Source organism: Clostridium zhoujianii, from assembly GCF_051590805.1.
Taxonomy (GTDB): domain Bacteria; phylum Bacillota; class Clostridia; order Clostridiales; family Clostridiaceae; genus Clostridium.
Map to the genome: position 1 here is coordinate 1,268,772 of NZ_JBPUTF010000001.1, position 57,671 is coordinate 1,326,442.

Sequence of the window (57,671 nt, forward strand, 5' to 3'; positions counted from 1 at the left end):
GGATATGTATCTTCAGCCTTTGGGTTAAATAAAAATTGGAATATTATATTAGCAATAATTATCTTAGTAATAGCCTTAATAATTAACTATATTGGAATGCATATAGCAGGTAAAATTGAAGTAATAGTTATAGTAACAATAATTGGAGTATTAGTTTTGTCAATAATAGGAGCAGTACCAAATGTTGATTTGAATAATTTTACACCTTTTATGCCAAATGGAATTAGTAGTATTGGTAAGGCATCAACTATTTTGTTATGGTGTTTTATTGGATGGGAGGCAGTATCTCATCTATCATCTGAATTTGTAAATCCTAAAAGAGATACAATACTAGCAACTATCATTGCAGCAATTATAGTTGGAGGATTATATTTTGGAATAGCCTTTGTAACCATTGGGACAAAGAGTTATGGAAGTAATATCGAAGCATCTTTAGTTAAAATAATAGTAGATGTTATTAGAGTAAAAGGGGGAGCAGTAATAGGACTTACTAGTTATATTATTTGCTTAGCAACAGCAATTTCATATATTGGCGCAGCATCAAGGGTTGCATATTCTTTATCAGAAAAGAAATTTGCACCTAAGATTATGGGGCAACTGTCTAGTAAATATAAAACACCTATTGGAGGATTAGGATTCTTAGCAGTATGTTTTATGGTGATTATAGGAATATATTCTTTTGAATTAATATCATTAAGCAAGCTTATAGAAATACCAAATGCAACATTTACATTTACATATTTAGCAGGATGTGCTGCAGGAATAGCCTTGTTTAGGAAAGAAAAATATAAATTTATTGTAAGTTTAATTTCTTTAATAATAACTAGTGTAGGAACATTATTTATTGGATGGCCTTTGTTATACCCTTTACTTATTATTTTAGTATTTAGAATTGTAAACAGAAAAAGAATTTAGATAATTTATTAAATGGCTTATATTTATTTATGAAATAAGTATTAGGTTTTCTCTAATATTTGAGGATGGTAAAATATAGACATCATATGATTGGAGGAATTATTTATGACTAGAGATTTTATTAATGCGTAGCAGAGGCTATAGCATTATCAAATAATGAGGTAGCCTTTGCAAATCCAAAAGTTAAATAACTAGGAGGCGCAAAATGAGCTATTTAAAAAAATATATATGGGAACTAGTTCCTGAAAATTTTCCAAAGGTAAAAAGAAATTGTCCTAAGTGCAATGAAAAGACTCACTATATAAATAGTGAGAAGTTTAGAGTTAATGCAAATAAAAGTAACTTAGATGTTTGGTTAATTCATCAATGTGAGAAATGTAAATCCACTTGGAATATGGCAATATATGAAAGAATAAAGCCAAATGATATAAGTAAGGATGAATACGAAAAGTTTCTTGCAAATGATAAAGATTTAGCTAAGGAATATGCTTTTAATTTAAGGATATATCATAAGAATAAGGCAGAAGTAATTTTAGAGGATATAATCTATAAATTAAAAGAAAATTTATTAGAGTCATATTACATTAATGATAGAGAATTTGTTATAGAAATTTTGTGTAGATATCCAGTAGTTATTAGAATAGATAGACTCTTAAGTGATAATCTTGGAATCTCACGAAGCAAGATAAAAAGTATGCATAAAAATGGACAAATTTTAATTAAGGATCATAAGAATTCTCTAAATTCTAAAGTGAGAAATGGTATGGAAATACATTTTCCTAAGAGAGAAGAAAATGTAGAGCATTTAAAAGATATTGTGTAAGGCAATAAACTATAAGTTACTTGATTTAGAAAGGGAATTTAAGTAAAATAATAAGTATATTGGAATGAAAAGGAGGAATATTTATGACTACACCTTCTAATAATGCATAGCAAAGGCTATTGCATTAAAAATAATTTAATAGCCTTTGCTTACACCTAAATGAAATAAAAATATTTAGGAGGCATTATGTGCTATATTGCAGCAAAGGAAATACTACCCGAAGAAATAATTGAATTAATTCAAAATTATGTAGAGGGTGAGTATATATATATTCCTAAGAAAGAAATTAATAAAAAACCTTGGGGAGCTACCACAACAACTAAAAAAGAAATTAATATAAGAAATTCTAGTATTTATTCTGAGTATAAGGAGGGCGTAAGTAGAAGTACACTAGCAGAAAAGTACTTCTTATCTAAAAAGAGTATAGATAGAATAATATTAAAAGAAAAGCTTAAATAGCATTTATTATGGAAAAATGATAATTGAATTTTATAAAAATTTAATGTATACTTGCAATAATACCAATTCAGGAGGAATATTATGACATCACTTAATATCAATAAGCAAAACAGAATACATCATCATTACTAGAGACTTGATCTTTGAATAAAGGATACAAGTCTATTAATATTAGGCTTGTATCTCTAGGAATGATAAATTAAGTGTAATCATAATTTATTGAACCATGTGGGATATATGCCTACATGGTTTTTTGTTATATAAAAAATTATTTATAGGAGTGAAGGAAAATGAAAAAGAATTTTATTAAACCAAGTATATTACCGGGGTTTATGGAGTTATTGCCTAAGGAGCAAAGGATATTAAATGATATAGTAGATAAAATCATAAATGTTTATGAAAGAAATGGCTGCCTAGCAATAGATACACCAATAATTGAGAAGTCAGATGTATTACTTGCTAAAACTGGAGGAGAAACAGAAAAGCAAGTATATAGTTTTCAAAAGGGTAGAAATAATTTAGCTTTAAGATTTGACTTAACAGTACCTTTTGCTAGATATGTAGCACAATATTACAATGATTTAGTTTTTCCTTTTAGAAGGTACCAAATAGGAAAAGTGTATAGAGGAGAAAGAAATCAAAAAGGTAGATATAGAGAGTTTTATCAATGTGATGTTGATGTTATTGGTAAAGGGAGTTTAAGTATAAACAATGATGCTTGGGTTATAAGTTTAGCCTCTAAAGCCTTTAAGGAAATCGGGTTAAATAATTATAGATTTCAAATAAGTAATAGAAAAATATTAAAAGGTATATTAAGTGAATTGCAGATAGAGAATACAGCAGATGTAATGATATTAATTGATAAATACGAAAAAATAGGAGAGCTAGTATTTATTAAGGAACTTAATAACCTTGTGGGTATAGAAAAAAGCGAATACTTAAATAAAGTTTTAAATATTAAAGGAACAAATGATGAGATATTAGAAGAACTTATAAGGCTTAAGATTAAAAATGAGTATTTTATTAATGGTATAGAGGAATTAAGACAAGTTAAATTAATACTAGAGATTTTAGGCGTAGGTAATGAGGAGTATGAAATAAACTTAAAGATTATAAGAGGATTAGATTATTACACAGGAACTGTTTTTGAAACAATATTATTAGGAAATGAAAGTTATGGATCTATTTGTTCAGGGGGGAGATATGATAGCTTATCAGAAAATTATACAGAAAATGTATTACCTGGAGTTGGGATTTCAATAGGAATAACTAGATTATTCTTTGTATTAAAGGAAATTGGTTTTGTTGAAAAATATGAAATGAAAAAAAAGCTGGATTATTTAGTATTACCAATAGGGGATACAATAAGTTACTGTGGAGAGGTGTTACAATATCTACTATCAAAAGATTATGGAGTAGCAATATACTTTGAAGAGGGCGTATTAAAGAAAAAGATGAGCTATGCTAATAAAATAGGTGTAGAAAATGTAATATTAATTGGTGAAGAAGAAATGCTTAAAAATGAAGTTAAGATAAAGAATATGAAATTAGGTACTGACAAGAAAATTAATTATTTACTTTTGTAATATAATTATGTAGATTAGAAGTAAAGAGAATAGAAGGGTAAAATTGTTAATTATTATAGCTAGGAAGAAGTATAGTTATAAATGGGGTGGATTATGGAATTAATTTTAGAGAGTAATAATCTAAGGGATTATTTACTGGAAAACGAATATGTTTATTATAGCAATGATAATATAGTAAATTTATCAAAGGGTTTATTCAATGGATTTAAGTAAATCAGAAATTTAAAATAATCTATTATGTATATATTATAACTTGGAAGTGAGATATGGATAAGAATATTAAAAAAAAGCCTTGTGTGAAAACATAAGGCTTTCTTTTTTATAAAAACAAAAAACTATTGCTTATTAGCTTAATATATATTTTCCAATAATGCCTTACTAATAATTAACTAAAATCAGCAAAATACATATAATGTAATGTTATTAAGAAAAAAATCAAATTTTATCAAATGTTATAAACAAATCTAAAGATAAAATAGTCAAAGTAATTAAAAACTGATATTTGAAAGGAGCATATAAAAATGCCAGCAACCATAACAGGAATAGTTTTTAATGATTTAAACCACAATGGTCAATTTAATGTTGGAGAGCCGGGTATACCAAATGTCTTCGTAATTTTATATGACACAGCAACTGGAATCTGTACTTCTACTCAAACAGACATAAACGGAAATTATACTTTTACTATTACAACACCAGCTACCTATAGGGTATATGAACCAGTTTCAGACCCTGGAGCTACCTGTCCACCAACAAACTTTACCCAACCATCAGGATTTACATTTTCTAATGGTCCAAGAGAGCTAACATCGACAATTACCCAGACTCAAATAAATAATAATGCAGTAATAGGAAATCGAAATTTTAGCCACGATACTATTAATGATCCCTTATCTTGTACCACCTCAATGATTCAATTTGTAGATCAACCTACTTTGTGGTACGACATAAACATTGTAACAGGTACATCAACACTAGAAGGTAATCTTAATCCAGCCGATTATGTAAATGCTATTGGATATAATATTTTAGATAATTATATATATGGTTATGATGTAACCACAAATAATATAGTTCGTATTGATAATAACAGAAATATTATTACGCTATCACCACTACCAACAGGATTACCTATTAATGGATACAATGTGGGAACTTTTGATCTAAGCGGTTTCCTTTATATTACAATGAACGGCTTGGCAAGATATTATACTATAGATTTAAGACCAAATTCTGCAACATTTATGAAATTAGTAGATCCAACAAATGGCTATGTTGAGCAGACAAGTAATTTCGGAACTTTGTTAAGTCCAGCAATTACCATAAGTGATTGGGTATATGACCCGAATGATGGGAATTTATATGGGGTTTCAATATCTGGTACATCCTCAACTCTTAGACGTGTTGTACCAACTACAGGTGCAACAACAGGATTAGCAACAACAACAATTCCAATATTATCTGGCGGAGGCGGCGGATCTTTTGGTGCAATATCTATTGATTCAAATGGTGTTATTTATGCTATTTATAACCCAGATGGTAGTATTTACAAATATACCTATTCAGGGAATACTGCAACTGGTACGAAGTTTTCATCTACCTTCTTTGCTAACCAAAATGATGCAACTATGTGTCCAACTGCAGCTATAAGAGTAGATTATGGTGATGCTCCTGATACTAGTACTGTAAATGGTCCTAATAATTACAACACAGTTTTAGCTCAAAATGGACCTCGTCATGAACTAATTAATTCTCTTGTATTAGGAACACAAGTCACATCAGAAAATGATGCATACCAAAATCCTACAGCAACTGGAGATGATTTAATACTAGGAATTCAAGATGATGGATTAACAGTGCCATTATCAACCCTTTCTATAAGTGCAACTAGTTATTCATTAGATGTAACTGTAACAAATAACACAGGAAATCCTGCAAATCTATATGGATGGATTGACTTTAATGAGAATGGATTATTCCAAGGGAATGAAGCAGCACCAGTTGTTATAGTACCTTCAGCTGCAGGGACACAAGTAGTCACTATGAATTTTTCAATACCTGTAGGTGTAATCTTAAATCCACCTCACACATTTGTCAGACTTAGAGTTACGACAGATACTCTTACTAATAGCAATGTTAACTTAGACTTAGAAGATACAAGGAGTTTAGGCCCAGCATCAGACGGGGAAGTAGAAGATTATATTCTTGACGTAAATTCAATAGCAGATGTAAGTGTAGTTAAAACGACTAGTCCTAACCCAGCTATAGCAGGTTCCGAAATTCTTTATAATATAGTTGTAACAAATAATGGACCAGATACCGCTGAAAATGTTATTTTAACAGATCCTATTCCCTCTACAGTTACTGGAGCTGAGTTTTCAGTGGATGGAGGTATAACTTTCAATCTATGGGGAGGTTCTTATAATATAGGAACATTAGTAAATGGGGGATCAATTACAGTAATAATAAGAGGAACTCTAAGCCATACAGCAAGTGGATCAACATCAAATACTGCAACTGTAAGTAGTACTACTGAAGATCCAGACCCAAGCAATAATACCTCAACATCTATAGTTCAAATTGCTGATTCTGCAGATGTTGCAATTATTAAGAGTTCAAATCCCAATCCTGTCATATCAGGTGAAACCTTAACGTATACCTTGATAGCATCAAATTTAGGGCCATCAGATGCAGAAAATGTTAGTGTGACAGATAACTTACCAGCATCAATTACTGATGCAGAGTTCTCAATTGATGGAGGAGTAACTTTTAATCCTTGGGTAAGCCCTTATATTATAGGAACTTTAGTAAGTGCTGACTCGGTGACTATTATAATAAGAGGAACAGTAGCTTCCAATACTACAGGAAATATTATAAATACAGCAACTATAAGTTCAACAACACCAGATCCAGACCCTACTAACAACACATCAACATCTACAGTAGAAACAATTCAGTCAGCAGATATTTCAGTAGTAAAAACAGAGAGCCCAGACCCAGTGGTAGCAGGAGAAACAATAACTTATAATTTATTGGTATCAAATGCTGGACCATCAGATGCACAAAATGTTTCATTAACAGATAATATACCATCTACCATAATAGGGGCCCAGTTCTCTGTAGATGGAGGAATAACTTTTAATCCTTGGACAGGTTTATATAATATTGGAACATTACTAAGTGGTGATTCTAGAACAATAATAATAAATGGAGTAGTAGATTCAGGTGCTTCTGGAAGTATTACAAATACAGCAACAGTAAATTCAACAACACCAGATCCAGATCCAACAAATAACACATCAACTATTGTTACACTAGTTGCAACTGTAGCAGATATTGCAGTAAAAAAATAGAAAATCCAAACCCTGTAGTAGCAGGAGAGTCTATAACTTATAGTTTGGTAGTATCAAATTTAGGACCATCAGATGCAGAAAACGTCGTCCTAACAGATAATATTCCATCTACAATAATAGAGCCTCTATTCTCTATAGATGGAGGTATAACCTTTAATCCTTGGGTAAGTCCTTACTTTATAGGAACATTAGTAAATGGAGATTCTTCAACTATCATAATAAAAGGAACCGTAAGTTCATCTGCTTTGGGAACTATAAGTAATACAGCAATAGTTGAATCAACTACTATAGATCCTAATCCTAGTAATAATATTTCAACAATAACTACACAAGTTAATACTTCTGCAGATATTTCAGTTCTTAAGACTGCAAGTCCAACACCAGTAATAGCAGGGGAAAGTATTGTGTATACTGTAGTAGTATCAAATGCAGGACCATCAGATGCACAAAATGTAAGTCTAACAGATTTGATTCCATCTACAATTGCAGAAACTGAATTCTCAGTAGATGGAGGGGTGACATTTAATCCTTGGTTAAATACGTACACTATAGGAACAGTGGAAAATGGAGAATCTAAAACTATTATTATTAGAGGTAAGGTAAGTTCATCTACTACAGTCAGTATAACCAATACAGCCTCTGTAGATTCAACAACTCCAGATCCAGATCCTGGTAATAATACAGTAACTATAGTAACACCAATAAATACCTCAGCTGATATTTCTGTTATAAAAACAACAAATCATGTATCTGCAATTCCAGGAGAAACTATTGTATACACTATAGTAACAACAAATTCAGGTCCATCTGATGCTCAAAATGTCAACCTCACTGATCTAATTCCACCTACGATAATAGGAGCTCAGTTCTCTGTAGATGGAGGAATAACCTTCAATCCATGGCCAGGTTTCAATAATATTGGAACAATAGCAGTTGATGCTTCATCAACTATTTTAATAATGGGGAGAATAAGTAATTCAGCTACAGAAGATATTAGTAATACCTCAAAGGTAAACTCTATAACACCTGACCCAGATCCTACTAATAATAGTTCAACAGCAATAATAAATATTGCAATTGCTACTGTAGATTCTGTAAAGGCTACTGATAAAGGAATAACAACGCCAGGGGATGTTATAACATTTACAATTACAAATAAAAATACAGGGAATACACCAGTTGATAATGTTATTCTTAATGATAATCTACCAATTGGTACGACATTTATACCAGGAACTGTAACAATAAATGGTGTTCAATCACCATCAGAGGATCCAAGAGTTGGAATTAGATTAGGGACTATAGAACCAAATGAAACAGTTACAACAGCATTTAAGGTAAGAGTATTACAGGATGCACCTAAGCAGCTATTAAATAGCGCTAATGTTAATTTTTCATATATAGTAGATCCAAATGAGCAACCAATTATAGATAATACAACTACAAATATAGTTACAATAAATGTATTAGTACCAGAGTTAACCTTAGTAAAGGTAGCTGATAGGACAGGTGCTGTTGTAGGAGATTTGATTAGATATACTATTGTGTCTAGTAACACAGGTGAAATACCTCTAGAAGATATAGTGGTAACTGATTTACTAAATCCTGATATACAGTTTGCAAACAACTTAACTATAGATAGCGTGCCATCAGAACAAAATATTACTACAGGAGTTAATATTGGAAATGTAGACCCAGGACATTCTAGAACTATTTCATTTAATGCTGAGGTAATAAATGTCCCTAATGATAAAATAGTTGATAATACCTCCACTGCAACCTTCATATATCAAGTATTAGGTAACATTTTTGGCGGTAATTCAGCAAGTAATGAAGTAATAGTTACAATATTTAGTCCTGAATTAACAGTGACTAAAAGTTCAGATAAAATGTCAGTAAAGATTGGAGATATTTTTAATTATACTATTAAAGTTCAAAATACAGGGGATATAGCAATTCACAATATAATTATACAGGATGACTTACCATCACAATTACAGGCTATAGCAATAGAGGTAGATGGAATTTTAATTAGTGGAGATATTGGAGTTGGTGTTAATATAGGAAGTCTATTGCCAGGGCAGATAGTTACAGTTATTCTAAGTATAAAAGCTTTAGCAAGTTTAACTACAGTATTTAGGAATATCGCAGTAGCTTCAGGAGAAGTAATTGTTGATCCAAGTAAACCGCCAGTTGAAGTAAATGGTTCAGGAAAAGATAATATAGGAATAGAAGTATTTAACCCAGAACTAACAATAACTAAGAGTGTAGATAAACAATGCGCAGTAGTTGGAGATATTTTGACCTATAAAATAGTAGTAACTAATACAGGAGATCTGGTTTTAGGTAATGTTGAATTAGATCCAGTATTTATTTATGATATTTTAAATCCTAATTTAGAATTTGTATCAGGTTCACTAAGGATCGATGGCATCCCTGATCTACAGTCTGGAATAGTTAATGGTGTTGATTTAGGTATAATAGAAGTTGGGAATAGTAAGATAATAACCTTCCAAGTAAAAATAATATCAGATTCTGAAATCCCAATTTTAAACACAACCAATTCTACTTTTGGATATCAACTACCTGGAAATGAACCTGAAACTGGAACTGCTAAAAGTAATACAGTACAGGTATGCGTTAACCTAGCAGATATAGATATAATAAAAAAAGCAGATAAAAAATTTGTATCATTAGGTGGAACAATAAATTACACTGTAACCCTTACTAATATAGGTACAGTAGATGCTCTTAATGTAATATTTACAGACAAACTACCAAATATTGTTGAATTAATTGAGGGTAGCTTTAGTGTTAATGGTGTGAAAATAAATGGAGTTGATATTGGTAAAGGAATAAACATTGGAACAATAGAAGTTGGAGAACAGGTTATAGTTAAGTATAGCATTAAGGTTGTAAAATCAAATTGTGAGCTTCAAATAATAAATAGAGTAAAACTTAAATTCTCATATAAGATTTTTAATTCTTTAGGTGCCACTTGTGGCAGTGGTACTACTGAAACCTCTGGAACACCAACATCCTCAGCAGTAGTAAAACTAAGGATATCAAATTTCAAGCAATTTAATATAGAAGAGAATTTAATAATTCCTGCAATTAAGCCTAATATAGAAGAAATAGAAGATGTAAAAGCTACAATTGAAATATTAAAATACTATGTAATTAAAACACCAAATGTAATATCTAATGATGGACAAATATTAACAGGATTTAAGTTAATAGTTCATGGAATAATTAACGAAATAGTTGAATATACAGCACTGAATGAAGAACAGTCAGTTCATTCAGCACATTTTGCAATTCCATTTACAACATTTATAGTATTACCAAAAGATAGTTGCAATATTGTAAATAGAAAAATAAATGCTGCAATCGAAAATATATATTTCAAAAAGGTAGATTGTAGAAGTTTCTTCACAAATGCAACAGTATTACTAGACGCTATAGTTGGAAATTGTGAATAATAATTATATCTTTTAAATTAAGAGGACCTTGAGAATGAGTATACTAAATCATTGTCAATGGTCCTTTTATCGTTATATATTTGTATTATTATTGTAATAGAAATCAGGTAACCTAGATTCAAGTAATTACAAGCATTAATAATAATTTATTATTTTTTATTAAAGGGGTATATTATAGATAAAAGGATTACTTGAAGGGAGCACTAATGAAAAAATTAAAGTTAATTATATTATTTTGTTTTATATTATTATTCTTTGGATGTGGTAAGAAAGTAAGCGACAAAGTAGAATCCAAAGAGGTATTATCAAAGGGGAATTCCATAAAGTTAATAGTTGCTACAGATATACATTATATATCACCAGATATTATAGACGAAGGAACTGCATTTCAGAATATGTATAAAAATGGAGATGGAAAAGAAGTACACTATATTGATAAAATAACTGATGCATTTATTGACGAAGTTATAGAAAAGAAACCCAATGCACTTATATTAAGCGGAGATTTAACATTAAATGGAGAAAAAGTTAGCCATGAAGTACTAGCAAAAAAGTTACAGAAAGTTAAGGATAATAGAATACCTGTACTAGTTATACCAGGAAATCATGACATAAACAATTATAATGCTAGAGGATATAAAAGTGATACTACCTATACAGTGGAATCAATTACACCTGAAGAATTTAGAGAAATATATGGAGATTTTGGTTATAGTACTGAAGTTAAATATGATAAAAATTCATTAAGTTATGTTGCAGAAATTTCAGATGATTTATGGCTTATTATGATTGATACTAATAAGTATACTGATAATAATAGGTGGCTTAACCCCTCAGAGGCTTCAGGCAAAATCAAAAAGGATACATATAGATGGCTACAAAAATCTTTAGATGAAGCTAAAAGTAAGGGTGTTACACCTATTACAGTTATGCACCATAATTTGGTTAATCACAATAAGATTATTAATAAAGGATATACTATTGATAATAGCCAGGAAGTTATTAATTTACTAAAAAAATATGATGTAAAGTTAAATTTAAGTGGACATATTCATGCACAAAATATTACCAATGACAAAATTAGTGATAAAAAAGTATATGATATTGCTACAAGTTCACTGAGTGTTTATACAAATCAATATGGCATAATTGAATTTTTACCTAATAAAAGTATAAGTTATAATACAAAAGCTATAGAGATAGAAGAGTGGGCAAAGAAAAATAATATTCCAGATAAAAATCTATTAAATCATCAAGAGTATTCCAATGAATTCTTTAGAAAAGTTACTTATGGTAGAACTATAAGGTCATTAAATAAACTAGAGTTAACTGACAAAGAAAAAAGTTTGATGGCATCCGTAGTGTCAGACTTAAATCCTCACTACTTCTCAGGAACAGTAAATTCTATATATAAAAATATATTAGCAAGTGAAGGTTTTAAACTATGGTTGGATAATAGGAATAACTCATTAGGCAACTATATATATAGTATTATGGAAGATACAATCAAAGATGAGAATAGTATTACTATTCCCTTAATAGAATAGGTACTTATTATGTAACAAGAGTGGTCATGAGCAAAAGTATGTTTTAAGAGGGTAGGATTCTTAAATGATAACCTATCCTTTTTGTTATTGTCACTGTCATAATGACATAATTAGAATTAACTTTTGTCACTCCATGATGAAAAAAGAAATAATGAAAGAGTTTGTAAAAACGTATACAATAAAGCCATAGAAAGAAGCAAGGGAGTGAAAACATGACAGGAGTAATAGATATTAAAACAATTAAAGTAGGAATTAAAGCTGAAACAAAGGAAGAGGTATTACAATTTGTTTCTAATATAGCCTTTGAAAACGAAATCGTAAAATCAAAAGAGATTTATTTAAATGGTCTATTAGAAAGAGAAAGAGAATGTACTACAGGCTTTGGTAAAGGATTTGCAATACCGCACTGTAAAAGTATTACAGTAAATAGGCCAGCAGTTATTGTATGCAAATTAGAAAATGAAGTCGAGTGGGAGTCAATGGATGATAAACCAGTACACTTTGTTTTAGCACTAGCAGTTCCAGAAGCAGAAGCTGGTACAACCCATCTTAAGATATTATCACAAATAGCAAGATGTTTAATGGATGACGAGTTTACTGATAAATTAAACAACACAAAATCAGAAAACGAAATTTATAATTTATTAAATGAAAAGTTAGAGGGAGGAAAATAAAATGGCAAAAAAAATAGTTGGAATTTGTGCATGTCCTGTAGGAATAGCACACACTTATATGGCAGCAGATGCAATAGAAGCAGCAGCAAAGAAATTAGGTTGTAATAGTAAGGTTGAAACACAAGGTTCAACAGGTATAGAAGAAAAACTTACAAAAAAAGATTTAGAAGAAGCAGATTTAATAATTATCGCAACAGCAGTGAAATTGCAAGAAGAAGAAAGACTTGAAGGCTTTGAAGAAAAAATAGTTAAAGTTACATTAAAAGAAGCTATAACAAGTTCTCAAGATATTATTAAGGAAAGAATATAAAATTACTGAATTGAGGGTGAAAAAATGAATAAAAATAGCTTTAAAGAAAAATGGGGAATTATACAAAGTTATCTAATGACAGGTATATCTTATATGATTCCAGTAGTTGTTGGTGCTGGTATGTTAATGGGTATTGGTGGTATAGCTGGACAAATATTAGGTGTTGAAATATGGAGTCCTGAAGCACTTAATAGTTCAGATAGTTTAGTATCAACTTTTGCATGGATTACACAGGTAGCTGGTAAAGGATTAATGAACTTAATGTACCCAATCTTTGCGGCTTTCTTGGCTTATGCAATTGGAGATAAGCTAGCACTTGCACCAGGTTTCCTAGGTGGTGTATTAGCGACAGAAATGGGGTCTGGTTTTGTTGGATCAGTTCTTATTGGTTTAATTGCAGGTTACTTTGTAAAGTATGCTAACCAAAAAATTAAGATTAAAAGAAAATACATTGGTATTAAAACAATGTTTATTATTCCAGTACTTGGTGTTATTATAGTAAGTTTATGTAGTAAATTTATAGTTGGTCCTATAGGTGTAGGATTTATAAATGGTATTACAGCAATAATTACAGCTGTCGGTCAAGCTGGTGGAGCTGTACTTTCAGCATTACTAGGTGGTTCAATGGCATTCGACTTAGGTGGACCAGTTAATAAAACAGCAATGACAATAGGTATGCAATTAACTTCAGATACAGGATTTACATATACTCCAGTTTTATTAGGAATATTAATTCCACCAATTGGTATTGGACTTGCAACAATTATTGATAGATTTGTTGTAGGAAGAAAAGTGTTCCCAGATGATTTAGGGGGTTCAGGTGTACCAAGTATGATTTTAGGTGTGGTTGGTATATCAGAAGGAGCAATTCCTTTTATTCTGGCAGATCCTTTAGGACAAATTCCTATAAATGTTATAGGTGCAGCAGTCGGAGCTAGTATATCATTTGCTATGAATTCATTTGCTCACATTGGAGTTCCAGCATCAATTTGGGGATGGCCACTAATCGAAAGACCAGCAGGATTCTTTATAGGATTAGCAGTAGGAGTACTATTTATAGCATTTGCTACAATCTTTAGAAGACTAGCACTTGTTAAAAAAGAAGAAAAAGCTGAAGCAGCGAAATAATATAAGATTTAATAGAGATAGTTAAACTATCTCTATTATGTTATCATATAGTTTCACTAATTAGTAACATGTAAAGGGGAATTTTTATGTTAACAGATAGAATGTATGTAATATTAAATGAACTAAATAACTCAAGAAATTCTTATACTAATAGTAATGAATTTGCGAGCATGTTAGGGGTTAGTAGTAGGACTATCAAGAGAGACTTAAAAGAGCTTCTGGAAATTTTAAAAAGTAATGGAGCAGATATTGAAGCATCAAACCAAGGTTATAAGTTACTAATAAAGGATGAAGAAAGTTACTTAGACTTTATAAATGAAAATTTAAATGTTGGGTTAGATATTACTAATAAGAAGCAAGAAAAAGTTATGGGAATTATAGAATTGTTACTTTCAAACAGATATATTAATCAAGATACAATTGCAGAAGAATTATATATTAGTCGTTCCTCAATAAATAAAGTAATGATTGATGTGAAAAACACCTTATCAGAATATGGGATATCATTACAAAATAAGCCTCATTATGGATATATACTAGATGGGGAAGAGATTAAAATAAGAAATGCAATGGTTAAGTACTTAACTGAAAGAAAAGAAGATAATTCAGTTGTTATTTCAAAAAGGTTAGCAGGTTATGATATAAATAGTTATGATGAATTACTAGAGGATATAAAAGTAATATTTAAAGAGCTAAAAATAAGAAAAAACGATATAGAAATATGCTATATTACGAGATACATAATAATAAGCATATTTCGTCTTAAGAACAATTTTCCTATTAGAATTGAGGAAAATATAAATATCTCTTTAGACAAAAGTATAATATCAGCATCTAAATCTATTGCATGCAAGGTAAAAGATAAATTTGAGGTGGAATTTTCATTTGAAGATATCATATATATTTCTTATATAATTGGAAATAACCAACAGGAAATTATGGAAATAAGTGAAGATGAAACAAGTCTTGAACAAATGGTGATACATGGAATAGATAAGGTGAAAAGTATTTATGATATTGACTTTTTTAGGGATGATACTCTAATAAAAGGATTAATAAATCATCTGTATACTTCTTATTCAAGATACTATCTAAATGTAACATTAGATAATCCATTAATAGATCTTATAAAATCAAAGTATATTGAGGCATATAATTATTCGATTTTATTTAGTAATGTGTTTAGAGATGAATTTAATGTAAACATGAGTGAAGAGGATATTGGATATATAGCATTACACTTTGCTGCATCCTTAGAAAGAGACATAATGAATAATAATATTAAAGCAATAATTGTCTGTAGTAGTGGGGTAGGTACGGCGGAATTATTAAAAACAAGAATTGTGAAAAAATTTCCTAGTATTAATATTCAAGGAGTGTACCCAGCATATATATTGGATTCACTTGAGTTATCTGATATAGATTTTATAATTTCAACAGTGAATATAAAGGATGTAAATGTTGATAAGATAATGATTAATGTTTCACCCTTACTTTTAGAAGAAGATATAGAAAAAATAAATGAACATATTAATAGACAAAGAGATTTTGATTACTTACAGGAATTGATGTCTGAGGAATTATTCTTTACTTCAATAGATGCCGAAACCAAGGAAGAAGTAATAGAAATAATGTGCAAAACTATGATAGAAAAAGAAATTATTTCTAAGGAAACTAAGGAGGAAGTACTTAAGAGAGAAGATATGTCATCCACTGAAATAAATGATCTTGTTGCAATTCCCCATTGTATTACAAGTGAGAATAAAAGTTCAGTATTAGCTATAGGTAAATTAAAGAAGCCAATACTATGGAATAAAACACAAGTTCAATTAGTATTTTTAGGAGTCCTCGATCCGAAGATAAAAGAAAATAGAAAAGTATTTACAATGCTGTATAAGTTAACACAGAAAATAGGTAAGGTTAAAGAATTAGTTGAAATAGATAGTTTAAGTTACTTTAAAAAGAAATTATTTAAGTAGAAAAGGTGATAATTATGAAAGATTTTAGAGATAGTGTAGTATATCAAATTTATCCAAAGTCCTTTAAGGACAAAAACGGAGATGGAATTGGTGATTTAAGAGGAGTAATTGAAAAACTTGATTATATAAAGGGCTTAGGTGTAGATTATATATGGCTTACCCCTTTTTATTCATCGCCACAAAAGGACAATGGGTATGATATAGCAGATTATTATAAGATTGATCCAAGATATGGAACTATGAATGATTTTGAAGAGTTAGCTAGGGAATGTAAAAATAGAGGATTAGATATAATGCTTGATATGGTATTTAATCATACCTCTACTGAGCATGAGTGGTTTAAGAGAGCTTTAAAAGGGGAAAAGAAATATAAGGATTATTACATATTTAAAAAAGGAAAAGAAGATGGAAGCTCTCCAACAAATTGGACGTCAAAGTTTGGAGGAAGTGCTTGGGAATATGTTGAAGATTTAGATGAATATTACCTACATTTATTTGATATTACTCAAGCAGATTTGAATTGGGATAACCCTGAATTAAGAAAAGAAATATATAATGTAGTTAACTTTTGGATTGAAAAAGGGGTTAAAGGTTTTAGATTAGATGTAATAAATTTAATATCAAAGGAAGAAAACTTTGAAGATGATTTAATAGGTGACGGAAGAAGATTCTACACTGATGGTCCGAATATTCATAGATACTTAAAGGAGCTAAATGAGAATACTTTTGGTAAATATGATGATATTATCACTGTTGGTGAAATGTCCTCAACAAATATAGAAAACTGTTTAAAGTATTCAAATCCAGAAGAAAAAGAACTATCAATGGTATTTAACTTCCATCATTTAAAGGTAGACTATGTTAATGGTGATAAGTGGAAATTAAAGGATTTTGACTTTATGGAATTAAAAAGTCTATTTGAAGAATGGCAAAAAGCAATGATTGAAGGTAATGGATGTACAGCAGTTTTCTGGTGTAATCATGATCAACAAAGAATTAACTCAAGGTTCTGTGATGTAGAAAAGTATCATAGAGAGTCATCAACAATGTTAGCTAATGCTATTCATTTAATGAACGGAGTACCTTACATTTATCAAGGGGAAGAAATAGGAATGACTAACCCAGAGTTTAAGGATATAAATCAATATCGTGATGTAGAATCAATAAACTATTATAATATCTTAAAGGAAGAAGGAAAATCTCAGGATGAAATACTTCATGTATTAAGGAAAAGATCAAGGGATAACTCAAGAACACCAGTACAATGGGATAGTAGTAATAGTGCAGGATTTACAGAAGGAGAGCCATGGATAGAACCAGCTTTTAACTATAAAGAAATTAACATTAAGAATGCGTTAGAAGATAAAAATTCTATTTACTATTATTATAAAAAACTAATTGAAATTAGAAAAAATGAAGAAGTAATAAGATCAGGTAACTTTAACTTATTACTTAGAGATAATCAAAAGGTTTATGCCTATGTAAGAACTCTTAGAGATGAAAAAATAATAGTAGTTAACAATTTCTATCCTGAAAGCTGTAAGATTGATTTATTAAATGAATTAGGAGGAAATGTAAAAGATTTTAAGGTGCTAATTTCAAATTATGATTTTAAATTTGAAAATTTAAGTGAAATTGAACTTAGACCATACGAAGCTTTTGCTATAAAGGTAAATTAATATATAATTCTAAAAAAGTCATAATAAAATTATGGCTTTTTTTATATATAAAAGTGTTATAAATTTGGAGATCTATATAGACTTTATGTAATCAATACCAAGCAAGTAAAAGGAGGCTTTAACATAGCTTAAAGAGTGAGTAAATAAGGCAATTTCGGAGTAAATTAAAGCTTTTAATATTTATATTAAGGAAAGAGGCAAATACGAAGTTGTAAAATATAAACTAATGATGTAATATATAGGGAATGCCTGCTGGTAAAGGATATTATTAATAGGAATACACTGCAGGTAGGTGAACTAATAAAATATAATATCATAAATAAAGCGAATAATAATTATGTAGAGTAGCTGTAGGAGCTACCCTTTTATTTTAGGAGGAAGTTAAAATGAAAATTGGATTAGACATGGGACATACGCTTACAGGTGGAGATTTAGGAGTTCAATATTGTGGACTTAAAGAAGAAGATAAAACGAGAGAAATAGGTAAGATACTATCAGAAATATTAGTACAAGCTGGTCATGCAGTTGTGGATTGTACTGTAGATGAGGCAGATAGTGTTGAGGAGAGTTTATCTGCAAGAGTAAATATAGCAAATTCAAATAATTTGGATTTATTTATATCATTACACCTTAATGCATACAATGGAGATGCTAGAGGGGTTGAAACTCATTTATATAATGATTGTAGCAGAGAAACTATAGATTATGCTTTTAAAGTACAAAGAGAAATATGTAAGCTTGGATATGTAGATAGAGGAGTTAAAAAGGGTGAATTATATCTTGTTAAGTATATATCAGCACCTGCTATAATAGTAGAATGTGGATTTATTGATAATGATGGTGATATGGCTTTATATAATGCAGAAGCTATTGCAAAAGGAATTTTAACAGGGATAGAAGGATAGACCATTATTAATGATAGTAAGTAGGATTAAAATCTTGCTTACTATTTTTTTTAGTCGTTATGATTATAGGAAACCTTTAATTAAATTACTATTAATTACTAATTGTAACATTTGTCACAGTATAGTAGTACATATTGATGTATAGTTAAGTAGTTGATATAGATAACATATAACTATTAGGAATATTAAGGATAGCTATAAGGAGTTAATGATGGGGAGATACACAGAAAATAGAGAGTTTCTAAAGGCTAATTTTCAAGTGCTAGATGAAATCGAAACAGATATCAAGAAGGGATTGCCTTCTCCAAGATTTCAAAAAGAGTATAGTATGGAAAAACTAATTGATTTACCAGAGGTAACTAAAGAAATCCAAAAGAAGTCTAATGTATTTGATTGTATAAATGATAGGAGAAGTATAAGAAATTATTCACATGAATATATCACTTTAGAACAACTATCCTATTTATTATGGGCTACTCAAGGAATTCAAGAGGTAGTAGAAAAAAGTAAAACTACTAGAAGGAGAGTACCATCAGGAGGAGCTGTACATCCTTTTGAAACTTATTTAATTATAAATAGAGTAAGTGAACTAGAAAGTGGTATTTATAGATATCTTCCATTAGAACATAAATTAATCTTTATAAATTTAGTGAATGATGTAAGTATAAAAATAGATAAAGCTACTCCTAGACAGCCTTTTGTCCAAAACTTTGTTTCTAAAAGCGCTGTGATTTTTGCTTGGAGCTGTATTCCTTATAGAGCTGAATATAAATTTGATATTACAGCACATAAGAAAATACTTATCGATATAGGGCATGTATGTCAGAATTTATATATTGGAGCAGAAGCAGTAGGATGTGGAGCTTGTGCGATAGGCATTTATGATCAAAAGCTTATAGATGAAATGCTGAATTTAGATGGAGATGATGAGTTTGTTATTTATATGGCTGCATTAGGAAAAAGAAAATAGATGTGAGAGTAGAGCATTACTTAAGGTGATGCTCTTAATTTTTTATATTACATTATAGACAAAATGTAAAGAATAAATATAATTTATAAATATTCTTCAAAATATGGGGCAAGTATCGATTGAAATACATATAATTCAAGTATGAATAGTAAGATAAGTGGGGTGGTAAAATGAGTTATTATATTCAATTAGGAATAGATGGTATCAATTGGAAAAGAGTATCAGAATTACTTAGTTATTATGGATTAAGTGACTTAGATCCAGATAAACAAGAAGAAGTATTTCAAAATAGCTACGGAACAGCATTTGCATTTCATGGAAATGAGCTAATAGGGGTTGGAAGAGTCCTCTCAGATGGAATTAGTCAAGCTGCCATATATAATATAGCTCTTGATGAAAAATATCATGGGTTAGGAATAGGAAAAGGAATTATTAATGCCCTTATAAGTGAAGTAAAAGACTGCAATATTATTCTTTATACACATCCACAAACAATTGATTTATATGAACATTTGGGATTTCGTCGTATGAAGACAGGAATGGCAATATATCAAAGTAGTAATTTAGATGAAATGGAAGATGAGGGATTTCTTCTTCCATATAAATATCGTTTTGGTGATAATTATTATGAAAGAAAGTTTTAAATTGAAATAGTCAATTTTTTTATTTATTAAACATATAATTCATATATGTTTAATAAATAAAATGAATATGAAAAGAGGATAAATTATGGGGAATTTAAAAAATGATAGAAATATAGCAACTTCTGAGTTAGCACATGAAATAAGTAAGGCAGGTGCATTTGTAAGGCAGAATAATAGATTTACAACAGCTTTCGGGATAAATGCTGGTGAACTTCCAGTTGAAGCAGATCGTTATCGTCTATTATGGACTCCAATTTGTCCATGGGCACATCGTGCGGTCATTGTTAGGAGCTTATTAGGATTAGAGGATGTAATAAGTCTTGGCACTTTAAATCCAGTTAGAACAGATAATGGTTGGGAATTCACATTAGATAAAGGCGGAGTAGATCCAGTTTTAGGCATACACAACTTACCAGAGATTTATGAAGAAACAGATCCAAGCTACACAGGACGTGCAACTGTACCAACTATTGTAGATGTAAAGACAAGGAAGGTTGTAAATAATGATTATTTTCGTCTAACTAATTATTTCGAAGTAGAATTTAAAGAGTTCCATAAAGAAGGTACTCCTGATTTATATCCTGATAAGCTTAGAACTAATATTGATGAATTAAATAACATTATATTTAATGACGTCAATAATGGAGTATATAAGGCAGGCTTTGCACATTCACAAGAAGAATATGATAAAGCTTATGATGTCTTATTTAATAGATTAGATAAATTAGAAGATCATTTATCGAATAAAAGATATTTATTTGGTGATAAAATTACTGATTCTGATATTAGATTATATGTGACCCTTGTTCGCTTCGATATCGCATATTACTTGGTATTTAAGGTCAACAGGAATAGATTAATAGACTTTCCAAACTTATGGGGATATGCCCGTGATCTTTATCAAACACCAGGCTTTGGGGATACAACAAATTTTGATGCAATAAAAAAGGGATACCAATTAGGAAATGTAGAGGATAATCCATATCAGATTCTAGCGAAAGGACCTGACTTATCAATCTGGAATGAACCTCACAATAGAGTAAAACTAACCAATAGAATTTGAAAAGAATTATGACTAAGATTTTGCAGTTTAAAAAAAATAAAAGGAGGAAATAAGGATGCAAGATAATAATTCAATAAGACCACGACCTAAGGAAACAGAAAATGAGATTAATGAAAAAGGTGAATTTGTAAGGCAAGAAAATAGATTTACAACTCCTTTTGGTGATGAAGAGGATAATTTAAAGGCAGAAGCAGGACGTTATAGGCTAATATGGGCAAAAGGATGCAACTGGTCCAATCGTGCTTCAATTGTAAGAGAATTACTAGGTCTTGACGATGTAATTAGTGTTAATCTAGTTGGGAAAGCGAAAACTGAGCATTATCTTGGGTGGGAGTTTGTATATGATGAAAATAATATTGATCCTGTATTAGGCACTCAATATTTAACTGAATTATATGCTAATGGAGATCAAGCATATAAGGGTAGAGCAACAGTTCCAGCCTTAGTTGATGTAAAGACTAAAAAAGTAGTAAATAATGATTACCATTGGTTAACAAATTATTTTGAAAGGGACTTTGCACCATTCCATAAAGATGATGCTCCAGATTTATATCCTGAAGAAATTAGAGATGAGATAGATGAGTTTAATAAATGGTTATTCAATAATGTTAATAATGGAGTTTATAAAATGATGTTTGCTCAATCTATAGAAGCATATGAAGATACATTCAAGAAATTCTATGAAGCGATGGATAAGTTAGAAGAAAGATTGGAGAATCAACGTTTCCTATTTGGTGATTATATAACTGATAGCGATGTTAGATTTTATGTTACCCTAGCAAGGTTTGACCTTATGTATTTTAGGAATTTAGGACCGATTCGCAACCGTATTGTAGATTTTAAGAATATATGGGCTTATGCTCGTGATTTATATGAAGAACCTGCTTTTAAGAATAATACCTATTTTAAAGATTTGGCAGAAAGACATGGAGATAAAACCGTCATTTTTATAGATTATAGCACAAGATTTTGGGACAAGATTGATTACCAGGGATTGTGGTCAGAACCTCAAAACAGAAAGTTCCTTAGCAAGACCCCAAATGAGAAATTTATAGCGAAGGTTAAATAGCAAAATGAATTATATTTTATGGAGGGAGCAAATATGAAGAAGAGAGTAGTACCTAAAAGGATAGGATTAGCATTTACAATATTAACACTAGCAGTTGGAATAATAGGATGTGGATCTAAAGCTGATTCTAATTCCTCAAACTCAAATAATGATAAAAGTAAAATTGTCGTTGCTACAGGAGGTAGTCCAAAACCATTTACCTATGTAAATGATAAAAATGAATTGGTTGGATACGATATTGAGGTAGTAAATGCTGTATTTAACAAATTACCACAATATGAAGTTTCTTTTGAAAAAACAGAATTCACATCAATTTTAACAGGGTTAGATTCAGACCGTTATCAGGTAGGAGCTAATAACTTTGCAATGAATAAGGAAAGAAAAGAGAAATATAGCTACACAGACCCAATTTTCAAGAATCAATATGTTATTGCAGTGGCTAAGAATAATAATAGCATTAAATCTTTTAAGGATTTACTTGGTAAAACTTCGGAAGTAAGTGCAGGGAACAACTATACAACAGCACTAGAAAATTTTAATAAAGATAATCAAGGTAATCCAGTAAAGCTTTCTTATACTGAAGTAGATCTTTTACCTATTTTGCAACATGTTGAAGGTGGACAGTATGATTTTCAATTAATTGATAAGTCAATGCTTAATCAGTATATAGATGAGTATGGCTTGAATTTAAATGTTATTGATCTAAGTGAAGAGGATTCAAATAAGATTGCAACTCCATTCAGTTATCTTCTTGTAAGCAAAGGTAATGAAAAATTAACTAATGATATTAATAAAGCAATAGCTGAGATTATAAAAGATGGTACAGTATCACAAATAAGTAAGAAATATTTTAATAATGGGGATTATGCTCCGGATAAAAAGTAAGTAATAGGATTTTAATGAGAGAGGAGATAAGATGCCAAATATATTTGATATAAAGTTAGTTTTTGAACAAATTCCAAGGTTATTGGAGTATTTACCGGTTACAATGGGTATTACGGTAGTTTCTATGATTTTTGGTATTCTTATAGGGTTACTAATTGCAATTATTAAAATTAATAAGATACCAGTCCTGAGTCAAATTTGTGGATTATATACATCAGTAATTCGTGGAACACCACTTTTGGTTCAACTTTATCTTACCTATTTTGGAATACCAATTCTTTTGAAGTACATTAATTATTACAATGATACAAGTTTCAATGTGAATAATATACCACCACTGCTATTTGTTTTTGTTGCATTTTCATTAAATGAAGCTGCATACAACTCAGAAACAATTAGGGCTGCCATTCAATCTGTTGATAAGGGACAGATTGAAGCAGCATACTCCTTGGGTATGACACCATTTCAGGTTCTTAGAAGGATAATAATTCCTGAAGCAATAATTGTTGCATTACCTTCTCTTGGGAATGGTCTTATTAGCTTAATGAAAGGAACTTCACTTGCCTTTGTATGTTCTGTAGTAGAATTGACAGCTCAAGGAAAGATTATAGCAGGAAATAATTATAGGTACTTTGAGGTTTATCTTTCTCTAGCAATAATATATTGGGGACTTACAATAATTATTGAATATATAATTAAAGCTATTGAAAAGAAGATTAACATTCCAGATAAGGTAATAAGTAAAGATACTGGGAGAGGAGGAGTAGAATGTTTGAAATCCAAGGTTTAACTAAGAGTTTTGCTAATAATATTATATTAGATAATATAGATTTATCAATTAAAAAAGGTGATGTTGTTGCAATAATTGGTCCTTCTGGCACAGGGAAATCTACATTATTAAGGTGCATCAATTTACTTGAAGAGCCTGAAAAAGGATTGATTACTATTGGGGATTTGAAAATAGATGTTGCTAATATTACTAAAAAGGAACTTGTTAACTTAAGACAGAGTACAGCTATGGTATTTCAGCAATTTAACTTGTTTCATCAGAAAACAGCACTTGAAAATGTTATGGAAGGATTAATAGTAGTAAAAAAAATAAGTAAATCAGAAGCAGAAGCTATTGCTTATAAAGAGTTAGAGAAAGTTGGTCTTTTAGATAGAGCCCATCATTATCCAAAGCAATTATCTGGAGGTCAGCAACAAAGGGTTGCAATTGCAAGAGCTTTATCGATGACACCAGAAGTATTGTTATTAGATGAACCAACATCAGCTCTAGATCCTGAATTAGTTGGAGAAGTACTAGAGACAATAAAAGCTACGGTACTAGATGGAAATACAATGATACTTGTATCTCATGAAATGAACTTTGTAAGAAATGTAGCAACTAGAGTATTATTCTTGGATGGTGGAAAGATTATTGAAGATGGTAGCCCTAAGGAGGTATTTGAAAATCCAAAGAGCCAGCGTACAAAAGAATTTTTATCAAAGATTAACCAAGGACCTGGACCAGAATATTTAATATAAGTTAGTATGAGTTAATTCTTACTACTTGAAAATATAAAAGCAACAGTATGGAAATAATTGAGTTAGCTAATAGAGAAAAAGGAAGAGTGACTAGGTTAGGTGATTGTTTACTTATGTATTCACTATTACCTTTTCCCTATTAACTATAAAAATGTAGCATAGCCACTTTTTTTATGTCTAGATATATTTAAATAGCTAGTATAAGATATCAATTTAAATTTGATGAAGTGAAATCTTTATAAGTAATAATAACATGAACTACTCCAAAGATTACTGTAGGTATAGTAGATAAGAGATTATTGATCCAAATTTCTGAGAGAATAAAATAGATAACAGGAAATATAGCCATAGAAATAAGAATAATAAGATTTTTATGACCTGAAAACAATAAAATCCAAAGTATATAATAAAACACCAAAGATACAACCATACCCACAAAGTAAAGGCTTTGCATAGATAAATTTTTATTAGTTGTAATGAAGATTAAGAGAGCAATATAAAAAAATTGACTTCCGTGCTCTATTATATCTAATATTAAATGTTTATTTTCTATTTTTTCTGTTGAAAAAGCATTTGGTAAAAGAAAGTAGAAAAAATTAGGTATCATAGGTAATAATACAATAAGAAATCCTGTCAGCGAGAAGGAAAAAGAATAATTCATATTAAGTTGCCCCTTTATACTTCCTTGCATGGTCACTTGAAATAATCCATTAAAATTAATAATATATTTGATAATTATAACATTTATTAAAAAATTATGTATATAAATCGATAAAAATTTAAACATATTTAAATTTTATACTCTCTATATTAATTAAGAAATAAAATATAGTTACATACATAAAGGAATAGATCTATTAATAAAGAGTGAGGTTTAAAATTTGATTAATAGGATTTGCTATATTTGAAGGTTGTATTATACAAACAGATGAAGGAAACTATACAACAATGATAAAAGTCTTGGATGCTATAGATAACAAACAATTAGATTATCATAATAAAGGTAAAAGATATTGAAATTACAGATTTAAGAGTGTATACTAGTAATCGAAAGAAAAATAGAGACAGTTCGTGAGCCTCCTGTCATTAAACAAAACTACGGCAAATAAGCGAAAAGCTTTATTTTGTCGTGGAAGTAATTACTTCTACGATTTTTTTGTTTGCTTAGGCTAGAACTAGAAGCTCTAGAAATAGGGGAGATAGTTATTATGAAAAATCCAATTAACACAAAAAGACTAGTAAGAACAGCAATAGTTGCAGCAATTTATGCTCTATTAACTGTAGCACTAGCACCAATAAGCTATGGAAATTTTCAGTTTAGAGTATCTGAAATATTAGTTCTTTTAGCTTTCTTTGATCCACTATATATAGGAGGATTAACTTTAGGCTGCTTTATAGCAAATATACTTGGACCAAATGGAATGCTTGATGTTGTCTTTGGTACACTAGCAACATTTATAAGTGTAAGTATGGTATATTTAACAGCTAAGTACATAAAGAGCAATAAGATATCATTAATTGTAGCATCATTATGGCCAACAATTTTTAATGGATTAATTGTTGGATGGATATTAAATGTTACAATAGGACTACCTTACTGGATTGCAGCAGGAGAAGTTGCAATTGGTGAATTTGTTGTTGTATCTATTGTTGGTATACCAGTAGTGAAGTTTATTGAAGCAAAATATAGTAGATTATTAAAGACCGAGAGTTTGTAACTCTTGGCCTTTTTTGCTTTTATTAAATAGTACTGGTAAAATAATATTAAAACAATGGGGGCAAAAGGATGTTAGGAAAGAATTTTATTCTTCCAGATTATAATGGAAGAAATTTTATAAATGTAATCAACAGCATTAAAGAGATTTATGGTATTAATGAAGGACAAGGGATAAGGGATAAAAAAGCTTTAAAGCTAATAAATAATCCGAGTAAAGTAGTATTTATCCTTGTAGATGCCTTCGGATGGGACTTCTATGAAAAGGTGAGAAAAAATTCTAGTTTCTTAAAGAAAATAAAAAGAAATGGGGCTGAAACTAAGATAACATCGCAGTTTCCATCAACTACTACTGCACATGTAACATCAGTAGCTACAGGAGAGTCAGTAGGAAAACATGGATTTTTTGAATGGTTTACTTATGATCCTGAATTAGATGAAGTCTTTACGCCATTTATATATAATTATGAAGGTGTAGAAAATATTCTGCCTAAAGAAAGTCTTTTTAGAAAGCTTCAGGATAAAGGGGTTAGGAGTACTATAATTAGTCCTAGCTATATTAATAATAGTAGTTATTCTAGGATTATGTTCAAGGATGGTAAGGTTAAAGGATATGATTCAGTTGATGAAATGTTTGAGATTTTAATTAATTCTCTAAGTAAAGATAAAGGCAAGAATTTCTACTATTTATATTATCCTAATATTGATTCATCAGGTCATCAGTATGGAATGAGTTCCTATCAAGCACAGGGAGAGATTAGTAAGTTTATAAAGACTTTAGATAAGTACTTTAATAGTGAAACAATTAATGAAATAAAGGATACCTTATTTATAATGACAGCAGATCATGGGCAAATGGAGATAGATATGGATAGGGTAGTTTACATTAATGAGCTAGTACCAGATATAGATAAGTATATGATATTGAAAAGTGATGGTAGGCCTATTGTACCAGTTGGTTATAATAGAGATATGTTTCTATACATTAAGGAAGAAAATCTTAAGGAGATAAAGAAAATACTTGAAGAAAAGCTAAAGGGAAAAGCAGAAGTTTACCTTACTAAGGAACTTATTGAATTAGGATTATTTGGAGAGATTTCAGAAGAACTAAGTAAAAGGGTTGGAAATTTAATCATTTTGTCTTATGATAAAATAGGTGTATGGTGGTATGATAGAGGTATTAGTGAAATTAGTCAGAAAGGTTCTCATGGAGGCTTGACAAGAAAAGAAATGGAGATACCATTATTAATGTACAATTTTGATAAGTAAGAAAGGAATTAGAGTATGAAGATTTTTTTAGTTTCAATAATAGCAGTAATGATTTTAATAAATCTTATATGTGTTTATTATGGAAAGAAGAATATTAAGAAAGTAAATGAAAATGGAGATGTATCTGAAGCTGATTATAAAAAGGGAATGAAGTATATGATATTTGCAGCAGTACTTTCCTTTGTAACGATTATAATAATTTCAGTTGTAGCAGTACTTAATTTAAAGCTTTAGGCCGTGGTGATTCCACGGTCTTTTAATATATAAGAATGTAGGTCTTATATACATCATAAAGGGCTAATTGTATATCTAGTCTTTATTTATCCAATCGCTATCATTGCTAATACTTCCATCTTCTACAAAGTGGGAGATAAGCACTGATACGCGCCTGGATTAGTTTTTCTAATATTACTTTAAACTAATAGGAGGGAATCATGGATTATATTAAATATTTGAGAGGTTATGTAGGTCATAAACCAGTAATATTGAATGGTACATCAGTTATTATTTTAGATAGTAGAAATAGAGTTTTATTACAGAAGAGAACTTATCCTCAAAGAAACTGGGGGCTGCCTGGAGGCATTATGGAAATGGGTGAGTCAATGGAAGAGACAGGTATAAGAGAAGTCTTCGAGGAAACAGGCCTAATGGTAAGAAGGTTAACTTTATTGAATGTATATTCTGGGAAGGATTTTTATATGAAGTTACCTAATGATGATGAGTTTTATCTTGTAAATTCTGTTTATTATACAAGAGAGTACTCAGGGGAATTAGAAGTTGATAGTTTCGAAGGTACAGAACTTAAATATTTTCAGTTAAATAAGTTACCAGACTATATGGTATTAAGCCATAGAATATTTATTCAAGATTTTATTAATAAATTTTATAGATAATATATTTTAAGTTACAATTTGCCTAAATAAATCTAATTTGGTATATTTATGTATATAATATTTAGGAAGATGAGGTTTAGTTATGATAATAAGGGAAATAGAAAAAAAAGATAATAAACAGGTAGAAGATTTAATTAGAACTTGTTTATTAGAGTTTGGAGCTAATAAGCCTGGTTGTGCATGGACTGATCCTGACCTAGGTTGCTTTTTTGAAGTATATCAAAAAGAAAAGTCAAAGTATTGGGTTGTGGAAGAGGATAGTAGAATAATTGCAGGTTGTGGTATTGGACCACTTGTTGGAGCAGATAATGTATGTGAGTTACAGAAAATGTACTCCTTAAAAGAGGCGAGAGCTACTGGTATTGCAAAGAAGTTATTAGATATTTCTTTGAATTTTTCAAAGGAACATTATGATAAATGTTATTTAGAAACATTCAGTAATATGATAGCTGCTAATAAGTTTTATAAAAAGCATGGATTTACTCAGTTAGAAAAGCCATTGATAGAAACTGAGCATTATGCTTGTGATGCATGGTATGTTAAGGAATTATAAAATTTAATAAATAGTGTGAATTATGATGAAAAGTAATACTTTGGCATAAAATAAGGAATATGTAGATGGAAAATTTGTAACAACAATAAAGGCTAGCAGGTTAAAACTGCTAGCCTTTAAAAGTTATATTAGTTATTAATTATCTTACTTTATGTAATTTCTCTAAATAATAAGAAATTAATACTGTTAGGGCATAATCATAAATTAAAAAAACTGGCTGAGCTACAATGAATAGTAGCCATGTAGGTAGATTTATATTTAAATCTCCTAAAAGGGATTTCATGAAGACCAGTCCAATTACTAAAATCACATTGAAAAATACTAACTTTATAAATATCTCAATAGGTAATTTATCAATCTTTTCAATAAGGTGTTTAACTATTCCATAGATACCAAACATTAAAGCATACATAAGTACATAATTAATCGGTACAATAAAGAAACTTATAATTGTTGTTGCTACATAAACAAAGCTAGCAGTTTTTATATTACTTCTAATTATACATATTGGTATAAAAGCAGAGGCAATAGTTAATATTGCAATAGTGTTTATTGGTATTACAGAAGTTAAATATAAGGTTACAACACTTAAGGCAACCATAATGCCTCCTAGGGTAATATCCTTAGCTTTCATAAAAATCCCCCTTTAATATCCTAGCAACATCCAATTAAATCTCCACCCATACATTCACACATAGAGTCAAGACACCATAGGTTTACACAACAGTCACAAGCATTAGCAGTATTGTTTGTAGTTCTGTAATATGGTTGACTATATCCACCAGCTCTACCTTGAAGCTGTTGTAGAGTTTGTCTATACTCAAAGTTGTTAGGATCCATATTTGATGCAGTTCTGATGTTTTGAAGAGCAGAATCAAACCATCCCTTATTCATATGAACAACTCCAGTTAGATAATACCACTCAGCATTTCTATCAGTAACTCTATTTAATATTGCTTCAGCAGCTGCTGTATTTCTTCTTTGTAAATGCATTCTAGCTTCTCTTAACTCTTGAGAGAAGTTACCTGAGTTATTATTGTTAGAACTTGTATTTGAGTATGAACCTGAGTTACCACCATTACCATTAGTTAACTCTTTATAAGCTGCATTTACTTCAGCTAATTTTTCTTGAGCAAGCTCTTGAAGTGGGTTATCCCTAAATTGATCTGGATGGTATTGTTTTACTAATTTTCTATAAGCACTTTTAATTTCGTCTTGTGATGCACCAGGCTTAATGCCTAAAACCTCATATGGATTCATTAAAGTCACTTCCTTTCGTCTTTTTGCAATTACATTTGTTTGCTACATGTATGTATTTGTCCATCATTCCTAGATTAATGATATTATCAAGAATATCTCTATTTCGTTCTAACTCAATCTTAGCTAAGAATTCTTTACAATTACAAGCGCAATTTAGAATACTAAATTCTAATCTATCTTTTATTAAAACAATAAACTCTTCATAAGACTTGTTTTCATCATTATATAGATAGTTTATTGGGTTAAACTTATTTTTAGCCATGTCTTCTTCTAAATCATCTAAGGCATCAACTAAATATATCCACTTACCTAGGGCATAGCCAAGATTATATAGGTTTTCTCTTGTTTCCTCAGAATCATTAATTATTTCATATGGGTAAAGTTCTAATATTTTTCCTACAATAATACTAAAAGGATCACATATTTCATCAATGGATGTAAAGTTTTTTGATTCTTCTAGTATTGAAAGTTTATTTAAGTTTTCTTTAATTATATCATTAATTGTATTTACTGATGAAGTAAATTTTCTTTTATAAGGAGATAATGCAAGAGCTAAAGACTTACTTTTTAAATCCTTATCATCATTTACATCATCTAGTAGTTTAAAATAAACTAGTGAGATATTCATATTAGCAGCATAAGATATAGCTTTATTGTCTAAGACAACAGCTTTCTTTTTTAATGGATGAGCTGCACATCTTTTAATTTCAACCTTCATTTCTTCGGGATTTAAGCCATCTAAAAGTAAAGCTAAAAAAGTCATATCATAATTTAAAGCCATTCGTGGCAAATTACCAAAATGTTTTTTTATACTAAAACATAGGCCACAATAATATCCTCTAAATAGATTAAATTCTCGCAGCTTTAGTTCAGCTTTTAGAGGAATAACATAACCAAACATAGAACACTCCTTTGTTAATAAGCATCATAAAAAGTATTTATTTTGAAGATGCTTTCATTTAATAATACTTATTATACATAATAGGGAGTAATGGTACAACTTTTAAGATTGAGAATAATGTAAACTTTTAGTATACTTATTCTTATAAATCCAATAATGGAGGTGCCCTTTTTGAAGAATTATATAGAATTTAAAAATGTAAAAAAGATTTATAAAATGGGAGAGGTGGAAATAGAAGCTTTAGCTGGAGTTGATTTTGCAATAAACAAAGGTGAGTTTGTTGTAGTAGCAGGAGCTAGTGGTGCTGGTAAAAGTACCATATTAAATATTTTAGGTGGAATGGACTCCCCAAGTAGTGGTGAAATATATGTTGATGGAGCTGAAGTAAGCAAGTATTCACCAAAGGAACTTACTACATATAGAAGATTTGATATTGGATTTGTATTCCAATTCTATAATTTGGTACAAAATCTTACGGTAACAGAAAATGTTGAGCTTGCAACACAAATTTGTAAGAATCCATTAGATATAGATGAAACTGTAGATGCAGTAGGTCTTAAGCATAGGAAAGATAATTTTCCAGCACAACTTTCTGGAGGAGAGCAACAAAGGGTTGCAATAGCAAGAGCATTAGCAAAGAATCCTAAGCTATTACTATGTGATGAGCCAACTGGTGCATTAGATTACAATACAGGTAAAGCAGTATTAAAATTACTTCAAGATACCTGTAGAGAAAAAGGAATGACAGTAGTTGTTATTACTCATAATCTAGCTCTTGCACCTATGGGAGATAAAATTATTAAAGTAAAAAATGGACGTGTTCACTCAATAGAGATAAATGAAAATCCAATGCCTGTAGAAAGGATTGAGTGGTAATTATGAAAAATGCTTTAGCAAAAGATACTGTAAGAGAAATAAAAAAATCTTTTGGTAGGTTTCTTTCTATATTTGCCATAGTAGGAATAGGAGTTGCTTTTTTCGCGGGTGTAAAGGCGGCAGCGCCAGATATGAAATATACTGCAGATAAGTATTATGATGACTATAATTTAATGGATATTAGATTGTTATCAACTATGGGATTAACCAAGGATGATGTAGAAGAAATAAAGAATATTCAAGGGATTAAAGGTATCTATCCAACTCATAGTTTTGATACAATTACCAAAATGGGGTCATCAGAAATTGTATTAAAGCTTCATGGGTTACCAATTGATAATTTATCAGAAGATAACGAAGGATATATAAATAGACCTAAACTAGTAGAAGGAAGATTTCCAGAGAAGTCAGGTGAATGTTTAGTTGAGAATGGTAAACTTGGCGATATAGACCTACCAATAGGATCTAAGATTACCTTAGAGTCTGGAACTAGTGATGATATATTAGATAGCCTTAATACAAAGGAATATACAGTTGTTGGAGTAGTTGAAACTCCTTATTACCTTTCTTTTGAAAAGGGTAGTTCTAGTATTGGAAATGGATCAGTTAATAGTTTCTTAATGATTCCAGAAGAAGACTTTAAAATGGATGTATTTACTGAAGTATTATTAACTATAGATGGAGCAAAAGAAATAAATTCATATAGTGATGAATATTTTGAAGTTACAGGTAAGATTAAGGATAGATTGGTTGATCTTGGAAAAGAACGTGGTCCCTTAAGAATTGAAGAGTTAAAGGATGAAGCTAATAAGAAGTTAGCTGAGGGAAAAGAAGAATATACCAAAGGTAAGGAAAAACTTGAAGATGAATTATCTAGGGCCTTAAATAAGATCGAATCATCAAAATTAGACTTATTAAATGCTGAAAAAAAATTAAATGAAAAAGAAAGTGATTTCCCAAAACTTATGGAGGAAAGTAAAAGAAAGATTGCTGATGGAGAAAAAAAATTATCTGATGGAGAAATTGAGTATGCAAGAAATCTAGAAGAGTATAATAATCAGAAAGCTCAGGCAGAAAAAATGTTTGCCCTTATTGAAGAACAGATAAATAAAATAAAAGATGAGATTAATAGCTTAGAAGAAAAGCTTAAAAATCCAGATTTATCCCCTGAAGAGAAGAAGGATCTTGAAAATAAGCATAAACAATTAGTAAATATATATAATCAATCAACTTCATATTTACAAATTGGTAAAGATAAGTTAACCGAAGGAGAAAATCAATTACAAGCTGCAAGAATCCAGCTAGATAATGGAAAGAAAGAGTTAGAACTTCAAAAAACGAACCTAGTACAAGGTGAAATTGATGCTAAGAAAGGCTTTGAAGAAGGAAGAAATAAAATAGAAGCTGGAAAAGCAGAGCTTAAAAAAGGTGAAGAGGAATATTTAAAAGGAAAGGCACAAGGGGAGGAAGAATTAGCAATTGCAGAAGAGAAGCTATTAAATTCTGAAAAACGTATAAACGAGATGAAAGAGCCAGAGTGGATTGTCCTTGATAGAAATAGTCACTATAGTTATGTAGACTATGGCGGGTCGGCAGATAGAATTGATGCAATATCAAAAGTATTCCCATTATTCTTCTTTCTTGTAGCAGCATTAGTTTGCTTAACAACTATGACAAGAATGGTTGATGAACAAAGAGGTACAATTGGAACATTAAAAGCCTTAGGATACAGTAAGATAAGTATAGCTTCAAAATATATAGCTTATGCTGCTACAGCAAGTATAGGCGGAAGTATATTTGGTTTGGCCCTGGGAATGACCCTATTCCCAACAGTTATATTTAATGCATATGGAATAATGTATACATTACCCTCACTTATATTAAAATTTGAAGCACCTTTAGCTTTAGGAACGACAATTGTAGCCGTTCTTATAACAACTCTTGCAGCTGTATTTGCTTGCTACAAAGAGTTAGTTGAAACACCATCTTTATTAATGAGACCTAGAGCCCCTAAAGAAGGTAAGAGAATATTATTGGAGCGAATTACTTTCCTATGGAAGAGATTTTCCTTTACAGAAAAGGTAACAGCAAGAAATATATTTAGATATAAGAAGAGGTTCTTTATGACTGTAATTGGTATTTCCGGCTGTTCTGCATTGTTACTTGCTGGATTTGGTATAAAGGATTCCATCAAGACTATTGCTTATAAGCAATTTGGAGAAATAATAAAATATGATGCGTCAATCTCCTTTGAGAAAGATAGTTCTTTGAAAGAAAAAGAAGATATTCTTGATAAGTATTCAAAAGATAGCAGAGTAGATTCAATAATGAAAATAAGCCAGTTTTCTGGAAATGCTTCAGTAGACGGTGATGATAAAAGAGTAAATCTTATAGTTCCATCAGATGTTGAAGAATTTAAAAATTATACAGAACTAAGAAGCAGATCTAAAAAGAAGGAAGAAAAGTTAAGTGATGATGGAGTGATTCTATCAGAAAAACTTGCAAGAGGATTAAAAGTTAAAAAAGGAGATAAGGTTAAATTAGATAATGGTGATGGCTATCAACAAGAGGTAGCAATAACAGGGATTACAGAAGCATATGTTGACCATTATGTATATATGTCTCCAGAATATTATAAAAATGTCTTTGGTGAAAGAGCAGATTATAATACTTTAGTTGCTAAGTTAAAGGATAAAACAGATGAAGTAGAAACTTCATTAGGTTCTGAAATAATGAATGATAAAGGTGTTAAATCAGTTTATTTCTACAGCGGTATAGTTAAGAACTTTGAAAATACTATATCTAGTTTAAATATTGTTGTTATAGTATTGATTATATCAGCAGGAGCTTTAGCCTTTGTTGTACTGTATAATTTAACTAATGTAAATATTAGTGAAAGACTTAGAGAAATAGCAACAATTAAGGTTTTAGGATTTTATGATAATGAAGTATCTGCATATGTATATAGGGAAAATATAATTTTAACTATTATAGGCTCTATAGTTGGATTAGGACTAGGTGCAGCACTACATCAATTCATTATGATTACTGTAGAAATGGAAAATGTAATGTTTGGTAGGAATATTAATATACTTAGTTATCTATATGCAGTAGCTATAACATTATTATTTGCAGTATTAGTAAATCTAGTAATGTACCATAAGTTGAAGAAAATCCCTATGGTAGAGTCACTAAAGTCAGTTGAATAATATTGATATATAGTAAAATTATTATAATTTAAAAAGACCTTCATATTTCATTTGAGTTGTGAACTAATAAAGTTCAAGATTTCAAGAAATATGAGGGTCTTTGTTTTTATTTGAAGAATCGTTTATCTCTATGAATTAATCAAAGCGTAAGTGTAATTAGCAAGATTATATCAATTATGCTTCCAAAGATTATTGAGTTACTAACTAGAATAATAAAGGATCCTAATAAAATTAGGAAACAAATAATCAATTCAGAAGAGCCGATCCAATTTTTTCATAAATATTATTTGATACCCAAATAATATACATACAAGCCCAATAATAAAATTAAGCATAATAAATAAATTCATCTAAAACGCCTCTTATATTCTATTTTATTAGATTTTAAGTGATATAAATACAATAAATAAGACTATAAAATAAAAAATAATAAAATACTATTTACAATGTAACATTGTTACGCTATTATAATAGAATAGTAATGAGAATCTTAGTTAATTATACAGATTAACGTAACAATGTTTCACAAGGAGGGAATATGGAAAAAAATAATAATATCAAAATGGAAGGTATAGGACAAATAACAGGAGGTACCTACAATAATATTAAGATAGAAGGTATTAGCACTATATTGGGAGATATACAGGGTGAAAGAATGGTGGTAGAAGGAGTTGCAAAAGTAAGAGGTGCTATTAGGTGCAACAACTTAGATATAGAAGGTAAATTTAATTGTAAAGGAAATGTAGATGTATCCAATAGATTTAATGTTAGTGGTTATGCTAGTATCGATGGTAATTGTCAATGTGGAGAACTAATTTCAGATGGAAAGCTAATGGTAAGAGGGCTATTATCAGCAGATAAAATAGTCCTAGAAATAACAGCAACTAATGAAATAAAGGAAATAGGCGGAGAAGAAATAAGAGTAATAGAAGGTAAGAAATCAATTTTTCAGGGGTTATTTTACAGTAATAAATTAGTAAGTCATTTGATTGAGGGAGACAATATTTATATAGAAAATACTGAATGTAGTATAGTGAGAGGTCGTAATATTAAGATAAATAAAGGCTGTATTATCGATAAAGTAGAGTACACTGGAGAAATTTCAATAGACAATAGATCTACTGTAAAGAATTTAGTAAAACTTTAGTCACTAAAATTAATTGAGGAAGGTATATTATGAATAATTATGGATCAATAAGAATAATAGGTGAGAGTTCTATTTCAAAAGGAGCCTATGATAAGATAACAATAATAGGTGAAGCAAAATCAAGTGGGAAAGTAGAGTGTAATTCACTTAATGTACTTGGAACTTTAGACTTAGAGGATGAGTTCAAGGCTTGTGACATGAAGATTGTGGGAGAGGTAACTGCCAGTTGTAAAGTAGAATCTACAGGAAAAGTAAAACTACTTGGAGAACTAGTAGGAGATGATGATTTTATAATTAACACTGTTAATATCATAGGTCAAGGGATTTTTAAAAAAAATTTAACCTTTAATAATATTGACTTATTAGGAGAGTTAACTGTAAGTGGTAACTGCGAGGGTAATATATTTTATAGTAAAGGTAAAGCAAGTATAGATGGATTATTATCAGCAGATAAAATTGAGATAAACCCAAAGGATTCTAGTTTTATCAATGAAATAGGTGGAAGTGAAATTATTATTAGAAATACAGGATGGAATGTATTTTCCAATGGTAAGGTTATTTCAAATACCATAGAAGGAGATAAAATAATTCTTGAACAAACTCATTGTAAGATTGTACGTGGGCATGATATTAAAATACTAAGAGATTGTAATATAGATAGAATTGAGTATACAGGAACAATAACAGTTGACGAAAGAAGTAGTGTGGGTGAGGTAATATGTATGAAGAATTAATATCCAAAAAAGAACTTTTAGAAGTTATGGAGATTTCTTATGGACAACTTTATAGATGGAAGAGAAAAAAACTAATCCCAGAAGAATGGTTTATAAAAAAAAGTGTATCTACTGGACAAGAAACCTTTTTTCCTAGGAATAAGATAATTGAGAGAATAGAGATAATATTAAACCTTAAGGAAGAGGCTTCCCTTGATGAGTTAGCATTTAAATTTTCTAATAGTATAAAGAATATAAAGTTAAGTAGGGATTATTTAATTAATGTAGGTATAGTTGATTTATCCATTATAGAAATGTTTGAAACGCTAGTAAAAGCTGATAGTCTTTATGATGAGGGAAAAATATTTGGATTATTATTATATAATGAGCTTATAAATAGTGCTGCTCTAAGTTTAGAGGAGGTAAATTCCATTGTTTTATCAGCATTAAAAGACTATTCAGATTTTGAAAATGATAATTATACTTTAATAGTTAAGAGGAAACTAGGCGTCCCCTTTTACTATGTTACCCTTGGAGATAAGGAATTTATAAGAGATGAAAGTGCAGTTGAAATAATTAGGATGAAATTTAAGGATATAATATCTAAAATAAATAGTCTAAAATAAGTATAGGGATTCGAATATTTCTTAATGTAAAATGTTAAATTGGCATTAAGAAATATTCGAGTCCTTATTTAATGTTATATAAGAATATTTTCTGTATAGATTACATTAATCTGTCAATCCTTTAAATATGATGCATTATGGGAGATGTTAAAATGTTTTCTTTTATAAAGGAATATGATTTAAAGTCAATAAAGCAAAAATTGCAAATTTTATTTTTTCTAAATGTAATAGATATAGTTTTAACAATTATACTGTTAGATACAGGATTGTTTGAAGAGGCAAATATATTTATGAGATATATAGTGAATAATACATTTTTAAGCATAATTATAAAAGTTGGATTGGTAGCATTACTATTAATAGCATTATATTATCGAATTCAAACTGCAACTATTAATCAGTTGAAGATTTCAAATAAAATTATTGTAAGTTCAATAGCTATTTATGCATTTATAAATTTAACTCATGTTATATGGTCTTTCTTAGCTATAATAAGCTTAGTAACTAATAAATAATTGTTTCATCATTAAACTGAGTATTACACCAGTAGCATCCATTATAACCTTCTTCTTCGCAGAAGGTTCTTACATCATCTTCTACTTCCATCATTATAATATCTTCTTCTTCTATGTCATTAATATGACACATGGTAGATTCATTATCAAGATCATGAATTATCAAGTTCTTTTTATCTGCTAAAAATCTCATTCCGTAATAAGGTGGGGAATAACGAACCATATTTATACCTCCTAAATCTACTTTTAATATACAAATATGATATATATCTATTAATGAGTACAAAAATATAAAATTATATTACTTGAAGAGCTATATTATAAAGGTCTATAATAGAAAAGATAGAGAGATAAGGGGGGAATAATATTGCCTAAGAAAATACTAAATTTACAAGAGAAAATATTTGAGGCAGCCTGGAATTTGTTTAGTGAAAAAGGTTATGATAACGTTGATATGAAAGCAATTGCTAAGGGATGTGATATAGCAGTTGGTACTTTATATAATTACTATGGAAACAAAAAGGATCTATTTTTAACGGTATTAGGTGCAAGTTGGACAGGTACCTTCGATAAGATAGATGATGCCATTCAGAAATGTAATGATAAAAAAGAATGCATTCATAAGATTATAGAAATCTTATATTATGATATAAAAGAAAGAAGAGGTATGGGGAAATATCTTGTTGAAAATAATTCTTTTTCAAAAGAAGAAAATGATAAGATTAACGAAGAGGTTTTAGATAAAATTTATGAAGTTATAATAAAAAACTTTGAATTAACTATAGATGAAAGAGGAATCGAGTATAAAGCAAAGAAGTTAACAGACATAATAATATGTAATGTTGTTTTATTAGCTAGACTGTATCAAGAAGAAGATGAAAGAAATATAAGATTTTTAAATCAAATAGTAGATGAAAATATGGTATAGAAAAAGTTCTCTATGAAAAATAGAGGACTTTTTTATTTTTAATAAAAATATAGGGAAGTGAAATAGTTAGTAAGATAATCATAAAATAGAGGATTTATATAGCAAGGGATATAACTATAATGAAATAGGAAGGCAAAGAATATTAAACTGCTATACAAATAATGAAAAAGGGAACAGATAAATAGACCTAACCTGATTTAAAAATATTTGATTTTTAAAGATTATAGTATAAATATTCAAATTTATCATAATTATACAAAATATCCTTTCATTTCATAATAATTAATGTTAAAATTTATATGTAAACATTTTCTAATTTGTCTGAATATAAATTTTTAAGGGGGATTAAAATGAAAGTTAGTAATAACCTAAAAAAACTCTTATCTATAACTATTGTTTTAACATTAATTCTTACACTACTACCAAGTTTACCTATTAAGGCTGCTATAGCTGGTATTCCTGGTACACCCTCAATATCACATAATCAATGGGGAACAGATGTTGATGGAGACTATGATATAACATGTAATACCTGGTTTGGAAATAGTGCAACAAGTTATAAACTTTATGAGAAGTTTGGGGTATCAGACATCTTTACAGTTGTTTCAGAAGGTAAAATTGAGGCTACTGATGCATCTAGTCAACAAGTTGTTATTCCAATTAGAGGAAATTCAAAAATTGGAATGTATTCTTACTATGTAGAATTCATAAATGACTATGGTAGTTCAAAAAGCTCAATTATTCAAGTTCAAGTTGGTTACGATGGGAATACCAGAATTGTTATAGATACTATTGATAATGAAGGTATTAAACCACAATTTACAGTTTCACAAGGTACTACAGAATATAAGCTAACGAATAGTACAAGCTCTAATTCTAAATTTAAAGTTATTTCAAACAATACAACTGTTGCTAAGGCTTCTATAGTAAATGGGTCAACACTCAAAGTAGATGGTATTTCTAAGGGAAGAAGCGGACTTAAAATAGTAGATGAAACTACTGGTGATATAAGAAACGTGGGAGTTAGAGTTTTGACTTCTAAAGGTGAACTACCTGGAATGCCTGATTATATGTCTATTGGACAAGTATCTGAGGATAGAGAAGAAGACTTAAATTTTTGGAGAGAAACTTCTGAAACTGATACTAATAAAAGAACTGATATAAGATATATTTATATAAATGGTGGTCCTCTTGATAAAGGTTGGAGAACTTGGACTCAAGAAGATGGTGCTAGAGCAAAAACATATATTACAGAAAGTTTAAAAATGGGCATGATACCATTTTTTGTTTACTATAATATTCCCGATGACGGTGAAAGCTACGATCTTGATATACAGCATATAAACGATAAGACTTATATGGAAGCATATTATAAAGATTTAAAATTCTTACTAGATATTTGTATTGAATATGGTGGGGATGAAACAGTAGGTCTTCTATTTGAACCTGATTTTTTAGGATATATGATGCAACAATCTGGAAAACAACCAAATGAAATAACTGCACTTGTTGAATCTGCTTACTCTTCAGGGGTTCTAGAAAAAGGTAAAGATCCAACTTTTGAAAATAGTGTTAAAGGACTAGTTGAATCTATAAATTACACAGTAAAAAAATATTATCCTCAAGCTTATTATGGATGGCAATTTAATATTTGGGCATATGATAGTCATGAAATTCCTAATCAAGGATTACTTCATAAAACAGAACAAATAGGACTTGATGCTGGTAGAGAATTTATAAAACAAGTTGCTACAGAAACAGCAAACTACTATGATGCAGCTGGTGTAACATCTTATGGGGCTAATTTTATATCAATAGATAAATATGGTTTAGATGGAGCTTTTGAAGCAGGTGCAAAAGATGATCCTGAAAAATCTAAATGGTTCTGGAATGCAGATTTGTGGAATAATTATTTACTTTACACTAAAACATTACACCAAGAAACTGAGCTTCCAGTTATACTATGGCAATTACCTGTTGGTCATATAAATTCAAGCCAAGAACCTAATCCTTATAATGATGGTAAATTTAAAGATCTAACAAATGAAGTTGGAAATTATGAAGATTCAGCCCCTACTTACTTTTTTGGTGATACATTTAAGGCTGGTTCTGATAAAAGATTAGACTATTTTAGTAAAAATGAAGCTAATGATCCTAAAATTAAAGTTAATGGGGATACAATAACTTGGGGAGACCATATGGAGGAAGCTAAAGATGCTGGTATAGTATCAATTCTATTTGGAGCTGGTGTAGGTGCTAGCACAGATGCAGTAGGTTCTCCTGCTTCTGATGATTATTGGTGGATAACCAAAGCACAACGTTATTATAAAAACCCACTAGAACTTGGAGACTTAAATAATCCAAAACCACCAGCTGAAGGGTTACCTTCTAAATCCACATTAACTGTAGATAATGCAAATAGTAACGGTAATTACAATTTGACTATAAATATACCAAAAGACTCTAAAGCTACTAGTTATAAGCTTTATGAAAATGGTGTAACAATAAAAACAGGAGTTATTACAACTTCTACACAAGAAATTTCACAAAGTATAATTAATAAACCAACTGGAACTTATATGTATAAAGTTGATTTAATTAATAATTTAGGCACTACGTCGAGTAATAATTTAACTGTATATGTTAATAATACAGTTGTTCCCCCTGTTGAAGTACCTGTGAAAGGATCTATATCAGTAGATAATTTATATAATAAAGGTGATTACAAAGTTACTATGAATATACCTAGCTTCTCTAAGGCTGCTAGTTATAGACTTTATGAAAACAATAAAATAGTTAAAACTGGAGATGTAGCTAATCTTGCATTAAAAGTCGAGGAGGTTTTCACAAATAAACCATCCGGAACTTACACTTATAGATTAGATCTTATTAATAAAGATGGTATTACTCCAAGTGATGAAATAAAAGTAACTGTTACTTCATCTGAAGTTAATCCACCTACTTCCAAAGTAGAAGTAGATTTTGCAATATTAAATGATTCTGGCAATACCGCTAACTATTCTATTACTATAACAAATAATACAGATAAGGATATTACTAGTTGGGATTTATCATTTAGTTTTGATAAAAAAATTAATTCTGCATGGGATTGTATTTTCACTGCTTCTGGTAATAAATATAACTTTAAATCTATGCCATGGAATGGAACTATTCCAAAAGGAAAATCTATTTCCTTCGGAGGCTCATGTGAGGGTGGTGTTGGTTCCTTGGTTCCAACATCTATATCTTTAAAAACTACTAATTAATAATTGATACTAAATTAATATAGTAGTAAATATTTAGCATCAATATATTAGAAATTAAATTTAAAAGGCTGAATTTAACATTTAAAAAAGTTAAATTCAGCTTTTTTTTTATCTTAATAATAAGCTTTATATCATTTTTAGATAAGCTGTGAAGGACTGTTAGTCCTGTGAAAATATTAAGGAATAAGTTTATAGTAAATAAATATATTTAATATAAGGTAATGAAAAATAAAAAACTAAGAAAAAAGGGGAAATAAGAGAAAAATAATGCCAGCTAAACGAGTGAATGTAATGAATAAGGATATGAATGCTATTAATAAGGCAAATCTATTTATAGGGAAAGATTATATAAGTGATAAGGAATTTATAGCAGTATCAAAGTTAATGATATATTTTTTAAAAAGTAAAGAAATATATCATTATAAAAAGGGTAGTGAATTTATAAATGAATACGTTAAACATGCTATAAGTAGATTAAGGAATAATAGTATGTTAATATCTATTTTTTTATTAACCCTTGGAAGGATATATATTTTTATTAGTGATATTAAAAATAAAGAGTATTTGGAAAAAAATGGATCAAATCAAAAGGATATTCTTAATCTTAGGAGAATAATATATAAAGCAATAAAAGATGAAAAATGGAAGTTATGTATTATTAAGGAGTTGGGATGTTGCAATGAAAAAGAATATGATAATATTGTACGAGTCAGTAGGATGTGCAGGATTGATATATGGGATAGTGTATATTCTATAGCAAATAAGGATGATTGCTTAAACTGGAGATATTTTTGTTATCTTATAGATTTAGGTAAGGATAATCAGATTAATTTAGCCTTAAATATATTTTTAAATAAAGCAGATATAGTTGATATAAAATATCCTACAATTGACTGCTCTGAGTATATTTCTTTATTAAGACTCTTTAATAGCAAAGTTGAAAAAAGTAACACTTATGATGGTATTATCGACATAGGGCTTTCATCCAATAACGGAAATTTATTTATCAATGCAATTAATGTTATAAAAAGATGGGAGGAGCCCTTAAATAATAGAATAGATAAAGAAAGAATCAAGGCTATATTAGAATTAAAGAATTTAGAAGAAGAAACGAAAAATGAATTAGAGAAAGTATATAAAGAATTTGAGGAGCAGGAGGGCTTTGATGTTAGGTTTTAAAATCTTTAATAATGAAAATGAAGATGAAGATGAAGTAGTATATTGTATTGGTTGTAATAAGGTTATTGAAGATAGTTATTACTATGATAATAATACACAAAAGCTTTATTGTTCAGAGGACTGCTATATAAACCAGATTGAGAAGGAATATATGGAAGAATAAGGTTCTTAGAGTATAGTATTATCCATTTAATAATGTGCATAATAAAATTGTGACATTATTAAAAGGGGTGAAACTATGCCAATACAAGTTATCACATCAATTATTGGAGCAATATCTATTTTAGCTGGTTCCTTGGTTGGGGCATTATTTAGTTGGATAATAAATAGAAATATGCATCAGAGAAGAATGCAGGAAGAATATAAGATTATGGAAGAAAACAGGAAGTATGAAGAACACTATAGAGTAAAAGCAGTATGTAACAATGCAAATGTAATAAGGTTAGATATTGCAACAGCTTTATTCCAAAGTATAAGAAGTCTTCAAAATAAGAGCCAGGATAAAAGTTATTTATATTTACTACCAATAAATCGGGAGTATTCATCAGCAGTTGCATCCTTAAGCGATAAATATGATTTAAAGGAATTAAGTTATCTGTATCAATTATATGGAATAATTGAAAAAGTAAATAGGGATATCTATAGTTGGAGCATAGGAGATAAGGAAGCTTATGAAAAAGTAAAGCTAGGGTTTAATTCAATATTATATAAAATATATGGTGAGGATTATATAATGGTTTTAAAGGTAGATGCTGATAAAATTTCCTATGATGAATTATACAAAAATGATTATATTAGACCTTCTTATAAAAAACTTCTAAGGAAATTAGATGATTTGTGCGTAATAGAAAATCTATTAAAGGAAAAGGAAGACAAGAAAAAAGATTATGTTAAGAAATAATTAAGAAATGATAAGATAATATTAATTGTAATATTACTGGATGGAATATACAATTAAAGTGTACTAATACATATAGTACACTTTATTTTTTTGGGAGGTTTTTTTGTGAAGAGGGGAATGATAATAGCTATAGCAGGGACATTTATAGTGGCAACTATAATGCTTTGTACAGGAAGTAAAGATATATATCAAAAAAAAGTTCATTATAAAAGTAAAAATGAGGTTATAGATGTATTGAACAATGAAATATTATCAGCTTTTGATAATAGTAATTTTAGTTCAGAGTTAGTATATAGTGATGCCTTTAAAGAATGTTTGTCTCAAAGGAAGCGTTTAACAGAATCGGGAATTAATTTTTCAAGATTAGATTTAAAAGTTAACGAGAATATTAACAATGAAGAGGAAAAGAAAAAAATATCAGCTGATTATTTAAAAAGATTAGAAAATTTAGAGAAGGTAAATAAATCAGATAAGATAGAGGCTATTCCCTTAACCGGGAAGGCATACAGAGAATACCCTGCACAATGGAATATGACAAATGAAATTTGTGGAATTAACATGAATGTAGTGCTTATTGATGAAGGGGAAGGTTGGGTGATTGATTACGTTATGTATGATACATTTGAATTAGGTGAAGAGTATGATACAAGTGAACAGTAATAGTAGCACTCCAATATATGAGCAAATTCAATCAGGATTAAAGGATCTGATTTTTAGAAAAGTATTGCGTGATGGGGATAAGCTTCCATCAGTAAGAGAACTGGCTTGCAATTTAACTGTTAATCCAAATACAATAAGCAAGGCATATAATCAATTAGAAAAAGAAGGGTTAATTCAAACTTTAAAAGGAAAAGGTACCTTCATAAAGAAAGATGCGCAAGATATAGTTAAGAGTATAAATATAGATAACCTTAGGAGTGAGATAACTAATATATTACTTAATGCAATAAAACTAGATTTAACTCTTGAAGATATAATAAAATTAGAAAAAGAAGTGTATGTAGATCTGGAGGTACAAGATAATGTTAGAGATTAAAGAACTTTCTTTACAGTTAGATGATAAGGAAATATTACGTAATATTAATATAAATATAGCTGAAGGTAAAATATATGGTCTTATAGGACCTAATGGAGTTGGTAAGACTACATTAATTAAATGTCTTACAGGTATTTATAAAGTTACAAGTGGACAAGTACTTTATGATGGTGAAGAGATTTATGAAAACCCAAAGGTAAAAAAAAGAGTAGCATATGTTGCTGATGAAAACAACTTTTTTTCAAGCTTCACTGTAAAAGATATAATAAAATATTATAAGCTTGCTTATGATAATTTTAACGAAGAAAAGTTTCATACAATAAATAATACTTTTAATATTCCCTTGAAAAAAAGATTTTATCAATTATCTAAAGGTATGAAAATGAGAGTTGCCTTAATGGTTGCTTTTGCTCAGGAGGCAGATTATCTAATACTTGATGAACCTACATCTGGGCTAGATCCAATACTTAAAAATAAACTTTTAAAGCTTATTGTAAATGAAGTTGCCGAGAGAAAGGTTACAATAATTATAAGCTCACATCATTTAAATGAGCTAGAGAGAATATGTGATGATGTTGCTATTATAGATGGTGGGGAAGTTTCTTATGAAAATACATTAGAAGATATGAAGAATAAAATAAAGAAAATTCAAGTGGCCTTTGAAGCACCAGTATATGAAGAGGATCTAAATATAAAGGGAATTTTTAAGATGTCGAGAATTGGTAGGGTATTTACAATAATAACTGATAATTATAGTGAAGAATTCATAGCTGAGATTAATAGGTTTAACCCATTATTTATTGAAGAAATAGATCTTAGTTTAGAGGATATATTTATATACAAAGTAGATAAGGGGGAGCAAAATGAAGAAATTATATAATAAGGCCCTACTATATCAATCTATATATACTGGAAAATGGGCAATATTTGGTGGAGCTTTCTTCTTTTTCTTAATAGTTAAAGGAAGTTTAGATAATAGAATTGAGCTACTTAGAAGTCAAATTGGATCAATGGTCTTAGACAAATTAATTCTTGATAATAGTAATGCTTTGCTAATGACATGTTTAATACTTTTTGGAGTATATGTACTTACTACAGGTTTTAATAAGCGAAATACAAAAACCTTTCTTACTAGTGGGCCATTTACAAAGGAAGAAATAAAGAAAAATGAGCTTATGGTATTAATAGGTACTTTATTCTTATTAGTAATTATATATATTTATGTTACTTTATGCTTATATTACAAGGAAAGAGAGTTATTAGTGTATGCAAGTAGTTATTGGCAGACACTATTTGTAGATATTCTAAGAATAACAGTAGCAGGTCTTGGTTTTATATCCTATTTAACCTTTATGGATATGCTTTTCTCAAATATAATAGTTGCAATTATTTCAATGTATCTTATGCCAACTATACTGTTAATAAATTTAATGGATCATAGTAGATTTATTTGGTTATTTATAGAAAAAGGTATTTTAAAAAATATATTTATTAAAATAGAGAATGTAGTAAATAACATTTCAACATTAGTATCGAAGATTTTTCTTTGGGGTAATGAAGTAGTTAATGGAAATTATTATAAGGACTTAATTCTAATAATACTATTGGTCATTATAGTTAGTATAGGATTATTCATCTTAGGTTGGTTCATAAATAAAAGGACAACAATAAATAAAATGAATAAGTTCTTTACATTCCCTATAGTTGAAAAGGTAACATTATGGATAATTTCATATACTATAATATTTACTTTTATATCTAGAATATTAAGGGAGTATATTCAAAGGAATTATATTCAAAAAGGCTTAAATATTAATAATTTAGTTGGAGTAATTATTGTTATTTTAACCATTGGATTTTCAATATGGGTTTCAACATATTTACAAAAAAATTTAAGAAAGCTTATTAATAAATTTATATAATAATGAAGATTTATGTAAAATATAATCTATAAATAGAACCAAATTCTATTCTTGAGAATACAATATATTAATCTAAAGAATAGGAGTTGATATACTATGTCAAATAATTGTTGTAGAAGTAACAATTGCTGCGGTTGTAGCAGAAACAACAGATGTTGTAATCGTGGTTGCAATAATAATTGTGGTGGATTCAATAATTGTGGAGGAAGAGGCTTCGGAAACTGCGGTTTCGGTGGTGGATTTCCAATTATCTTAATCCTTTTATTATTCGGCGGATTCGGTTTTGGAGGTTTTGGAGGCTTCGGCGGCTGCGGCGGATTTTTCTAGAAAACTCTGAAGGGCACCTTAATTTAGGTGCCCTTTAATTTTAAATTAATTGTAGAGGATTTTTAGAGAAAGCATAGTAAATTCTAATTGAAATATTTGATATTTATAAAACATAGATATATAATCAATTTGAATATACATATGGAGTGATAAATAATGGAAGAAAGATTACAGAAATTCATGGCTAGCTGTGGGATAGCATCAAGAAGAAAATGTGAGGAATTAATATTAGCTGGTAAGGTAAAAGTAAATGGAAAAATAGTTAAGGAATTAGGAACAAAAGTAAATTCTAATATAGATAAGGTTGAATATAATGGACAATTAATAAGGCCAGAAGAAAAAAAACTTTATATTATGCTAAATAAGCCAGAGGGTTACATAACATCAGTAAAGGATGAAAAAGACAGACCAACAGTTGTAGACTTAGTTAAAGTAGAGGAAAGAATATATCCAATAGGAAGGTTAGATTATGATAGTTCAGGATTACTTTTACTGACAAATGACGGTGATATATATAATAAGATTATTCATCCAAGGGTGGAAATAATGAAAAAGTATATTGCCGTAGTAAGCGGGGAGTTTAAAAAGTCTGAAATAGAAAAGTTTAAGAATGGTATTGATATCGGTGGATATATAACAGCACCTGCTCATATAAAGGTCATTAAATTTGAAGATAATAAATCTACAGTAGAAATAGGCATTCATGAAGGGAAGAATAGGCAAATAAGAAAAATGTGTGCAGCTTTAAATCATAATGTATTAGCTCTAAAGAGGGTATCGGTAGGAGATATAAAGCTTGGAACATTAAGAAGAGGTCAATATAGAGACCTTACAAAAGAAGAACTAGACTATATAAATACTTTATAAGAGAGGTGTAAAGATTATATGTTTAAGTACGTAGGAGATATTAGTTTAATATCTCATCACATAATTCGAAGGTTTTTAGAGAATAAGGAAATAGCCATTGACGGAACCTTAGGAAATGGCTATGATACAGATTTTTTAGCTGAAAATTTTAGTAAGGTTTATACTTTTGACATACAAAAGGAACCTTGTGATAAATATATTGAAAGTAAGCCATCAAATGTTAATGTTATTAATGCTTCGCACCATCTATTCAAGGAATATATTTCAGAGCCGGTAGATTGTATTATGTATAATTTAGGATTTTTGCCAGGAGGAAACAAGGAGATAACAACTTTCCATGAAACATCTCTAGAAAGTATTAAAGTAGGACTGGACATACTAAGGTCTGGTGGGATAATGACGATTTGTATTTATAGGGGTCATAATGAAGGTAAAGAAGAAGAATCTTGCATTTTATCCTATGTAGAAAGTTTAAGTAAATCTAAGTATGGAGTGATGCTACATAGTTTTCTAAACCGTAGTAATAATCCTCCTATTCTTGTAGTAGTGGAGAAAAAGTGAGTTTAAATTTATAATTAAATTACTAATATTAGTGATTAAATAATTAATTATTTATTGAATAAGTATGAATATGATGGTAAAATTAAATTGCAAATTGAGAAAATTATTTTTTTGATGATGGGATGGATAATGATGGATAATGAACTACAGCAGCAAGGTAAGGACTTAATGAGATTAATTCAAGTTAAGTTTCCAAGACTAAGCAAAGGGCAAAAATTAATCGCGGAATACATATTAAAAAATTATGATAAGGCTGCCTTTATGACAGCGGCTAAACTTGGAACATCTGTTGGGGTTTCAGAATCTACTGTGGTAAGATTTGCTAATGAATTAGGATTTTCAGGCTATCCGAAGCTACAAAAGGCCTTGCAAGAATTAATTAAGAATAAGTTAACCACAGTACAAAGATTAGAATTATCTAATGACTTTATTTCAGATGGGGACGCACTTAAGGGAGTACTTAAGGCTGATATGGAGAATATTAGAGCAACACTTGAAAAAATTAATCCATATACATTTGAGGATGTATTAAATACAATTTTTGAAGCAAAGAATATCTATATAATAGGACTAAGAAGTTCAACAGCAATTGCGGAATTCTTAGGATTCTATCTTAATATAATACTGCAAAATGTTAGAATTGTTAGTTATGGTATTTCAGATATATTTGAGCAAATGATTAATGTACATGAGGGAGATTTGGTTATTGGTATAGGATTCCCAAGATATGCTGCTAAGACTATAGATGTTTTAGATTTTGCAAAGGGAAGGGGAGCAGATGTAGTGGCTATTACAGATAGTTTACTATCACCTCTTGCAGCAAAGGCTGATTATAGTTTAATTGCACAAAGTAATATGGCATCCTTTGTTGACTCTTTAGTTGCACCTCTTTCTGTAGTTAATGCTTTAATTATCGCAGTAGGAATGAGAGAGAAAGAGAATATATCAGATATATTTAATAATTTAGAAGGAATATGGCAAGAATATAATGTTTATTCCTATAATAACAAAAATGTAGCAGATGACTAAGAGTGAATTTTAACCACTACAAATAATGTAGTGGTTTTTTTATGGAGATTTTTGTGCAAACTAAAAAGGAATTTAATCTAAGAGGTGATAAAATGATAGAAAAAACATTTCCTAAAAGTTTTCCAGCACAGAAGCAAAATACACAGCCAGGTATTGAGAGTGATATGAATCCACCACCAGTATTTGAACATGAAGAATACTCTTTTAATGCAGGTAGGTTAAAGGATAAGGTAGCTGTAATAACTGGAGGAGATAGTGGGATTGGAAAAGCAGTTTCATTAGCTTATGCTAGGGAAGGAGCTAAGGTTGCAATATTATATTTAAATGAAGATAGTGATGCAGAAGCTACCAAAAAACTTATAGATGCCAAGGGTGGAGAATGCATATTGATTAAAGGAGATATAGGTGATGAGACTTTCTGTATTTCTGCTATAGAAAAAGTTGTTAGTAGTTTTTCTAAAATTGATATACTTGTAAGTAATGCAGGAGAACAACATCCTGTTCAAAAAATAGAAGATCTAACTTATGAGCAATTAGACAGAACTTTTAAAACTAATATATATGGCCCAATTTTTATAATTAAAGCTTCTATGACACATTTAAAAGAAGGAGCATCAATTATAATTACTACCTCCATAACTGCCTATAATGGTCATGAAACTTTACTTGATTATTCAGCAACAAAAGGAGCACTTACAACACTTACACGTTCTTTAGCATTAAATGTTGCGCCTAAAGGCATTAGGGTCAATGCAGTAGCACCAGGACCAATATGGACACCACTTATTCCATCTTCTTTTACTGAACAAGAGATACTAAGTTTTGGAGCAAAGACTGCCTTTAAAAGAGCTGGTCAACCAGTTGAACTGGCAGAGGCTTATGTATTCTTAGGAAGCCAAGGAGCTTCATATATTACAGGAGAAACTATACATGTAAATGGTGGTGAAATAGTTAATAGTTGATTAATTCAAATCCTAATAGTCTTTCTAGGAAAGATTTAACTAAGAACAAGAACACTTATATAGTCTTTAATATTAAAATATTCTTAAAAATAATAATATTGGGTGAAGATGATATAAAAAGGTGTTAAAATAAAGTAAATAGATAATTATGGTAAAGAGGGATGGGAGGGGACATTATGATAGATGAACTAAAAGTGGCAATAAGTGAGAAAGATATAGAAAAAGCTCGTAGGTTAATGAAAACTAAATTATTAAGTACGAATTATCCTCATGAAGTATTCAAGGATGCTATTGACCTTGCTATTACATATGGTGTTTTTGAAGAACATAATAATGATAAGTTAATTCCAGATCCTAAAAAGTGGACTAATGAATACCTAGAAGAATTAATAGGAGCCTTAGATATAAATTTTTCCAAAGAAAGATTTATGACAACTTATTATATTTCAAGGAAATTACAAGGTTCATCATATAAATATGATGAGTCTTACAAAGTAAGTGTATACGATGAATACAAGGATTTCTTTTTATTAGCCCAGGTTGGAGCAGCAATTATTGGAGCAACAGCAGTTGGTATTGGAGTTTGGTTATATAGAAGAAATAGGAAAAAGTAAAAGGTGGCTTGGCCACCTTTTTCTATATAAAAAGTCTAAAATACTTTGGCTTTTTTATTCGTTAACAAACTCTTGGTACAATTCCTTAAATAATCTTAAATGAAGTTCTTCATCTAAAATTATTCTTTCCAAAATATTCACTATATTTTTATCGGATATTTTAACTATAGTTTCTTTATACTGGCGAATAGCAGCAACCTCAGCTTGTATATCATAAGTTAAGAATTCTTTTAAATTACTACCGTAGTCAACAAACTTCCCATCCCAATAGTACATTTTATTCTTTCTATTAATCCAGTATTTCGGATCACCACCAAGTTGGGTAATTAATTCTCCTAAAATTGCAAGATGATGCATTTCAACCATTGCAATACCACTAATAGTATCTGCTACCTTCCTGTTATTACCGAAAAGTCTAAATTTATGATAAACATATTGTGAAACAGCAGTAAACTCTGATACCATTCCAGAGTAATTCTGAAGAAGTAGCGGTATGTATTTTGGATTTTTCTTTTCTACAATAATTGGGGGATAAGGTAAGTTTAAAGAGTATATATTATCGTCTGAATGTCTCATTATAATTCTCCTAAAAGTAATATACATTATAAAATATGAATGAATGAGAGATAATATTATAAAAGAAAAATATATTTTATGGAGTGATGGATATGAGTAGAAAAAATGTTAGCGGAAAGTTTAGTAGTATGGCTCAAGTAGGAAACTTTACTAAGGGTGCGGTAAAGAGTTTTGAATCAAATCTAGTAAATAAAAAAGACTACTTAGAAGAGGTAAAGGCAAAAGAGTAAAATAGTAATTAAAGAAGGAGATTTAATTGGTTGCAAAATTAAATCTCCTTTATTTTTGTACTTGGAGGTAATTACTGAATATCATTGTCCATACTTTATTATATTCATAATAACAGAAATTGTGATTATGTAAAGTAGCTATATTTTATATATGCTAAACTTTATGAATAAGCTATAATAATAGACATATTATTAAAAAACTAGATTAAACTTTATAGAGGAAATAATATTTAATGAGTGATATAATTACTTTCGGGAAATTATTTTACTAGAATACTTAATCACTAATGAAATAGGGGGAATAATGACTATTAAAATTATACTTGCTGATGATGACCAGGTGATAACAGAAGGACTAAGGATAATTTTAAGAACAGATAAGGAACTTGAGGTCTTAAAAACCTTTAATAACGGTGTTGATGCAGTTAAATATTGCCTTGAAAACATGGTTGATATAGCATTATTAGATGTGAGAATGCCCATTCTAAACGGTGTTGATGCTACTAAAGATATAACTGAAAAGTCGAAGACAAAGGTAATAGCATTAACAACATTTAATGAAGATGAATGTATAGAAAAAGCTATAAAATTTGGAGCTAAGGGATACATACTTAAAAATGACACTCCTGAAAAAATTATAAACATTATAAAAGTAATTAACTCCCATAATAAACTATAAATATAATATTTTAATGATAAGAAAAAGAAATCCCTTATTTCCTTAAAGGGATTTCTTTTTTTATTATGCTTTATTTAAAGTAATAGAACAATCAATTTTAAGTTAAAGAATCTATATACTAAGATGCTAAATATTTAGATATTGTAACAAAATCATATATATCGATAGTACCATCATTATTTATATCATATTTTAAATTATAACCTACATCCCCTCTTGAAATATTATATTTATCTGCAATAATAGCTAAATCTCTTGCATCAACTTTATTATCACCATTAAGATCAAGTTTAGCCATTTCGTTAATTATTTTAACATAACTGTGATTTGAAGATGCAATCTGATTCTTATCATCTGTAACAGTAACAAGGAAGTCTGCATAGCGTGGCTTTTCATTTTTTACTGAAATTTTTTTCTCTATAGTAACAGGGTTATCACCACTAGCATTAATAGTAGAATCAAGTATTGATACATTATCTTTCATAATACTATATTTTATCGCAGTATTTTTAGCTGGAAAAGTTATTTTAAGAGTAAACTCACCATTAACTTGCTCTGTTGTAGTAATAGTTGGTGCTTTTAGTGACATAATAGTTTTAGAAACATCATCTAAATATTTTCTAAAAAAAGGAGCAAATTGATTTTGTGTGCGCATATCCCAATTAATCGACCACGCCATTATACCTCTAAGATTTGGATAAGCTTTAGACATCTTCCAGTTACCAGCAGTACCACCTTTAATTAACGCATCCATAGCACTTTGAATGGTTGAAAGACTTGTAAATCCATTTCCAGCATAAGTACAAGCTGGTACACCAAGTACAACTTGATCTTCTCTTAGGGCAGGGAATGGATCATTACCTGGCACAGTAAATCCAGTTAAAAGCATCTCAGCTAAGCAACCATAAAAGTCTGCATTACCCATAGTTTTATATTGTCCATCAGGTCCAGTAATAGGGCCAGAATTATAGTATTGAACCTGAATCCAATCAATTTTATCCCTTAAAGCGTATATTACGGGTAAATAGGAGCCTCTACGTTGATCAGCCCCATTAGGACTATAACCATAGCCACTATGACCAAGTTGAACAAAAAATGTTTCAGGGGCCATTGTTAATAAGAAATCATCTCCGAATTTATTAGTTAACTCTTTAAGGGAATCAATTAGGTTAACTATAACAGGAGTAGTAGGATTTTTATAGTTTGTATCACCTTCTTGAAAATATAGGGAGTGACCTTCGAAATCAATATCCAATCCATCTAATCCATATTTTGTAATTATTTCTGAAATAGACCTTATAAAATTATCACGAGCAGCTTTATTTATTAATTGTACCTGCCCATTTTGTCCTCCAATAGATAGAGTAATTTTTTTTCCTTTACTTTGAAGCAACTTAACGTCTTTTATAAAATCTTCATCAGTATAGTTGTATGGTTTAAATTTAATATCACCTGATGTAACTGATGTTGGTTCTCCAAAGGACAGATTAATTACATCCCATTCATTTGGTACATCCTTAAGCCTAACAAAACCTGATCCATTATCAAAGTTATGCCAATATCCTACAAGTACTTTATTTGGAACTGGTCCAGCACCTCCGCCTGATCCAGAAGGGTCAAATTCATCCTTAATAGATACTCGAACTTCATTAGAAATTAATTCATTCTTAGAGTCAGATACCACTACTTTATAACTATAGTTTCCCGGCTCTTTATCATAAATATTTTTTTGAATAACTAAATTATTTTCATTACCAGCTTTTAATTGACCAAAATCAAAGACTTTATCGTTTTCATAGACTGTATAGTAGTTCGCTGAATTATATGATGGAACTGTAGCTTTTAAAGTGTAATCTTTTTTATCTGTAGCACTTATTTCCACTGTACCAGCTTGCAAGGAAATTATTGGTGGAGGTAAAGTATCGAAGTAGTTCCTAAAATAATTACTGAAACTATTCTTATAAAAATTATCCCAATTTATAGACCAAGCCATTATGCCTCTTAAGTTTGGATGTTGCTTTTTAACAGTATAGCTTCCAGCTTTGCCACCAAAATAAAGTGCATTAAGAGCTTCTTTATATTGATCATTTGTAAGGACCCCACTACCAGCGGCTCCAGGATTTGATGGAACACCAACTACAATTTGATCTTCTCTTAGTGCTGGGAAGAAACCACCATCCCCACCATTAACAGAGAATCCATTTAAGAGCATATCTGTTAATGCAACAATAAATTCAGAGTTGCCAGGGGATTGGGATTTACCATTGTTATCTTCAATAACTGGTGAGTTATATAATTGTACTTGAAGCCAGCTTAATTCATTTCTTAGAGCATAGATAACAGGTAAATAAGCACCAACTCTATTATCTACGTTAGCGTTAATACCTCCATAGAATCTACGACCATGTTGCACAAAAAAAGTTTCAGGGGCCATAGTTAAAAGAAAATCTGTACCGTATTTTTTTGTTATTTCCTTTAATGCAGCTATTGTATTAACGATTACAGGACTTGTTGGATTTTTAAAATCTCTATCATTACCACTATTCATATAAAGAGAGCCACCTTCAAAATCTATATCTAGACCATCAAGACCATAGCGATCAATAATCTCACATGTTGATTTTACAAAAACATCCTTAGTCTGAGTATTTTGAAGAGAAACATGACCATTTTGTCCACCAATAGATAGAAGAACTTTCTTGCCTTTTGATTGAAGGTATTTAACATCGTCCTTAAATTCACTCTCAGTCATATTATAAGGTGTGAATTTTATATCGCCAGATGTTTGGTTGGTAGGTTCACCGAAGGATATATTAATAACATCCCAGTTTGGAGAAACATCCCTTAATCTGATAAAGCCTGTACCATTATCAAAGTTATGCCAGTATCCTACTAAAACATTCTTCGGAACTGGTGTTGATGTAGTAGCACTTATAGGTATTCTTGGTAAAAGGGTTAAAGTAAGTAGAGCAACAATTATAAGGGATAGGTGTTTTTTTAGAAAGGATTTATATTGTCTTTTCATTATTATAATACCTCCTATTATTTAATATCACTATAATATACTATATAATACAAAATAGTAATATTATGTATATAATAAGTATATCACTTGAAAATTTTGATTACAATAATTGGTATTAGTCTTTCTTTAATGAGCATTTTATTAGGATTAGTAAAAATTATTAACATTATAATTACTTTACCGTGTATAATAAAGTAGTGATAGTAAAATAAACAACATAGGAGGGCAATATGAAGATTAATTGGAATACAAAATATAATACAATTGCTATGTACACTTTTATAGTAGTAACGTCCATAATTTTATTCTATCTAGCAATTTCACAGATAGATATCATTACTAGCAAAATAAGTGTAGTAGTAACAATATTACAACCTATAATTATAGGTTTTGGTATGGCGTATTTGTTCAATTTTGTATTGAAATTCTACGAGGATAAGGTAATAAGAGACAGTTTTTTAAAGAAACTAAGGATTAAATCTAAAAGAGGTATTGGAATTCTACTTACATATGTAACAATAATTTTTATTTTATATTTATTTATGAATTTCGTATTTCCTCAGTTATTGCAAAGCATAATAGGACTCGTTAATGATATTCCTAGCTATATAAACAATGTTACAAAGTTATTAGAAAAGGTTATGATAGAGTTAGAGATAGGGGAAGAGTATTTAACCTTTGCTACAGATAACTTGAATTCATTTGTTAACTATGTAATTAAATTTGCAACTAATTTACTTCCTGTATTAGGAGGAGTTCTTTCTTTAGTAGCATCCAGTATTTGGAACATTGTTATTGGGTTGATAGTATCTATATACTTATTAATCGATAAAGAAAAGTTCTATGGAATTAGCAAGAAGATGACATATGCAATGTTTTCGGAAACTAGGGCGAA

Annotated in this window: 56 protein-coding genes (2 of these 56 cut by a window edge); 49 read left to right on the top strand and 7 right to left on the bottom strand. The window is 29.6% G+C overall.

The features are described from left to right. The 20 genes from ACSYT2_RS05995 to ACSYT2_RS06090 form a co-directional block, all read left to right on the top strand. Positions 1 to 915, top strand: partial view of an APC family permease gene (locus ACSYT2_RS05995; RefSeq protein ID WP_438384128.1) — the 3' portion only. The gene continues 324 nt to the left of window position 1, outside the view; the window shows 915 of its 1,239 coding nt (coding positions 325-1,239); its start codon lies off the left edge, out of view; it ends in the stop codon at positions 913 to 915. A 205-nt stretch (positions 916 to 1,120) separates the two neighbouring features. Further along, on the top strand, positions 1,121 to 1,738 hold the full coding sequence (locus tag ACSYT2_RS06000) for a DUF1062 domain-containing protein (protein ID WP_438384129.1): 618 nt from the start codon (positions 1,121 to 1,123) through the stop codon (positions 1,736 to 1,738). Positions 1,739 to 1,924: 186 nt separating this feature from the next. Next, positions 1,925 to 2,197, top strand: coding sequence for a CD3324 family protein (locus ACSYT2_RS06005; RefSeq protein WP_438384131.1), 273 nt, complete (start codon positions 1,925 to 1,927; stop codon positions 2,195 to 2,197). Positions 2,198 to 2,487: 290 nt separating this feature from the next. Continuing rightward, positions 2,488 to 3,783, top strand: coding sequence for a histidine--tRNA ligase (gene hisS / locus ACSYT2_RS06010; protein ID WP_438384133.1), 1,296 nt, complete (start codon positions 2,488 to 2,490; stop codon positions 3,781 to 3,783). 521 nt (positions 3,784 to 4,304) lie between these two features. Next, positions 4,305 to 7,136, top strand: coding sequence for a GEVED domain-containing protein (locus tag ACSYT2_RS06015; protein ID WP_438384136.1), 2,832 nt, complete (start codon positions 4,305 to 4,307; stop codon positions 7,134 to 7,136). Between the two features lie 44 nt (positions 7,137 to 7,180). Beyond that, positions 7,181 to 10,618, top strand: a complete 3,438-nt coding sequence (locus ACSYT2_RS06020) for a CLIPPER-2 domain-containing protein (protein WP_438384138.1) — start codon at positions 7,181 to 7,183, stop codon at positions 10,616 to 10,618. 206 nt (positions 10,619 to 10,824) lie between these two features. Then, positions 10,825 to 12,165 carry a metallophosphoesterase gene (locus ACSYT2_RS06025; protein WP_438384140.1) on the top strand — a complete coding sequence of 447 codons (1,341 nt, stop codon included), beginning with the start codon at positions 10,825 to 10,827 and terminating at the stop codon, positions 12,163 to 12,165. Positions 12,166 to 12,377: 212 nt separating this feature from the next. Beyond that, positions 12,378 to 12,839 (top strand): PTS sugar transporter subunit IIA, encoded by a 462-nt coding sequence (locus tag ACSYT2_RS06030; protein WP_438384141.1) that lies wholly within the window; start codon positions 12,378 to 12,380, stop codon positions 12,837 to 12,839. A 1-nt stretch (position 12,840) separates the two neighbouring features. Beyond that, positions 12,841 to 13,149 (top strand): PTS fructose transporter subunit IIB, encoded by a 309-nt coding sequence (locus ACSYT2_RS06035; protein ID WP_438384143.1) that lies wholly within the window; start codon positions 12,841 to 12,843, stop codon positions 13,147 to 13,149. Between the two features lie 24 nt (positions 13,150 to 13,173). Then, positions 13,174 to 14,277: a PTS fructose transporter subunit IIC gene (locus ACSYT2_RS06040; protein ID WP_438384144.1), complete on the top strand. Its 1,104-nt coding sequence runs from the start codon at positions 13,174 to 13,176 to the stop codon at positions 14,275 to 14,277. 86 nt (positions 14,278 to 14,363) lie between these two features. Further along, the gene (locus ACSYT2_RS06045) at positions 14,364 to 16,256 is read left to right on the top strand and encodes a BglG family transcription antiterminator (protein ID WP_438384146.1); all 1,893 of its coding nucleotides are present in this window, start codon (positions 14,364 to 14,366) and stop codon (positions 16,254 to 16,256) included. 14 nt (positions 16,257 to 16,270) lie between these two features. Beyond that, a complete protein-coding gene (gene treC, locus ACSYT2_RS06050) occupies positions 16,271 to 17,935 on the top strand; it encodes an alpha,alpha-phosphotrehalase (protein ID WP_438384148.1) in 1,665 nt (554 codons plus the stop codon). 386 nt (positions 17,936 to 18,321) lie between these two features. Further along, a complete protein-coding gene (locus ACSYT2_RS06055) occupies positions 18,322 to 18,840 on the top strand; it encodes an N-acetylmuramoyl-L-alanine amidase (protein WP_438384150.1) in 519 nt (172 codons plus the stop codon). Between the two features lie 211 nt (positions 18,841 to 19,051). Then, a complete protein-coding gene (locus ACSYT2_RS06060) occupies positions 19,052 to 19,810 on the top strand; it encodes a SagB/ThcOx family dehydrogenase (RefSeq protein ID WP_438384152.1) in 759 nt (252 codons plus the stop codon). 170 nt (positions 19,811 to 19,980) lie between these two features. Then, positions 19,981 to 20,454 carry a GNAT family N-acetyltransferase gene (locus ACSYT2_RS06065; protein ID WP_438384154.1) on the top strand — a complete coding sequence of 158 codons (474 nt, stop codon included), beginning with the start codon at positions 19,981 to 19,983 and terminating at the stop codon, positions 20,452 to 20,454. Positions 20,455 to 20,539: 85 nt separating this feature from the next. After that, positions 20,540 to 21,517 (top strand): glutathione S-transferase family protein, encoded by a 978-nt coding sequence (locus ACSYT2_RS06070; RefSeq protein ID WP_438384157.1) that lies wholly within the window; start codon positions 20,540 to 20,542, stop codon positions 21,515 to 21,517. A gap of 55 nt (positions 21,518 to 21,572) precedes the next feature. After that, complete coding sequence (locus ACSYT2_RS06075) at positions 21,573 to 22,586, top strand: glutathione S-transferase C-terminal domain-containing protein (RefSeq protein WP_438384158.1); 1,014 nt, start codon at positions 21,573 to 21,575, stop codon at positions 22,584 to 22,586. Between the two features lie 33 nt (positions 22,587 to 22,619). Further along, positions 22,620 to 23,471, top strand: a complete 852-nt coding sequence (locus tag ACSYT2_RS06080; RefSeq protein WP_438384159.1) for a transporter substrate-binding domain-containing protein — start codon at positions 22,620 to 22,622, stop codon at positions 23,469 to 23,471. Between the two features lie 31 nt (positions 23,472 to 23,502). Then, complete coding sequence (locus ACSYT2_RS06085; protein ID WP_430856292.1) at positions 23,503 to 24,261, top strand: amino acid ABC transporter permease; 759 nt, start codon at positions 23,503 to 23,505, stop codon at positions 24,259 to 24,261. After that, positions 24,240 to 24,998 (top strand): amino acid ABC transporter ATP-binding protein, encoded by a 759-nt coding sequence (locus ACSYT2_RS06090; RefSeq protein ID WP_438384161.1) that lies wholly within the window; start codon positions 24,240 to 24,242, stop codon positions 24,996 to 24,998. Before ACSYT2_RS06085 ends, ACSYT2_RS06090 begins: the two co-directional genes overlap by 22 nt. 208 nt (positions 24,999 to 25,206) lie before the next feature. Here the strand turns inward: ACSYT2_RS06090 and ACSYT2_RS06095 are convergent, their stop codons facing one another. After that, positions 25,207 to 25,659, bottom strand: a complete 453-nt coding sequence (locus ACSYT2_RS06095) for a hypothetical protein (protein WP_438384162.1) — start codon at positions 25,657 to 25,659, stop codon at positions 25,207 to 25,209. 547 nt (positions 25,660 to 26,206) lie between these two features. Here ACSYT2_RS06095 and ACSYT2_RS06100 point away from each other — a divergent pair. From ACSYT2_RS06100 to ACSYT2_RS06120, 5 genes are all read left to right on the top strand, one after another. After that, entirely contained in the window at positions 26,207 to 26,716 is a 510-nt protein-coding gene (locus ACSYT2_RS06100; protein WP_438384164.1) for a QueT transporter family protein, read from the top strand. A 68-nt stretch (positions 26,717 to 26,784) separates the two neighbouring features. Continuing rightward, on the top strand, positions 26,785 to 27,981 hold the full coding sequence (locus ACSYT2_RS06105) for an alkaline phosphatase family protein (protein ID WP_438384166.1): 1,197 nt from the start codon (positions 26,785 to 26,787) through the stop codon (positions 27,979 to 27,981). Positions 27,982 to 27,996: 15 nt separating this feature from the next. Next, positions 27,997 to 28,215: a hypothetical protein gene (locus ACSYT2_RS06110; RefSeq protein ID WP_430856297.1), complete on the top strand. Its 219-nt coding sequence runs from the start codon at positions 27,997 to 27,999 to the stop codon at positions 28,213 to 28,215. A 200-nt stretch (positions 28,216 to 28,415) separates the two neighbouring features. Continuing rightward, positions 28,416 to 28,874, top strand: coding sequence for an NUDIX hydrolase (locus tag ACSYT2_RS06115; protein WP_438384169.1), 459 nt, complete (start codon positions 28,416 to 28,418; stop codon positions 28,872 to 28,874). 82 nt (positions 28,875 to 28,956) lie between these two features. Next, complete coding sequence (locus ACSYT2_RS06120) at positions 28,957 to 29,427, top strand: GNAT family N-acetyltransferase (protein ID WP_430856299.1); 471 nt, start codon at positions 28,957 to 28,959, stop codon at positions 29,425 to 29,427. A 139-nt stretch (positions 29,428 to 29,566) separates the two neighbouring features. Here ACSYT2_RS06120 and ACSYT2_RS06125 read toward each other — a convergent pair whose 3' ends face one another. Genes ACSYT2_RS06125 through ACSYT2_RS06135 form a run of 3 tightly spaced genes read right to left on the bottom strand, consistent with a single transcriptional unit; the run spans position 29,567 to position 31,588 of the window. Beyond that, positions 29,567 to 30,061, bottom strand: coding sequence for a YybS family protein (locus ACSYT2_RS06125; RefSeq protein WP_430856300.1), 495 nt, complete (start codon positions 30,059 to 30,061; stop codon positions 29,567 to 29,569). 20 nt (positions 30,062 to 30,081) lie between these two features. Further along, on the bottom strand, positions 30,082 to 30,687 hold the full coding sequence (locus ACSYT2_RS06130; RefSeq protein WP_430856301.1) for a J domain-containing protein: 606 nt from the start codon (positions 30,685 to 30,687) through the stop codon (positions 30,082 to 30,084). Continuing rightward, positions 30,674 to 31,588, bottom strand: a complete 915-nt coding sequence (locus ACSYT2_RS06135) for a DUF5685 family protein (protein ID WP_430856302.1) — start codon at positions 31,586 to 31,588, stop codon at positions 30,674 to 30,676. The genes ACSYT2_RS06130 and ACSYT2_RS06135 overlap by 14 nt, the downstream gene beginning before the upstream one ends. Before the next feature lie 171 nt (positions 31,589 to 31,759). Here ACSYT2_RS06135 and ACSYT2_RS06140 point away from each other — a divergent pair, with 171 nt between their 5' ends. From ACSYT2_RS06140 to ACSYT2_RS06165, 6 genes are all read left to right on the top strand, one after another. Further along, positions 31,760 to 32,464, top strand: a complete 705-nt coding sequence (locus ACSYT2_RS06140; RefSeq protein WP_430856303.1) for an ABC transporter ATP-binding protein — start codon at positions 31,760 to 31,762, stop codon at positions 32,462 to 32,464. A 2-nt stretch (positions 32,465 to 32,466) separates the two neighbouring features. Next, positions 32,467 to 35,673 (top strand): FtsX-like permease family protein, encoded by a 3,207-nt coding sequence (locus ACSYT2_RS06145; protein ID WP_438384171.1) that lies wholly within the window; start codon positions 32,467 to 32,469, stop codon positions 35,671 to 35,673. A gap of 538 nt (positions 35,674 to 36,211) precedes the next feature. Continuing rightward, positions 36,212 to 36,820 carry a polymer-forming cytoskeletal protein gene (locus ACSYT2_RS06150; RefSeq protein ID WP_438384173.1) on the top strand — a complete coding sequence of 203 codons (609 nt, stop codon included), beginning with the start codon at positions 36,212 to 36,214 and terminating at the stop codon, positions 36,818 to 36,820. A gap of 29 nt (positions 36,821 to 36,849) precedes the next feature. Further along, positions 36,850 to 37,554: a hypothetical protein gene (locus ACSYT2_RS06155; protein ID WP_438384174.1), complete on the top strand. Its 705-nt coding sequence runs from the start codon at positions 36,850 to 36,852 to the stop codon at positions 37,552 to 37,554. Continuing rightward, positions 37,539 to 38,159 carry a DUF4004 family protein gene (locus tag ACSYT2_RS06160; protein ID WP_430856307.1) on the top strand — a complete coding sequence of 207 codons (621 nt, stop codon included), beginning with the start codon at positions 37,539 to 37,541 and terminating at the stop codon, positions 38,157 to 38,159. Before ACSYT2_RS06155 ends, ACSYT2_RS06160 begins: the two co-directional genes overlap by 16 nt. Positions 38,160 to 38,311: 152 nt before the next feature. Next, positions 38,312 to 38,674, top strand: coding sequence for a DUF5658 family protein (locus ACSYT2_RS06165; RefSeq protein ID WP_430856308.1), 363 nt, complete (start codon positions 38,312 to 38,314; stop codon positions 38,672 to 38,674). Here the strand turns inward: ACSYT2_RS06165 and ACSYT2_RS06170 are convergent. Next, entirely contained in the window at positions 38,664 to 38,897 is a 234-nt protein-coding gene (locus ACSYT2_RS06170) for a hypothetical protein (protein ID WP_430856309.1), read from the bottom strand. The two genes, ACSYT2_RS06165 and ACSYT2_RS06170, sit on opposite strands and share 11 nt — an antisense overlap. A gap of 144 nt (positions 38,898 to 39,041) precedes the next feature. On the opposite strand from ACSYT2_RS06170, the gene ACSYT2_RS06175 reads away from it, so the two are divergent. The 15 genes from ACSYT2_RS06175 to ACSYT2_RS06245 all read left to right on the top strand — a co-directional run bounded on the left by ACSYT2_RS06175 (position 39,042) and on the right by ACSYT2_RS06245 (position 52,266). After that, positions 39,042 to 39,602 (top strand): TetR/AcrR family transcriptional regulator, encoded by a 561-nt coding sequence (locus tag ACSYT2_RS06175; RefSeq protein WP_430856310.1) that lies wholly within the window; start codon positions 39,042 to 39,044, stop codon positions 39,600 to 39,602. A gap of 350 nt (positions 39,603 to 39,952) precedes the next feature. Next, the gene (locus ACSYT2_RS06180; protein ID WP_438384177.1) at positions 39,953 to 42,868 is read left to right on the top strand and encodes a cellulose binding domain-containing protein; all 2,916 of its coding nucleotides are present in this window, start codon (positions 39,953 to 39,955) and stop codon (positions 42,866 to 42,868) included. A 267-nt stretch (positions 42,869 to 43,135) separates the two neighbouring features. After that, positions 43,136 to 44,047 (top strand): hypothetical protein, encoded by a 912-nt coding sequence (locus tag ACSYT2_RS06185; protein ID WP_438384179.1) that lies wholly within the window; start codon positions 43,136 to 43,138, stop codon positions 44,045 to 44,047. Then, a complete protein-coding gene (locus tag ACSYT2_RS06190; RefSeq protein ID WP_430856313.1) occupies positions 44,034 to 44,210 on the top strand; it encodes a hypothetical protein in 177 nt (58 codons plus the stop codon). The genes ACSYT2_RS06185 and ACSYT2_RS06190 overlap by 14 nt, the downstream gene beginning before the upstream one ends. Positions 44,211 to 44,285: 75 nt before the next feature. Continuing rightward, positions 44,286 to 44,948 carry a hypothetical protein gene (locus tag ACSYT2_RS06195; RefSeq protein ID WP_438384181.1) on the top strand — a complete coding sequence of 221 codons (663 nt, stop codon included), beginning with the start codon at positions 44,286 to 44,288 and terminating at the stop codon, positions 44,946 to 44,948. Between the two features lie 105 nt (positions 44,949 to 45,053). Then, complete coding sequence (locus ACSYT2_RS06200) at positions 45,054 to 45,608, top strand: hypothetical protein (RefSeq protein WP_438384183.1); 555 nt, start codon at positions 45,054 to 45,056, stop codon at positions 45,606 to 45,608. Next, positions 45,589 to 45,984: a GntR family transcriptional regulator gene (locus tag ACSYT2_RS06205; RefSeq protein ID WP_430856316.1), complete on the top strand. Its 396-nt coding sequence runs from the start codon at positions 45,589 to 45,591 to the stop codon at positions 45,982 to 45,984. The genes ACSYT2_RS06200 and ACSYT2_RS06205 overlap by 20 nt, the downstream gene beginning before the upstream one ends. After that, a complete protein-coding gene (locus ACSYT2_RS06210) occupies positions 45,971 to 46,864 on the top strand; it encodes an ABC transporter ATP-binding protein (protein ID WP_438384184.1) in 894 nt (297 codons plus the stop codon). Before ACSYT2_RS06205 ends, ACSYT2_RS06210 begins: the two co-directional genes overlap by 14 nt. Continuing rightward, entirely contained in the window at positions 46,848 to 47,906 is a 1,059-nt protein-coding gene (locus ACSYT2_RS06215) for a hypothetical protein (RefSeq protein ID WP_438384186.1), read from the top strand. Before ACSYT2_RS06210 ends, ACSYT2_RS06215 begins: the two co-directional genes overlap by 17 nt. A gap of 96 nt (positions 47,907 to 48,002) precedes the next feature. Next, the gene (locus ACSYT2_RS06220) at positions 48,003 to 48,233 is read left to right on the top strand and encodes a hypothetical protein (RefSeq protein ID WP_438384187.1); all 231 of its coding nucleotides are present in this window, start codon (positions 48,003 to 48,005) and stop codon (positions 48,231 to 48,233) included. 156 nt (positions 48,234 to 48,389) lie between these two features. Next, positions 48,390 to 49,100 carry a pseudouridine synthase gene (locus ACSYT2_RS06225; protein WP_430856319.1) on the top strand — a complete coding sequence of 237 codons (711 nt, stop codon included), beginning with the start codon at positions 48,390 to 48,392 and terminating at the stop codon, positions 49,098 to 49,100. A gap of 18 nt (positions 49,101 to 49,118) precedes the next feature. Continuing rightward, a complete protein-coding gene (gene mnmM / locus ACSYT2_RS06230) occupies positions 49,119 to 49,661 on the top strand; it encodes a tRNA 5-(aminomethyl)-2-thiouridylate-methyltransferase MnmM (RefSeq protein ID WP_438384189.1) in 543 nt (180 codons plus the stop codon). Positions 49,662 to 49,793: 132 nt separating this feature from the next. Next, the gene (locus ACSYT2_RS06235; protein ID WP_430856690.1) at positions 49,794 to 50,690 is read left to right on the top strand and encodes a MurR/RpiR family transcriptional regulator; all 897 of its coding nucleotides are present in this window, start codon (positions 49,794 to 49,796) and stop codon (positions 50,688 to 50,690) included. A gap of 92 nt (positions 50,691 to 50,782) precedes the next feature. Further along, a complete protein-coding gene (locus tag ACSYT2_RS06240) occupies positions 50,783 to 51,652 on the top strand; it encodes an SDR family oxidoreductase (protein WP_438385004.1) in 870 nt (289 codons plus the stop codon). Between the two features lie 176 nt (positions 51,653 to 51,828). Further along, entirely contained in the window at positions 51,829 to 52,266 is a 438-nt protein-coding gene (locus ACSYT2_RS06245) for a hypothetical protein (protein ID WP_430856321.1), read from the top strand. A gap of 54 nt (positions 52,267 to 52,320) precedes the next feature. Here ACSYT2_RS06245 and ACSYT2_RS06250 read toward each other — a convergent pair whose 3' ends face one another. Continuing rightward, complete coding sequence (locus tag ACSYT2_RS06250; protein WP_430856322.1) at positions 52,321 to 52,842, bottom strand: ferritin-like domain-containing protein; 522 nt, start codon at positions 52,840 to 52,842, stop codon at positions 52,321 to 52,323. 92 nt (positions 52,843 to 52,934) lie between these two features. Here ACSYT2_RS06250 and ACSYT2_RS06255 point away from each other — a divergent pair, with 92 nt between their 5' ends. Both ACSYT2_RS06255 and ACSYT2_RS06260 read left to right on the top strand, forming a co-directional pair. Continuing rightward, positions 52,935 to 53,072 (top strand): hypothetical protein, encoded by a 138-nt coding sequence (locus ACSYT2_RS06255; RefSeq protein ID WP_430856323.1) that lies wholly within the window; start codon positions 52,935 to 52,937, stop codon positions 53,070 to 53,072. A 304-nt stretch (positions 53,073 to 53,376) separates the two neighbouring features. Further along, positions 53,377 to 53,751, top strand: coding sequence for a response regulator (locus ACSYT2_RS06260; RefSeq protein WP_430856324.1), 375 nt, complete (start codon positions 53,377 to 53,379; stop codon positions 53,749 to 53,751). 118 nt (positions 53,752 to 53,869) lie between these two features. On the opposite strand, the gene ACSYT2_RS06265 is transcribed toward ACSYT2_RS06260, so the two are convergent. Then, positions 53,870 to 56,776, bottom strand: coding sequence for a glycosyl hydrolase family 18 protein (locus ACSYT2_RS06265; RefSeq protein WP_438384192.1), 2,907 nt, complete (start codon positions 56,774 to 56,776; stop codon positions 53,870 to 53,872). A 230-nt stretch (positions 56,777 to 57,006) separates the two neighbouring features. Here ACSYT2_RS06265 and ACSYT2_RS06270 point away from each other — a divergent pair, with 230 nt between their 5' ends. Next, positions 57,007 to 57,671, top strand: the 5' portion of a protein-coding gene (locus tag ACSYT2_RS06270) for an AI-2E family transporter (RefSeq protein WP_438384194.1). 499 nt of this gene lie beyond the right edge of the window; only the first 665 of its 1,164 coding nucleotides appear in the window; its start codon is at positions 57,007 to 57,009; its stop codon lies off the right edge, out of view.

Coding starts and splice junctions, on each gene's coding strand:
- ACSYT2_RS06000 (WP_438384129.1), top strand. CDS start 1,121: ATGAGCTATTTAAAAAAATATATATGGGAACTAGTTCCTGAAAATTTT.
- ACSYT2_RS06005 (WP_438384131.1), top strand. CDS start 1,925: ATGTGCTATATTGCAGCAAAGGAAATACTACCCGAAGAAATAATTGAA.
- hisS (WP_438384133.1), top strand. CDS start 2,488: ATGAAAAAGAATTTTATTAAACCAAGTATATTACCGGGGTTTATGGAG.
- ACSYT2_RS06015 (WP_438384136.1), top strand. CDS start 4,305: ATGCCAGCAACCATAACAGGAATAGTTTTTAATGATTTAAACCACAAT.
- ACSYT2_RS06025 (WP_438384140.1), top strand. CDS start 10,825: ATGAAAAAATTAAAGTTAATTATATTATTTTGTTTTATATTATTATTC.
- ACSYT2_RS06030 (WP_438384141.1), top strand. CDS start 12,378: ATGACAGGAGTAATAGATATTAAAACAATTAAAGTAGGAATTAAAGCT.
- ACSYT2_RS06035 (WP_438384143.1), top strand. CDS start 12,841: ATGGCAAAAAAAATAGTTGGAATTTGTGCATGTCCTGTAGGAATAGCA.
- ACSYT2_RS06040 (WP_438384144.1), top strand. CDS start 13,174: ATGAATAAAAATAGCTTTAAAGAAAAATGGGGAATTATACAAAGTTAT.
- ACSYT2_RS06045 (WP_438384146.1), top strand. CDS start 14,364: ATGTTAACAGATAGAATGTATGTAATATTAAATGAACTAAATAACTCA.
- treC (WP_438384148.1), top strand. CDS start 16,271: ATGAAAGATTTTAGAGATAGTGTAGTATATCAAATTTATCCAAAGTCC.
- ACSYT2_RS06055 (WP_438384150.1), top strand. CDS start 18,322: ATGAAAATTGGATTAGACATGGGACATACGCTTACAGGTGGAGATTTA.
- ACSYT2_RS06060 (WP_438384152.1), top strand. CDS start 19,052: ATGGGGAGATACACAGAAAATAGAGAGTTTCTAAAGGCTAATTTTCAA.
- ACSYT2_RS06065 (WP_438384154.1), top strand. CDS start 19,981: ATGAGTTATTATATTCAATTAGGAATAGATGGTATCAATTGGAAAAGA.
- ACSYT2_RS06070 (WP_438384157.1), top strand. CDS start 20,540: ATGGGGAATTTAAAAAATGATAGAAATATAGCAACTTCTGAGTTAGCA.
- ACSYT2_RS06075 (WP_438384158.1), top strand. CDS start 21,573: ATGCAAGATAATAATTCAATAAGACCACGACCTAAGGAAACAGAAAAT.
- ACSYT2_RS06080 (WP_438384159.1), top strand. CDS start 22,620: ATGAAGAAGAGAGTAGTACCTAAAAGGATAGGATTAGCATTTACAATA.
- ACSYT2_RS06085 (WP_430856292.1), top strand. CDS start 23,503: ATGCCAAATATATTTGATATAAAGTTAGTTTTTGAACAAATTCCAAGG.
- ACSYT2_RS06090 (WP_438384161.1), top strand. CDS start 24,240: ATGTTTGAAATCCAAGGTTTAACTAAGAGTTTTGCTAATAATATTATA.
- ACSYT2_RS06095 (WP_438384162.1), bottom strand. CDS start 25,659: ATGAATTATTCTTTTTCCTTCTCGCTGACAGGATTTCTTATTGTATTA.
- ACSYT2_RS06100 (WP_438384164.1), top strand. CDS start 26,207: ATGAAAAATCCAATTAACACAAAAAGACTAGTAAGAACAGCAATAGTT.
- ACSYT2_RS06105 (WP_438384166.1), top strand. CDS start 26,785: ATGTTAGGAAAGAATTTTATTCTTCCAGATTATAATGGAAGAAATTTT.
- ACSYT2_RS06110 (WP_430856297.1), top strand. CDS start 27,997: ATGAAGATTTTTTTAGTTTCAATAATAGCAGTAATGATTTTAATAAAT.
- ACSYT2_RS06115 (WP_438384169.1), top strand. CDS start 28,416: ATGGATTATATTAAATATTTGAGAGGTTATGTAGGTCATAAACCAGTA.
- ACSYT2_RS06120 (WP_430856299.1), top strand. CDS start 28,957: ATGATAATAAGGGAAATAGAAAAAAAAGATAATAAACAGGTAGAAGAT.
- ACSYT2_RS06125 (WP_430856300.1), bottom strand. CDS start 30,061: ATGAAAGCTAAGGATATTACCCTAGGAGGCATTATGGTTGCCTTAAGT.
- ACSYT2_RS06130 (WP_430856301.1), bottom strand. CDS start 30,687: ATGAATCCATATGAGGTTTTAGGCATTAAGCCTGGTGCATCACAAGAC.
- ACSYT2_RS06135 (WP_430856302.1), bottom strand. CDS start 31,588: ATGTTTGGTTATGTTATTCCTCTAAAAGCTGAACTAAAGCTGCGAGAA.
- ACSYT2_RS06145 (WP_438384171.1), top strand. CDS start 32,467: ATGAAAAATGCTTTAGCAAAAGATACTGTAAGAGAAATAAAAAAATCT.
- ACSYT2_RS06150 (WP_438384173.1), top strand. CDS start 36,212: ATGGAAAAAAATAATAATATCAAAATGGAAGGTATAGGACAAATAACA.
- ACSYT2_RS06155 (WP_438384174.1), top strand. CDS start 36,850: ATGAATAATTATGGATCAATAAGAATAATAGGTGAGAGTTCTATTTCA.
- ACSYT2_RS06160 (WP_430856307.1), top strand. CDS start 37,539: ATGTATGAAGAATTAATATCCAAAAAAGAACTTTTAGAAGTTATGGAG.
- ACSYT2_RS06165 (WP_430856308.1), top strand. CDS start 38,312: ATGTTTTCTTTTATAAAGGAATATGATTTAAAGTCAATAAAGCAAAAA.
- ACSYT2_RS06170 (WP_430856309.1), bottom strand. CDS start 38,897: ATGGTTCGTTATTCCCCACCTTATTACGGAATGAGATTTTTAGCAGAT.
- ACSYT2_RS06180 (WP_438384177.1), top strand. CDS start 39,953: ATGAAAGTTAGTAATAACCTAAAAAAACTCTTATCTATAACTATTGTT.
- ACSYT2_RS06185 (WP_438384179.1), top strand. CDS start 43,136: ATGCCAGCTAAACGAGTGAATGTAATGAATAAGGATATGAATGCTATT.
- ACSYT2_RS06190 (WP_430856313.1), top strand. CDS start 44,034: ATGTTAGGTTTTAAAATCTTTAATAATGAAAATGAAGATGAAGATGAA.
- ACSYT2_RS06195 (WP_438384181.1), top strand. CDS start 44,286: ATGCCAATACAAGTTATCACATCAATTATTGGAGCAATATCTATTTTA.
- ACSYT2_RS06205 (WP_430856316.1), top strand. CDS start 45,589: ATGATACAAGTGAACAGTAATAGTAGCACTCCAATATATGAGCAAATT.
- ACSYT2_RS06210 (WP_438384184.1), top strand. CDS start 45,971: ATGTTAGAGATTAAAGAACTTTCTTTACAGTTAGATGATAAGGAAATA.
- ACSYT2_RS06215 (WP_438384186.1), top strand. CDS start 46,848: ATGAAGAAATTATATAATAAGGCCCTACTATATCAATCTATATATACT.
- ACSYT2_RS06220 (WP_438384187.1), top strand. CDS start 48,003: ATGTCAAATAATTGTTGTAGAAGTAACAATTGCTGCGGTTGTAGCAGA.
- ACSYT2_RS06225 (WP_430856319.1), top strand. CDS start 48,390: ATGGAAGAAAGATTACAGAAATTCATGGCTAGCTGTGGGATAGCATCA.
- mnmM (WP_438384189.1), top strand. CDS start 49,119: ATGTTTAAGTACGTAGGAGATATTAGTTTAATATCTCATCACATAATT.
- ACSYT2_RS06235 (WP_430856690.1), top strand. CDS start 49,794: ATGGATAATGAACTACAGCAGCAAGGTAAGGACTTAATGAGATTAATT.
- ACSYT2_RS06240 (WP_438385004.1), top strand. CDS start 50,783: ATGATAGAAAAAACATTTCCTAAAAGTTTTCCAGCACAGAAGCAAAAT.
- ACSYT2_RS06245 (WP_430856321.1), top strand. CDS start 51,829: ATGATAGATGAACTAAAAGTGGCAATAAGTGAGAAAGATATAGAAAAA.
- ACSYT2_RS06250 (WP_430856322.1), bottom strand. CDS start 52,842: ATGAGACATTCAGACGATAATATATACTCTTTAAACTTACCTTATCCC.
- ACSYT2_RS06255 (WP_430856323.1), top strand. CDS start 52,935: ATGAGTAGAAAAAATGTTAGCGGAAAGTTTAGTAGTATGGCTCAAGTA.
- ACSYT2_RS06260 (WP_430856324.1), top strand. CDS start 53,377: ATGACTATTAAAATTATACTTGCTGATGATGACCAGGTGATAACAGAA.
- ACSYT2_RS06265 (WP_438384192.1), bottom strand. CDS start 56,776: ATGAAAAGACAATATAAATCCTTTCTAAAAAAACACCTATCCCTTATA.